General features: G+C 70.0%; 38 protein-coding genes. 25 read left to right on the forward strand and 13 right to left on the reverse strand.

From position 1 onward, the window contains the following. The 4 genes from tig to VJ976_RS07440 all read left to right on the forward strand — a co-directional run. A partial coding sequence (gene tig, locus VJ976_RS07425; protein WP_324099486.1) for a trigger factor occupies positions 1-1,175 on the forward strand: 1,175 nt, incomplete at its 5' end. Positions 1,176-1,347: 172 nt separating this feature from the next. After that, positions 1,348-1,995 carry an ATP-dependent Clp protease proteolytic subunit gene (locus tag VJ976_RS07430; protein ID WP_324099487.1) on the forward strand — a complete coding sequence of 216 codons (648 nt, stop codon included), beginning with the start codon at positions 1,348-1,350 and terminating at the stop codon, positions 1,993-1,995. A 28-nt stretch (positions 1,996-2,023) separates the two neighbouring features. Then, positions 2,024-2,692, forward strand: coding sequence for an ATP-dependent Clp protease proteolytic subunit (locus tag VJ976_RS07435; RefSeq protein ID WP_324099488.1), 669 nt, complete (start codon positions 2,024-2,026; stop codon positions 2,690-2,692). 17 nt (positions 2,693-2,709) lie between these two features. After that, positions 2,710-3,324: an endonuclease gene (locus VJ976_RS07440; protein ID WP_324099489.1), complete on the forward strand. Its 615-nt coding sequence runs from the start codon at positions 2,710-2,712 to the stop codon at positions 3,322-3,324. A gap of 1 nt (position 3,325) precedes the next feature. On the opposite strand, the gene VJ976_RS07445 is transcribed toward VJ976_RS07440, so the two are convergent. Beyond that, positions 3,326-3,859: a DUF421 domain-containing protein gene (locus VJ976_RS07445; RefSeq protein WP_324099490.1), complete on the reverse strand. Its 534-nt coding sequence runs from the start codon at positions 3,857-3,859 to the stop codon at positions 3,326-3,328. A gap of 10 nt (positions 3,860-3,869) precedes the next feature. Next, on the reverse strand, positions 3,870-4,718 hold the full coding sequence (locus VJ976_RS07450) for a helix-turn-helix domain-containing protein (protein WP_324099491.1): 849 nt from the start codon (positions 4,716-4,718) through the stop codon (positions 3,870-3,872). Positions 4,719-4,803: 85 nt separating this feature from the next. Between VJ976_RS07450 and VJ976_RS07455 the strand changes: the two genes are divergently transcribed. Together VJ976_RS07455 and clpX are read left to right on the forward strand one after the other, a co-directional pair. Then, positions 4,804-5,388: a maleylpyruvate isomerase family mycothiol-dependent enzyme gene (locus tag VJ976_RS07455; protein WP_324099492.1), complete on the forward strand. Its 585-nt coding sequence runs from the start codon at positions 4,804-4,806 to the stop codon at positions 5,386-5,388. A 144-nt stretch (positions 5,389-5,532) separates the two neighbouring features. Beyond that, entirely contained in the window at positions 5,533-6,813 is a 1,281-nt protein-coding gene (clpX, locus tag VJ976_RS07460; RefSeq protein ID WP_324099493.1) for an ATP-dependent Clp protease ATP-binding subunit ClpX, read from the forward strand. 64 nt (positions 6,814-6,877) lie between these two features. Here the strand turns inward: clpX and valS are convergent, their stop codons facing one another. Then, positions 6,878-9,607, reverse strand: coding sequence for a valine--tRNA ligase (valS, locus tag VJ976_RS07465; protein WP_324099494.1), 2,730 nt, complete (start codon positions 9,605-9,607; stop codon positions 6,878-6,880). Positions 9,608-9,771: 164 nt separating this feature from the next. Here valS and VJ976_RS07470 point away from each other — a divergent pair, with 164 nt between their 5' ends. The 5 genes from VJ976_RS07470 to VJ976_RS07490 all read left to right on the forward strand — a co-directional run bounded on the left by VJ976_RS07470 (position 9,772) and on the right by VJ976_RS07490 (position 17,816). Further along, a complete protein-coding gene (locus VJ976_RS07470; protein WP_324099495.1) occupies positions 9,772-11,346 on the forward strand; it encodes an alanine/glycine:cation symporter family protein in 1,575 nt (524 codons plus the stop codon). 374 nt (positions 11,347-11,720) lie between these two features. Next, the gene (ileS, locus tag VJ976_RS07475; RefSeq protein ID WP_324099496.1) at positions 11,721-15,158 is read left to right on the forward strand and encodes an isoleucine--tRNA ligase; all 3,438 of its coding nucleotides are present in this window, start codon (positions 11,721-11,723) and stop codon (positions 15,156-15,158) included. After that, a complete protein-coding gene (locus VJ976_RS07480; RefSeq protein WP_414693589.1) occupies positions 15,155-16,513 on the forward strand; it encodes a bifunctional folylpolyglutamate synthase/dihydrofolate synthase in 1,359 nt (452 codons plus the stop codon). The genes ileS and VJ976_RS07480 overlap by 4 nt, the downstream gene beginning before the upstream one ends. A 65-nt stretch (positions 16,514-16,578) precedes the next feature. Continuing rightward, positions 16,579-16,989 (forward strand): DUF4233 domain-containing protein, encoded by a 411-nt coding sequence (locus VJ976_RS07485; RefSeq protein WP_324099497.1) that lies wholly within the window; start codon positions 16,579-16,581, stop codon positions 16,987-16,989. Between the two features lie 2 nt (positions 16,990-16,991). Continuing rightward, positions 16,992-17,816: an undecaprenyl-diphosphate phosphatase gene (locus VJ976_RS07490; protein WP_324099498.1), complete on the forward strand. Its 825-nt coding sequence runs from the start codon at positions 16,992-16,994 to the stop codon at positions 17,814-17,816. Positions 17,817-17,826: 10 nt separating this feature from the next. On the opposite strand, the gene VJ976_RS07495 is transcribed toward VJ976_RS07490, so the two are convergent. Next, the gene (locus VJ976_RS07495; RefSeq protein WP_324099499.1) at positions 17,827-19,455 is read right to left on the reverse strand and encodes an AbgT family transporter; all 1,629 of its coding nucleotides are present in this window, start codon (positions 19,453-19,455) and stop codon (positions 17,827-17,829) included. 89 nt (positions 19,456-19,544) lie between these two features. Between VJ976_RS07495 and ndk the strand changes: the two genes are divergently transcribed. From ndk to VJ976_RS07545, 10 genes are all read left to right on the forward strand, one after another. Then, positions 19,545-19,982 carry a nucleoside-diphosphate kinase gene (ndk, locus tag VJ976_RS07500; RefSeq protein WP_324099500.1) on the forward strand — a complete coding sequence of 146 codons (438 nt, stop codon included), beginning with the start codon at positions 19,545-19,547 and terminating at the stop codon, positions 19,980-19,982. Between the two features lie 113 nt (positions 19,983-20,095). Continuing rightward, complete coding sequence (locus VJ976_RS07505) at positions 20,096-20,413, forward strand: hypothetical protein (RefSeq protein WP_324099501.1); 318 nt, start codon at positions 20,096-20,098, stop codon at positions 20,411-20,413. Then, positions 20,410-21,675, forward strand: a complete 1,266-nt coding sequence (locus VJ976_RS07510; RefSeq protein ID WP_324099502.1) for a cupin domain-containing protein — start codon at positions 20,410-20,412, stop codon at positions 21,673-21,675. Before VJ976_RS07505 ends, VJ976_RS07510 begins: the two co-directional genes overlap by 4 nt. Beyond that, the gene (locus tag VJ976_RS07515) at positions 21,672-22,691 is read left to right on the forward strand and encodes a sucrase ferredoxin (RefSeq protein WP_324099503.1); all 1,020 of its coding nucleotides are present in this window, start codon (positions 21,672-21,674) and stop codon (positions 22,689-22,691) included. Before VJ976_RS07510 ends, VJ976_RS07515 begins: the two co-directional genes overlap by 4 nt. 34 nt (positions 22,692-22,725) lie before the next feature. Then, the gene (locus tag VJ976_RS07520) at positions 22,726-23,760 is read left to right on the forward strand and encodes a rod shape-determining protein (protein WP_324099504.1); all 1,035 of its coding nucleotides are present in this window, start codon (positions 22,726-22,728) and stop codon (positions 23,758-23,760) included. 10 nt (positions 23,761-23,770) lie between these two features. Further along, the gene (mreC, locus tag VJ976_RS07525) at positions 23,771-24,553 is read left to right on the forward strand and encodes a rod shape-determining protein MreC (RefSeq protein ID WP_324099505.1); all 783 of its coding nucleotides are present in this window, start codon (positions 23,771-23,773) and stop codon (positions 24,551-24,553) included. Beyond that, positions 24,550-25,050, forward strand: a complete 501-nt coding sequence (gene mreD / locus VJ976_RS07530; RefSeq protein WP_324099506.1) for a rod shape-determining protein MreD — start codon at positions 24,550-24,552, stop codon at positions 25,048-25,050. Before mreC ends, mreD begins: the two co-directional genes overlap by 4 nt. Continuing rightward, complete coding sequence (locus tag VJ976_RS07535; RefSeq protein ID WP_324099507.1) at positions 25,041-27,074, forward strand: penicillin-binding transpeptidase domain-containing protein; 2,034 nt, start codon at positions 25,041-25,043, stop codon at positions 27,072-27,074. The genes mreD and VJ976_RS07535 overlap by 10 nt, the downstream gene beginning before the upstream one ends. 15 nt (positions 27,075-27,089) lie before the next feature. After that, complete coding sequence (ppc, locus tag VJ976_RS07540; RefSeq protein ID WP_324099508.1) at positions 27,090-29,882, forward strand: phosphoenolpyruvate carboxylase; 2,793 nt, start codon at positions 27,090-27,092, stop codon at positions 29,880-29,882. A gap of 51 nt (positions 29,883-29,933) precedes the next feature. Then, on the forward strand, positions 29,934-30,767 hold the full coding sequence (locus VJ976_RS07545; RefSeq protein WP_324099509.1) for an Fpg/Nei family DNA glycosylase: 834 nt from the start codon (positions 29,934-29,936) through the stop codon (positions 30,765-30,767). A gap of 35 nt (positions 30,768-30,802) precedes the next feature. Here VJ976_RS07545 and VJ976_RS07550 read toward each other — a convergent pair whose 3' ends face one another. Together VJ976_RS07550 and VJ976_RS07555 are read right to left on the reverse strand one after the other, a co-directional pair. Beyond that, positions 30,803-31,183 (reverse strand): DUF732 domain-containing protein, encoded by a 381-nt coding sequence (locus VJ976_RS07550; RefSeq protein WP_324099510.1) that lies wholly within the window; start codon positions 31,181-31,183, stop codon positions 30,803-30,805. Positions 31,184-31,227: 44 nt separating this feature from the next. Next, positions 31,228-31,950 (reverse strand): PIG-L deacetylase family protein, encoded by a 723-nt coding sequence (locus tag VJ976_RS07555; protein ID WP_324099511.1) that lies wholly within the window; start codon positions 31,948-31,950, stop codon positions 31,228-31,230. A gap of 202 nt (positions 31,951-32,152) precedes the next feature. Between VJ976_RS07555 and rpsO the strand changes: the two genes are divergently transcribed. Both rpsO and VJ976_RS07565 read left to right on the forward strand, forming a co-directional pair. Next, entirely contained in the window at positions 32,153-32,422 is a 270-nt protein-coding gene (gene rpsO, locus VJ976_RS07560; protein ID WP_324099512.1) for a 30S ribosomal protein S15, read from the forward strand. A gap of 157 nt (positions 32,423-32,579) precedes the next feature. After that, positions 32,580-35,096 (forward strand): polyribonucleotide nucleotidyltransferase, encoded by a 2,517-nt coding sequence (locus VJ976_RS07565; RefSeq protein ID WP_324099513.1) that lies wholly within the window; start codon positions 32,580-32,582, stop codon positions 35,094-35,096. Between the two features lie 435 nt (positions 35,097-35,531). Here the strand turns inward: VJ976_RS07565 and VJ976_RS07570 are convergent, their stop codons facing one another. From VJ976_RS07570 to VJ976_RS07585, 4 genes are all read right to left on the reverse strand, one after another. Beyond that, a complete protein-coding gene (locus VJ976_RS07570; protein ID WP_324099514.1) occupies positions 35,532-36,152 on the reverse strand; it encodes a hypothetical protein in 621 nt (206 codons plus the stop codon). 173 nt (positions 36,153-36,325) lie between these two features. Continuing rightward, a complete protein-coding gene (locus VJ976_RS07575; protein ID WP_324099515.1) occupies positions 36,326-36,637 on the reverse strand; it encodes an AzlD domain-containing protein in 312 nt (103 codons plus the stop codon). Next, entirely contained in the window at positions 36,634-37,329 is a 696-nt protein-coding gene (locus VJ976_RS07580) for an AzlC family ABC transporter permease (protein WP_324099516.1), read from the reverse strand. Before VJ976_RS07580 ends, VJ976_RS07575 begins: the two co-directional genes overlap by 4 nt. Beyond that, the gene (locus VJ976_RS07585) at positions 37,326-37,850 is read right to left on the reverse strand and encodes a GNAT family N-acetyltransferase (protein WP_324099517.1); all 525 of its coding nucleotides are present in this window, start codon (positions 37,848-37,850) and stop codon (positions 37,326-37,328) included. Before VJ976_RS07585 ends, VJ976_RS07580 begins: the two co-directional genes overlap by 4 nt. A 199-nt stretch (positions 37,851-38,049) precedes the next feature. Here VJ976_RS07585 and VJ976_RS07590 point away from each other — a divergent pair, with 199 nt between their 5' ends. Then, positions 38,050-38,934: an FAD-binding oxidoreductase gene (locus VJ976_RS07590; RefSeq protein WP_324099518.1), complete on the forward strand. Its 885-nt coding sequence runs from the start codon at positions 38,050-38,052 to the stop codon at positions 38,932-38,934. Positions 38,935-38,967: 33 nt separating this feature from the next. Here VJ976_RS07590 and VJ976_RS07595 read toward each other — a convergent pair whose 3' ends face one another. The 3 genes from VJ976_RS07595 to VJ976_RS07605 all read right to left on the reverse strand — a co-directional run bounded on the left by VJ976_RS07595 (position 38,968) and on the right by VJ976_RS07605 (position 41,376). After that, positions 38,968-39,999, reverse strand: coding sequence for a hypothetical protein (locus VJ976_RS07595; protein WP_324099519.1), 1,032 nt, complete (start codon positions 39,997-39,999; stop codon positions 38,968-38,970). 1 nt (position 40,000) lies between these two features. Further along, entirely contained in the window at positions 40,001-40,462 is a 462-nt protein-coding gene (locus VJ976_RS07600; RefSeq protein WP_324099520.1) for a dihydrofolate reductase, read from the reverse strand. A 92-nt stretch (positions 40,463-40,554) separates the two neighbouring features. Next, the gene (locus VJ976_RS07605; RefSeq protein ID WP_324099521.1) at positions 40,555-41,376 is read right to left on the reverse strand and encodes a thymidylate synthase; all 822 of its coding nucleotides are present in this window, start codon (positions 41,374-41,376) and stop codon (positions 40,555-40,557) included. A 38-nt stretch (positions 41,377-41,414) separates the two neighbouring features. On the opposite strand from VJ976_RS07605, the gene VJ976_RS07610 reads away from it, so the two are divergent. Beyond that, positions 41,415-41,770, forward strand: a 356-nt coding sequence (locus VJ976_RS07610; RefSeq protein ID WP_324099522.1) for an MBL fold metallo-hydrolase, incomplete at its 3' end; no start/stop codon positions are given.

The raw sequence follows: 41,770 nt of genomic DNA on the forward strand, positions 1-41,770 counted from the left end.
TCGTGCCCACCTTCGACCTGCCGGACTTCTCCGGCATCGAGGTCGAGGTCGACCCGGTCGAGGTGAGCGAGGGGGACGTGGCCGAGCGGATGGAGAACCTGCGGGCTCGGTTCGGCACGCTGGTGGGGGTGGACCGCCCGGCGCAGGACGGCGACTTCACCTCGGTCGACCTCACCGCCGTCATCGACGGCGAGGAGATCGACTCGGTGACGGGGGTGTCCTACGAGATCGGTTCCAAGACCATGCTCGACGGCCTGGACGAGGCGTTGACCGGAGCCAGCGAGGGCGAGACCGTGACCTTCACCAGCCCCCTGGCCGGGGGCGAGCACGCCGGGCGCGAGGCCGACTGCACGGTGCGGCTGGTCTCGGTGAAGGAGCGCGAGCTGCCCGAGGTCGACGACGAGTTCGCCCAGCTGGCCTCGGAGTTCGACACCGTGGAGGAGCTGCGGGCCGACCTGGTCGGCCAGGCCGAGCAGGGCGTGAAGTTCGAGCAGGGTGTCCAGGCACGCGACCGGGTGCTGGACCGCATGCTGGCGCTCACCGACATCCCGCTTCCAGAGGCGCTGGTCACCCAAGAGGTGGACTCACACCTGGAGAAGGAGAGCCGCAGCGACGACGAGGAGCACCGCGCCGAGGTCGAGGAGTCCACGCGCAAGGCGATGAAGACGCAGTTCCTGCTCGACGCCCTGGTCGAGCGCGGCAACGTCGGAGTGGAGCAGAACGAGCTCATCGAGTACATCATGATGACCGCGCAGCAGTACGGCATGAACCCCAACGAGTTCGCCCAGAAGATCGACCAGGAGAACCAGGTTCCGGCCATGATGACCGAAGTGGCGCGCCGCAAGGCCCTGGCTGAGGTGCTGGAGCAGGCGAACGTCGTCGACACCGAAGGCAACGCGGTGGACCTCAGCGAGCTGGAGGACGCGGACGCCGAGGAGACGGACGAGATGGAAGCCGATGAGGCGGAAGGCGACGAGATGGAGGGCGAGGAGCCCCAGGCGGCCGCGCCGAAGGACCCGGAGGTCGTGGTCCACCCGGAGGAGCCCGACGTCGCCCAGGATCCGGAGGAGACCGAGTCCGACCGTGTCGAAGCCGAGGAAGAGGTCTTGACCGACCTGGAGGCCGGTGACGACACCGGTCGCTCCAGCCGGGACGCCGAACGCCCGGAGGGCTGAGCCCACGCGAGCACCGAGCCCGCTGCCGGCGGTGAGCTCGCGGTGGTTGTGCGCTCACGGCGAACACGGCTCGGCGGCGGGAGTGAGGCCGGGTGCTTCGACGTTAGGGTCCATGACGAGACGGCGAGCCGGGATGGCCCGCCGCCACCGACAAGAGCCCACAGGAGCAAAGATGAGCAACTCCGAGATCGTCGCGGCCGGGGAGCGGCCGGTGGCTGGCCTGGATGACCAGATCTACAACCGGTTGCTGAAGGAACGGATCATCTTCCTCGGCTCGGACGTCCGCGACGACAACGCCAACGCGATCTGCGCGCAGCTCCTTCTCCTCGCAGCCGAGGACCCCGAAGCGGACATCTGGCTCTACATCAACTCCCCGGGTGGCTCGGTCACCGCAGGCATGGCCATCTTCGACACCATGCAGTGGGTGCCGAACGACGTGGCCACGGTGGCCATGGGCCTGGCCGCCTCGATGGGCCAGTTCCTGCTGTCTGCCGGGCAGAAGGGCAAGCGCTACGCCACGCCCCACGCCCGGGTCATGATGCACCAGCCCTCAGGCGGGATCGGCGGCACGGCCAGCGACATCAAGATCCAGGCCGAGCAGATGCTGCACATCAAGAAGCAGATGGCCGACCTCATCGCCGAACACACGGGGCAGACGCCCGACCAGATCGCGCAGGACTCCGACCGCGACCGCTGGTTCACAGCCACGGAGGCGCTGGAGTACGGGTTCGTGGACCACGTGTACGAGCACTCCAGCGCCACCGGCGCTGGGACACCCGGCGAACAGGCCGCCGGCGATGCGTCCAGCAACGACTCCTGACCGCGCCGACGAGACGAGAGAGACCACCATGAACCAGCCCACCTTCCCGTTCGCCGGCGGACCCGCACGCGAGCCCCTCGGCGGGTCGAGCCGCTACATCCTGCCGCAGTACGAGGAGCGCACCTCGTACGGGATGAAGCGCCAGGACCCGTACACCAAGCTGTTCGAGGACCGCATCATCTTCCTGGGGGTGCAGGTCGACGACGCTTCGGCCGACGACATCATCGCCCAGCTCATCGTGCTGGAGAGCCAGGACCCCGACCGGGACATCCTGATGTACATCAACTCTCCCGGTGGCTCGTTCACCGCGCTGACGGCGATCTACGACACGATGATGTACATCCGCCCCGACGTGCAGACCTTCGTGGTCGGCCAGGCCGCCTCGGCGGCCGCGGTCATCCTCGCCGCGGGTGCCCCGGGCAAGCGCTTCGCCCTGCCGAACGCGCGCGTGCTCATCCACCAGCCGGCGTTGGCCGGGGGTGACTACGGGCAGGCTTCCGACATCGAGATCCAGGCCAACGAGGTGCTGCGGATGCGCACCTGGCTCGAGGAGACCTGGGCCAAGCACTCGAACAAGAACGTCGAGGATGTCCGCAACGACATCGAGCGCGACAAGATCCTCATCGCCAGCGAGGCCAAGGAGTACGGTCTCGTGGACGAGGTGCTCGGCACCCGCAAGGCTTCGCTGCAGGAGTAGTGCTCCAGCGCGAAGTCGTGACGCGGCTGCTGGAGCGACACGGCACGACCTTTGCCGAGCAGGCGCGTATCCGGCTGCAGGACAAGCCCTCGCCGTGGTACCGGCTGCTGGTGCTCTCGACCCTGTTGTCCGCGCGGATCAGCGCTGACCTGGCGGTGGCCGCGGCACGCGAACTCTCGAGCGCCGGGTACCGCACCCCGCTGGCCATGGGGAAGGCGAGCTGGCAGAACCGCGTGGACGCGTTGGGCCGCGGTGGGTACCGCAGGTACGACGAGCGCACGGCGACCCAGCTCGGCGACGGCGCGGAGCTGGTTCTCCAGCGGTACGGCGGCGACCTGCGTCGACTGCGCGAGCCTTCCGAGCCGGCGGCCACCTGGAAGCGCCTGCAGGACTTCCCCGGTATCGGGCCCACCGGGGCCAGCATCTTCTGTCGGGAGGCGCAGGGTCTATGGGGTGAGCTGGTCCCGACGCTGGATACCAAGGTGCTGGCTGGGGCCGAACGCCTGGGCCTGCCGGGGACGGTGGAGCAGCTGGCGGCTCTTGTCGAGCCGGAGGACCTACCCCGGCTCGCGGCGGGCTGCCTGCGCGCGCACCGTCGAGGTGTGGTCGACGACGTCCTGGGGGACGGCTGACTCAGCCGGGGCGCTGGCCCTCGACGTAGGGCCAGACCGTCGAGCCGTCCTGGAGGGCCTCCTTGGCGATGACCCCCAGGGAGCCGTCCTGCTGCATGACGACCGCCCGCAGGCCGTCCAGCGACCCGTGCCCCGCCTCGCGCGCCGCGGTGTGCACATCGGTGAGGGTCAGCCGGTGCTTGCGCAGCGTCGACTCGATGAGGTTCCCGTCGTACCAGAGCAGGACCGGAGGCGAGTCGACGGTGCGCCGCACCCACTCCCACCGGGCGCGTCCGGTCGCGATCAGCCACTGCAGCCCGATCAGCAGGGCCAGGGCCGTGACGGACTGCGCCAGGGGCACGTCGACCGCGGTGATCGTGCGTCCGAACGCCGACCCCAGCGTCACCGCGACCACGAAGTCGAGTGGGGTCATGTTGGCCATCGTCCGCGCGCCGGTGACCCGCAGCAGCATCACCAGGACCAGGTATCCGGCGGTACCCAGCACCAGGGTGTGCACGATCGGTGGCCATCCGGTCCACAGCAGCTGCATCTCCATCCCGGCGACGCTACAGGTGCGAAGCCCCGTACGTCGTAGCGAAGGCCCCGGGCGTGTATCCCGTGACCCGGTGGAAGTCCCGGGTGAAGTGGGCCTGGTCGGTGTAGCCCAGCTCGACGGCCAGCTCGGCGAGACCACCGTTCGTCGCGCCCTGCTTGAGCCGGTCCGTCGCCTCGTGCAGGCGCCGCCGCTGGATGAGCCACTTCGGAGTCAGACCGAGGTAACGCCGCAGCACCCGCTGCAGCCGGCGCTCCGAGGTCCCGGTGAGCTCGCAGAGCTCGGTGACCGTGCGGATCTCGGGATCGGACTCCACGACGCTCACCCAGCCGGTCACCTCTCGACCCTCGGCGGAGACGGCAGGCAGGGCGTCCAGCTCGCCCTCCAGCACGGCGATCGCCCGCGCGTGCGAGGCGGGCGAGGCCGGGTCGGGGGTCATCGCCGCACGAACCGATGTGACCACCCGCGCCATCGCGGGCAACGTCTCCACATCGATGTGGGTGCCGAGCAGGTCGCTGAGGTCGGTGCGGCCGCTCATGACCATTCCGGCGCCGGGCTGCAGCGCCACCCCCACGGCCCATCCCTGCCCGCTGAGCTCCACCTGGGACCGGCCCGGGACCACCCCGTAGAAGCGGGAGTAAGTGTCGGAGACCACCACCAGGCACGTGGGGTACTGCAGTACCTGCTCGGTGACACACTGCCCGGGCGGGATGTCCCAGACCGGCACCCAGTAGTGACGCACGAGCGAGGTGTGTCGCTCAGCCGCCGCGTAGCGGTGGACCGGGGGAGCCAGCGGAGCGTGCTGCGTCAGGCGCGCCCGGTCGACCGGGTGCGCCGCGGGCTCTCGGGCCGCAGGCGACATACGTCGGATTATGACAATCACCGGTCCGAGCGGCCCGGCTAGCGTCGCAGTGACCCGAGAAGGACACCTCACCCCAGGAGCCTTGATGACGACCGACCCCGCACACCCCAGCGCGTTCGCCCAGGACTACCGGACCAGGGCCGAGGCCATCGCCCACCTCGTCGCCGGTGCGACCGAGCAAGACTGGTCGGCCCCGTCTCCCTGTGAGAGGTGGAACGCCCTCGACGTGCTGAGCCACATGAGGGACACCCAGCGCGACTTCCTCGCCGGTCACGACCTCGAGCCACCTTCGCCGCCTCTCGAGGCCGTGCCCGAGGTGGCGTGGCGCGTGCACACGGACCACGTCGAGAACCTCCTGCGCGACCCTGAGGTCCGGGACCGGGGATACGACGGCTACTTCGGCCCCACCACGATCGGGGAGACGGTGGCGCAGTTCTACGGGTGGGACATGCTCGTGCACCGCTGGGACATCGGTATGGCGATGCACCGGGACCCGCAGCTGAGCGAGGCCGACCTGGACGCGATCGAGCGCGACCTGGCCATGTTCGGGGAGGCCCTCTACGCGCCCGGGATCTGTGCTCCCCCGGTGGAAGTGGGTCCGGGCGCGTCCCGGACCGAGCAGGTCATGGCACGGCTGGGGCGGCATCCACGCGCTGCCGCAGCCTCCTGAATGGCCGTTGCGCTGACAGCGGATACCAGCCACGAACACGCCGCCATGCTGCCCAAAAGGCTGTTCTCCCCCTGGGTGCCGGGGTAGCGTCTCCCACATGCCCCTGAAGGTCGGGGTCCCTCGGGCGATCGGAGAGGATGCGGCGTGGCACGCATGGGTGAGAGCAGCGAGCTGCTCAAGTGCTCTTTCTGCGGGAAGAGCCAGAAGCAGGTCAAGAAGCTCATCGCCGGCCCCGGGGTCTACATCTGCGACGAGTGCATCGACCTCTGCAACGAGATCATCGAGGAGGAGCTGGCCGAGACCACCGATCTCGGTCTCGGGCAGCTGCCCAAGCCGCGCGAGATCAACACCTTCCTCGAGCAGTACGTGGTCGGCCAGGACGCCGCCAAGAAGGCGCTGGCCGTCGCGGTGTACAACCACTACAAGCGCATCCAGGCCGGCGAGGGTCGCAAGAACGACGACGCGGTCGAGATCGCCAAGTCGAATATCCTGCTCATCGGTCCGACCGGCTGCGGCAAGACCTACCTCGCGCAGACACTCGCCCGCATGCTCAACGTGCCGTTCGCCATCGCCGACGCGACTGCGCTGACCGAAGCCGGCTACGTGGGCGAGGACGTCGAGAACATCCTGCTCAAGCTCATCCAGGCGGCCGACTTCGACGTCAAGCGCGCCGAGAGCGGCATCATCTACATCGACGAGATCGACAAGATCGCCCGCAAGTCGGAGAACCCCTCGATCACCCGTGACGTCTCCGGCGAGGGTGTGCAGCAGGCACTGCTGAAGATCCTGGAGGGCACCACCGCCTCCGTGCCCCCCCAAGGCGGTCGCAAGCATCCGCATCAGGAGTTCATCCAGATCGACACCGGCAACGTGCTCTTCATCCTCGGCGGCGCCTTCGCCGGCCTGGAGAAGATCATCGAGGCCCGCGCCGGCAAGCAGGGCCTCGGCTTCGGCGCGGAGCTCCACACGGCCAAGGACGCGGTGGAGCACTACGAGGACGTGCTGCCCGAGGACCTGATGAAGTTCGGCCTGATCCCCGAGTTCATCGGACGTCTCCCTGTCATCACGACGGTCTCGCCGCTGGACCGAGCGGCCCTGGTCAACATCCTGACCGAGCCGCGGAACGCTCTGGTCAAGCAGTACCAGAAGATGTTCGAGATCGACGGTGTGGAGCTGGAGTTCGCGGATGACGCCGTCGAGGCCATCGCCGACCAGGCACTGCTCCGGGGTACCGGCGCCCGGGGGTTGCGGGCGATCCTGGAGGAGGTGCTCCTCCCGGTCATGTTCGACGTGCCATCTGAGGAGGACGTCGCCCGGGTGGTCGTCACCCGCGAGGTCGTGCTGGACAACGTGAACCCCACCATCGTGCGGCGTGAGGTCGAAGCCCGCCCCCGCAAGCGTCAGCAGCGCAAGGAGTCGGCCTGAGGGTCACGCCCTCGAAGCACCTCGACCCCGGTCCGGTCGCGACGCGGAGTCGGCCCGTGACTCGCTAGACCGTCACCAGGTGGACGTCGTGCACGGCGAGCTCCTCGGCCTGGTCCAGTGAGACGGCCCCGGTGACCTTGCCGGCCGCGGCCAGGTCACCCGCAGCGAGCTCCACCCAGCGCAGGTCCTCGCTCGGCCCGGCCACGGTGGCCGAGGCCACCTCGGTGCGCATCTTCACCTTGGCTTCGGACTTCGCCTTGCGCAGCCCGGCGAGTGCACGCCCCACGACCTGCAGCATCCGGGGGTCGGCTCCCTCGGCGGCCGGGGCCAGCTCGGCGCTCGTCGGCCACGGCTGGGTGTGCACCGAGTCGGAGTGCCACCACGACCAGACCTCCTCGCAGGCGAAGACGAGCACCGGCGCGAGCAGACGCATGTAGACGTCGAGTGCCACCTGGAGCGCGGCCACGGCGGAGGCGCTGGCCGGGTCTCCTCCGCTGTGGCCCTGGTGCGTTCCGTCGCCGTAGGCGCGCTCCTTCACCAGCTCCAGGTAGTTGTCGCAGAAGGTCCAGAACGAGGTCTCGGTCACCTCCAGCGCCCGGGTGTGGTCGAAGTCCTCGTAGGCCGCGGTCGCGGCGTCGACCACCCGAGCCAGTCCGGCGATCATCGCGCGGTCCAACGGCTCGGTGACCCGCTGCACGAGGACCGACAACGGCTCGGGGTCGGGCAGAGACCCGTCGGCGCCGGCACCCATGCTCAAGGCGAATCGGCTGGCGTTGAGCGCCTTGATGGCCAGGCGCCGCCCGACCTTCATCTGCGCCTCGTCGAAGGCCGCATCGGTGCCCAGCCGGCCCGAGGCCGCCCAGTAGCGCACCCCGTCCGAGCCGTGCGACGCGAGCATCCCGTCGGGGGTCTGGGCCTGCCCCTTCGACTTGCTCATCTTCTTGCGGTCCGGGTCCAGGATCCAGCCGCTGATGGCGGCGTGCGCCCAGGGAAGGCCCCCGTGCTCGTGGTGTGAACGCACCACCGAGGAGAACAGCCAGGTGCGGATGATGTCCTGGCCCTGTGGGCGCAGGTCCATCGGGAACACGGCCTCGAACAGGGCCCGGTCGTTGCCGAGATCGCCGTCGGGACGGCCCCCCACCGGCCAGCCGGCCGCGATCTGCGGGGTGAGGGAGGAGGTCGCCCAGGTGTCCATGATGTCGGGGTCGGCCGCGAAACCTCCGGGCACATCGCGCTGCTCGGCCGAGTAGCCGGCGGGCACGTCCGTACTGGGGTCGAGCGGAAGCGACTCCGGCGGCGGGGTCAGCCGGCGGTCGTGGTCGATCTCACCACTGTCGTCGACCGCGTACCACAACGGGATGGGCACCCCGAAGAAGCGCTGGCGGCTGATCAGCCAGTCGCCGTGGAGCCCCCCGACCCAGTTGCGGTACCGGGTGCGCATGAACGAGGGGTGGAAGTCCAGGTCGTCGCCGCGGCCGGTCAACGCCTCGCGCAGCGCAGCGTCGCGGCCGCCGTTGCGGATGTACCACTGCCGGGTGGTCACGATCTCCAGCGGCTTGTCGCCCTTCTCGAAGAAGTTCGCCTTGCGCTGGGTCTTGACCGGCTCACCGTCGAGGTCTCCGGAGTCGCGCAGGGCAGCGACCACCTGCTCACGGGCGCTGAACGTGGTCTTGCCGGCCAGGGACTCGGCATACAGCGGCGCTCCGGGGCCCCCGGCGATCCACGCCGGAGTCTCGGGCTGCATGCGGCCGGTGCGGGTGATGACCGAGCGCATCGGCAGGTCCAGCTCGCGCCACCACTGCACGTCGGTGAGGTCACCGAACGTGCAGCACATCGCGATGCCGGCGCCCTTGTCCTGCTCGGCGGCCGGGTGGGCCAGCACCGGGATCTCCACCCCGAACAGGGGCGAGGTGACCGTGGTGCCGAACAGGGTCCGGTAGCGCTCGTCGTCGGGATGGGCGATGAGCGCCACGACGGCGGGGATGAGCTCGGGACGCGTGGTCTCGATGTAGACCGGATCGACCGGCTGGCTGTCACGACCGCTGCGGTGGAAGGCCACCCGGTGGTAGGCGCCGGGGTAGTCGCGGGCCTCCAGCTCCGCCTGCGCCACCGCCGTCTGGAAGGTGACGTCCCACAGGCCGGGCGCCTGGGCCTGGTAGGCCTCCCCGCGCTCGAGGTTGCGCAGGAACGCCTGCTGGGACACGGCGCGCGAACGGTCGTCGATGGTGCGGTAGGTCAGCGACCAGTCCACGGACAGGCCGAGCGTGCGCCACAGGCTCTCGAACTTCTCCTCGTCGAGCACCGTCAGCTCGTTGCACAGCTCGATGAAGTTGGCCCGCGAGATCGGCTGCTGCTCACTCATCTTGGGCGCCTTGCCGGAGGTGTCGTCGCTACCGTGGCGGGGGGGCTCGAACGCCGGGTCGTAGGGCGCACTGGCGTCGCCGCGGACGCCGTAGTAGTTCTGCACCCGGCGCTCGGTGGGCAGGCCGTTGTCGTCCCACCCCATCGGGTAGAACACGACCGAGCCGCTCATCCGCTTGTACCGCGCCAGGCAGTCGGTGTGGGTGTAGGAGAAGACGTGACCCACGTGTAGCGAGCCGCTGGCGGTCGGCGGGGGAGTGTCGATGACGAAGAGGTCCTCGCGCGGCGCCGCCAGCGCCGCGTCCCGGTCGAACGCGAAGGTGTCCTGCTCGGCCCAGACCGCCGACCACTTGCGCTCCAGGCCGTCGACGGACGGCCGCTCGGGCAGGCTGATGGCCCGCAGGGCCGCCGGGCGCGAGGGCGATGACGTCATGAGGGCAGTCTCCCAGATCGGCTGTCGTGGACGGCGCCACGCCAGCATCACGTGCGCTGGGTCACGGGGAGGCGGTCCGACATGTTCCCGAAACATGGTCACGTTTTGGTAAAGAGTGCGTGTGAGCGCTTGCTCAGTGCCGACACAGAGGGTCCCATTGCCGCATGTTGACTAAACCCCTGATCCTGCCTACGCAGGCGGAGCCCGAAGGCGTCTTCGCCACCATCGACTCGGCCGTGAACAGTGTGTTCGCACCATTCAACACCTGGATCAACGACGTCGTGTTCTGGTCGCCGTCCTTCTTCCCCATGCCGTGGATCGTGATGTGGCTGCTCGCCGCTGGCATCATCATCACGATCTATCTGGGCTTCATCCAGGTCCGTGGGATCAAGACCGCCTCCGAGGTCATCCGAGGCAAGTTCTCCTCGCCGGACGACCCCGGTGAGATCCCCCATTACCAGGCCCTCACCTCGGCCGTGTCCGGCACCGTCGGCCTGGGCAACATCGCTGGTGTGGGTGCCGCCATGGTCATCGGCGGGCCGGGCGCGATGTTCTGGATGGTCCTCGCCGCGCTGCTCGGCATGGCCACCAAGTTCGCCGAGTGCACGCTGGGCGTGAAGTACCGCACCGTCTACGACGACGGCACCGTCTCCGGTGGCCCGTTCAAGTACCTGCCCGTCGCCTTCAACAAGTTCCCCAAGTTCATCGCCGTCTTCCTCACCGGTGTCTACGCCATCTCGATCTTCTTCTTCGGCGTCGGTGGCGGGAACATGACTCAGTCCAACCAGACCTACTCGCAGGCGGTCTCGATCACCGGCGGTGAGGACAGCTTCATGGCCAACCCGGCCGGTGCGATCATCTTCGGCCTGATTCTGGCCGTCATCATCGGCCTGGTCATCCTGGGCGGCATCAAGTCCATCGGCAAGGTCACCTCCACCCTGGTGCCGTTTATGGGCACCGTCTACGTGATCGCCTGCCTCATCGTGATCCTGGGCAACGTCACCGAGGTGCCAGCGGCGATCGGCACGATCGTCACCCAGGCGTTCAACCCCGACGCTGTCACCGGCGGTTTCATCGGTGTGCTGATCACCGGTCTGCAGCGGGCTGCGTTCTCCAACGAGGCCGGCCTCGGCTCGGCCCCGATTGCCCACTCCGCGGTGAAGACGCGTCGGCCGGTCTCCGAAGGCTTCGTGGCTCTGTTCGAGCCCTTCATCGACACCGTCATCATCTGCTCGATGACCGCCTTGACCATCATCATCGCCAACACCACCTTCTTCCAGGAGACCCGTGAGGGCTATCTGGAAGAGGGAGACGCCTACGAGTACGGCGGAGGCGTGGCGGTGACTTCCGACGCCTTCGAAAGCGTCATCCCGTGGTTCCCCTACATCCTCGCCGTGGCGGTGGCCCTGTTCGCCGTCTCCACGCTGATCACCTGGTCGTACTACGGCAACAAGGCGTGGAACTGGGTGTTCGGCGAGGGTAAGACCAAGGACACCGTCTACCGCATCCTCTTCTTGTTCCTCACTGTCGCGGGCTGCGTGCTGACCTTCAAGGATGTGCTTGGTATCGCCGACGCGTTCTTGTTCGTCTGCGGCTTCGTCAACTGCCTGGGCGTGTACTTCCTGCTTCCCAAGATCAAGCAGGAGATGAACGAGTACCTGGCCGACCGCAAGAGCGGCAAGCTCTACCAGCTGGGGAAGGCCGACGACGAGAAGGACACAGCTGCCGACCAGATCTGATCCCTCAGGTCGTCGTCGGTAGGCTCCTCAGGGAGTCAACATCGAAGGGGCTGGGACTGCCACACGGCAGCTCTCGGCCCCTTTGGTGTGGTGCGCGCGGCCCGGGGCGTTTACGATGTACCGCGCAGGCAGGGACCCGGCCATCACCGGTGAGCCTTCCGGAAGAACGGGTAGGGGCAGACCTCGGAGTCGTCCGCACCTCACTAGAACCGGACGTGTGGGCGACGACACCGCCTTCGACCAGAGCGGTCGGCGCCCCAGCCCTGGGGTGCCGGCAAGCGAGGTGGTACCGCGGCGTGCGCGCCGTCCTCGTGGCACGACAGCACCCAGACCTGCCGCCATGAGCCCGTGGCCGTACCGCCAGGAGCATCCGCATGACCTACCCCCGTGTCGCCACGACCGGCGCATCCTCGCTGACCGCCTCGCCGCGCTTCCCCGAGATCGAGCGTGCGGTGCTCGACTACTGGGCCGAGCACCAGACGTTTCAGTCCAGCGTCGAGCAGCGGGAGGCGGGGCAGAGCGGAGACAACGAGTACGTCTTCTACGACGGCCCCCCGTTCGCCAACGGCCTGCCGCACTACGGCCACCTGCTGACCGGATACGTCAAGGATGTGGTGCCGCGCTATCAGAGCATGCGCGGCCGTCGCGTGGAGCGCCGCTTCGGATGGGACACCCACGGCCTGCCGGCGGAGCTGGAGGCGATGAGCCAGCTCGGCATCAAGACCAAGGACGAGATCGTCGAGCTGGGCGTGGAGGCCTTCAACGCCAAGTGCCGGGAGTCGGTGCTGAAGTACACCGACGAATGGCGCGACTACGTCACACGGCAGGCGCGCTGGGTGGACTTCGACCACGACTACAAGACCCTGAACCCCGACTACATGGAGTCGGTCATCTGGGCGTTCAAGGAGCTGCACGACAAGGGCCTGGTCTACGAGGGCTTCCGAGTACTGCCCTACTGCTGGAACGACCAGACCCCGCTGTCGAACCATGAGCTACGGATGGACGAGGACGTCTACCAGGTGCGTCAGGACCCGGCCGTGACGGTGGGGCTGCGGATCGACTCCGAGGACGACCTGGACGGTGCGCTGCTGCTGGTCTGGACCACGACGCCGTGGACGCTACCGGCCAACCTGCTGGTGATGGTCGACCCTGAGATCGACTACGTGCTGGTGCAGCCCGGCGACGGGGAGGCCGGGGACGAGCGCTATCTCATCGCCGAGGCGCGGCTGGGCGCCTACGCCCGCGAGCTCGGTGGCGACCCGGAGGTGCTGCGTCGCCTCACCGGGGCCGACCTGCTCGGCTACTCCTACGTCCCGCCGTTCGACTACTACGCCGGCCACGCGCGCGCTCACCGCGTGGTCGAGGCCGACTTCGTCACCACGACCGACGGCACCGGGCTGGTGCACAGTGCCGGCGCCTTCGGTGAGGAGGACAAGGAGGTCACCGACCGCGAGGAGATCGAGCCGGTGATGCCGGTGGGCCCGGACGGGGCCTTCCACGCTCCGGTCGACGACTACGCCGGCTTGCTGGTCTTCGACGCCAACCCGGGGATCATCGACCACCTCAAGGCCGCCACCCGCGGGTCCGGCGAGACCGGCTCCGTGAGCGCGGGCACGGTGCTGCTGCGACACGAGACCTACGACCACTCCTATCCCCACTGCTGGCGCTGTCGTGAGCCGCTGATCTACAAGGCGGTGTCAAGCTGGTTCGTCGCGGTGACCGAGTTCAAGGACCGGATGGGCGAGCTCAACGAGCAGATCACCTGGGTGCCGGAGCACATCAAGGAGGGTCAGTTCGGCAAGTGGCTGTCGAACGCTCGCGACTGGTCCATCTCCCGCAACCGGTTCTGGGGCAGCCCCATCCCGGTGTGGCGCAGCGACGACCCTGCCTACCCGCGGCTCGACGTCTACGGCTCCTTCGCCGAGCTGGAGCGCGACTTCGGTGAGCTGCCGCGCAACCGCGACGGTGAGCCCGACCTGCACCGCCCGTTCGTGGACCAGCTGACCCGCCCCAACCCCGACGACCCCCGACCCGAGGGCGAGCGCTCGCAGATGCGCCGCGTCGAGGACGTCCTCGACGTCTGGTTCGACTCCGGGTCGATGAGCTTCGCCCAGGTGCACTACCCCTTCGAGAACACGGAGTGGTTCGAGCACCACTTCCCGGCCGACTTCATCGTGGAGTACATCGGGCAGACCCGCGGCTGGTTCTACACCCTGCACATCCTGGCCACGGCGCTGTTCGACCGGCCCGCGTTCTCGACCTGCCTGAGCCACGGCATCGTGCTGGGGCACGACGGGCAGAAGATGAGCAAGTCGCTGGGCAACTACCCGGACGTCCGCGAGGTGTTCGACCGCGACGGCGCCGACGCCATGCGCTGGTTCCTCATGTCCTCGCCCATCCTGCGCGGGGGCAACCTCATCGTGACCGAGCAGGGCATCCGGGACGAGGTGCGCCAGGTTCTGCTGCCGCTGTGGAACGCCTGGTACTTCTTCGCCCTGTACGCCAACGCGGCCGAGCCGGCGGACCCCGGCGCAGGTCGCGACGACGGCTCCTACACCGCCCTCTGGTCGACCGGGTCGACGCACCGGCTGGACCGCTACCTGCTGGCCAAGACCCGCGAGCTGGTCGAGCAGGTGCAGGAACAGATGGACGCCTCGGACATCGCCGGGGCCTGCGCCAGTGTGCGGGCCTACGTGGACGTGCTGACCAACTGGTACATCCGGCGGTCCCGTCCCCGATTCTGGGGCTCGGAAGCACAGGAGACCCAGCCTGCCTTCGACACCCTCTACACGGCGTTGGAGGTGGCCTGCCGGGTGGCCGCTCCGTTGCTGCCGCTGCTGACCGAAGAGGTGTGGCGCGGCCTGACCGGCGGCGAGTCGGTGCACCTGACCGACTGGCCGCATGCGCTGGACCTGCCGGCCGACCCGGACCTGGTGGTCTCGATGGACGTCGCTCGCGAGGTGTGCTCGACGGCCTCCGCTCTGCGCAAGGCCGAGAGGCTGCGGGTGCGCCTGCCGCTGTCGCGACTGACCGTCGTCACGCCGATGTCCGAGGGCCTGCTCGACCTCGCCGACATCGTCCGTGAGGAGGTGAACGTCCACGAGGTGCACGTGCTGCACGTCGACGACCCGGCCGCCGAGGTGTTCGGGGTCCAGCAGCGGCTCACGGTGAACGCCCGCGCGGCCGGGCCCCGGCTCGGTGCCGACGTGCAGCGGGCGATCAAGGCGGCCAAGTCCGGCGACTGGGCCGTCGGGCCCGACGGCACGGTTCACGCCGGTGGCTTCGAGCTGCGTGAGGGGGAGTACGTGCTCGACACCGTGGTCGCCGAGGGTTCGGAGTACGCGCCGTCAGCGGCGTGGCAGCAGTCGGCAGAGGAGGACCTGGAGGTCATCCAGGAGCAGGTGGGCGGCTTCCCGGCGTCGGCGATGTCCGAGCACGAGCCCACCAGCCAGGCCACCGCGACGTTGCCCTCGGGCGGCTTCGTGGTGCTCAACACGACGGTCACTGCCGACCTGGCGCGGGAGGGTCTGGCCCGCGACCTGGTGCGCGCCGTGCAGCAGGCCCGGCGACAGGCCGAGCTCGAGGTCACCGACCGGATCAGCCTGACCGTCGTCGGCGACGACGAGGTCTGGCAGGCGGCCATGGAGCACCAAGGGCTGGTGATGTCCGAGACGCTGGCCGTGCAGTTCGGGGCTGCGGGCCCGGGGACTCCCCTGCCGGAGGCCGGAGCAGCCACCGGTCAGTTCCGTACCGAGGCTCGGCTCGACGGTCGGCGCTCGGTGCAGATGATGATCTCCAAGGTGGCATCGTGAGCACCGAGCCCGACGACCTCGAGCTGCGGATGGCGGTGGTCACCGAGGAGATCCTGCAACGCTCCCCTGAGAACGTCGTCGAGCCCACGCTGAGCCGGGTGGCCCGGGTGATGGACCTCATGGGCAACCCGCAGCACACGTTCGCCGTCGTCCATCTGACCGGCACCAACGGCAAGACCTCGACCACCCGCATGGTGGAGCGGCTGCTGCGGGAGATGGGCCTGAACACGGGCCGGTTCACCAGCCCGCACCTGCACGACATGCGGGAGCGGATAGCGATCGGCGGCGAGCCGATCGGCATCCAGCGCTTCCTGGACGCCTACGACGACGTCCTGCCCTACGTGCAGATGGTGGATGCGGAGTGGGCGGCCCAGGGCGGCCCGCGCATGACCTACTTCGAGGTGCTCGTCGTCGTGGGGTACGCCGCGTTCGCGGACGCTCCGGTGGACGTGGCGGTGGTCGAGGTGGGGCTGGGCGGTGTCTGGGACGCCACCAACGTCGCTGACGGCCAGGTTGCCGTCGTCGCTCCGGTCGCCATCGACCACACCCGACTGCTGGGTGACACCCTGGAGGCGATCGCCACCGAGAAGGCCGGAATCATCAAGCCGGGTGCGCTCGCAGTGATCGCGGAGCAGGAGCCCGAGGTGATGTCCATCCTGCTGGAGCGGTGCGACGAGGTGGGGGCCACGGCCTACACCCAGGGCATCGCTTTCGGCGTGACCGAGCGGGATGTGGCCGTCGGTGGTCAACAGGTCTCGGTGCGGGGGCTCGCCGGGGAGTACCGCGACCTGTTCCTGCCGCTGCACGGCGGGTACCAGAGCCACAACGCGGCGCTGGCCGTCGCCGCCGTGGAGGCGTTCGTCGGCGGCGGTGAGCAACCGGTGAGCGAGGACGTCATCCGGGCAGGGTTCGCCGGCATGACCTCGCCCGGCCGTCTGGAGATCGTGCGCCGCAGCCCGACGGTCATGGTGGACGCCGCGCACAACCCCGCGGGGATGCGCGCGCTGGTTGATGCCGTGCGCGACTCCTTCACGGTGCACCGACTCGTCGGGGTGTTGGCGATCTTGGCCGAGAAAGAGGCCGAGATCATGGTCGAGATGCTGGAGCCCGTGCTGGACCACCTTGTCGTGACCCGGACGACCTCGCCACGGGCGATCGCCCCCGCCCGCCTGGCCGAGATGGCGACGGGCTACTTCGGCGCCGACCGCGTGACGATGGTGCCCGACCTTCCCGATGCCGTCGACGTCGCCGCCGGGCTGGCCGACGAGGGCGGGGTCTCCGGTGCGGTGCTGGCGACCGGGTCGGTCGTGACCGCCGCCGAGGTCCGCATGCTGCTGGGCCGCACCGATACCTGAGCCCACCCGCAGGCGGGACACCGGACCGAATCGGATCAGTGCGGTTGATCGGCAACAATGGCCGCGTGACCGCTCTCTTCACCTCTGACGTGCCGGGGAAGATGACCCGGCGGCTCGGGGCGGTGGCGCTGTTGGGCCAGGCGATGACCGTGTTCTTCGGTGCGCTGGTGGCGCGCCAGTTCGCCGTTGCCGTCGACGAGCCTGACCGGGCCACGACCTACCTGGTGGGGGGTAGCGCGCTGGCCCTGCTGTGCGTGGTGGCCTCGGGCCTGCTGCGCCGACGGGGCGGCGTGCTGCTCGGCTGGCTGGTGCAGCTGCTGACCCTCGCCAGCGCACTGGTGCTGCCCGCGATGGCGATCGTGGCGCTGATCTTCGGCGGTCTGTGGTGGATGTGCCTGACCCAGGGCGGCAGGATCGACGACATCCGAGCACAGTGGGAACGCGAGGACCCGACCGGCCCCGGCGAGGGGGCCTGAACGTGGACTACACCCAAGCCATTCTGCTGGGTCTCGTCCAAGGCCTCACCGAGTTCCTGCCCATCTCCAGCAGTGCTCACCTGTCCATCGTGGGCCAGCTCATCGGTGGACAGGACCCCGGGGCAGCGTTCACCGCGATCAGCCAGCTCGGCACCGAGGCCGCGGTGCTCGTCTTCTTCTGGCGAGACATCACGCGCATCATCAGTCGCTGGAGCCAGGCTCTCCTGGGGCGCGTCCCCCAGAGCGACCCCGATGTGCGTATGGGGTGGTTGGTGATCATCGGCTCCCTGCCCATCGGCGTGCTCGGTTTCACGCTCCAGGACTGGATCGAGACCGACCTGCGCAACCTGTGGCTGACGGCCACGATGCTGTTCCTCTTCGCGCTCGTGCTGTATGCCGCGGACCGGCTCGGACGCACCGAGCGCAGGCTCGACCAGCTCACCTGGAAGCACGGCATCATCTACGGCTTCGCCCAGGCGATGGCGCTGATCCCCGGCGTCTCCCGCAGCGGCGGCACCATCGCCGCGGGCCTGTTCATGGGCTACACCCGGGAGGCGGCGGCGAGGTACTCCTTCCTGCTGGCCATCCCCGCGGTGCTGGGCTCGGGCTTCTACCAGGTGCTGAAGATCTCCGACGACCCGGTGACCCCGGCCTGGGGGCCCATCTGGGTCGCCACCGCGATCGCCTTCGCGGTGGCGCTGGCGGTGATCGCGTGGTTCCTGCGCTTCATCTCGACCCACACGTTCACGCCGTTCGTGATCTACCGCATCGGGCTGGCGTTGGTGTTGTTCGCCCTGCTGGGCACGGGCGTGCTCAACGCGACCTGAGCGTCCTCGGTCAGCGGCTCGGCACACCGGGCCCGAGCGGCAGGCCCACTGCGTACCAGAGCAGGAAGAACGCGGTCCACCCGACCAGGATGGCCACGGACACCGGCAACGTGATCGACAGCAACGTGCCGACTCCGGCGTCCTTCCGGTAGCGCTGGAGGTAGGTGAGCATCAGGGCGAAGTAGACGTTCAGGGGCGTGATGATGTTGGAGGCCGAGTCGCCGATGCGGAACAGCATCTGGGTCACACCAGGCTGGATGTCGAGCAGCATCATGGCCGGCACCAGCACCGGCGCCATGAGTGTCCACTGTGCCGAGCCGCTGGTGATGAACAGGTTCAGCAGGTACACCATCAGGATGATGGCCAGGAACAGGATGACGTTGGGCACACCCAGCGACTCGATCGCGTCGGAGGAGACGACGGCGAGGACGGTGCCCATGTTGGACCAGCTGAACCAGGCGATGAACTGGGCCGCGGCGAAGAACAACACCAGGACCGGGGCCAGGTCCTTCATGCCCGAGGTCATCCAGGCCGGCAGGTCCGACCACGAGGACAGCGTTCCCACCGTCTTGCCGTAGGCCACTCCGACCACGACGAAGAGCAGCGCGATGATGATCGACACGCTGAGCAGAGCCGGGCCGGTGAGGATGGTGCCGTCCGGGGCGCGCAGGGGCGAGCCGGGGATGGCCACGGCGCCGCAGAAGGCGATCACGAACACGGTCGCGGCGATCGCGGCGTTGCGCAGCCCGCGCTTCTCGGAGTCGTCCAGGGCCAGGTCCTCCAGGGACTCGGCGTCCTCGAGGGCGTCCGAGGCAGAGGAGTCCTCGGATGTCGCATCGCGCTCCTCCTGGCCGTGCGTCTGACGGCCGCCCTGCTCCGAGGTGGTGAAGTCCTCCGCCTCGCGCTCCAGCCGCGGTCCCACGTACCGCTCGGCCACCAGGGTGATCAGGGCGGCCAGGAAGATGGAGGAGACCACCGTGAAGTAGATGTTGGCCAGCGGAGAGACGACGTAGTCCTCCTCGACGATCTGCGCCGCGCTGGTGCTGATGCCCGCGAGCAGCGGGTCGGTGGCGTTGATGACCAGGGAGGCGTTGAAGCCCGCCCCGACCGCGGAGAACCCGACCCCGATCCCGAGCAGCGGGCTGCGGCCGACGGCGAGGTAGGCCATGGCCGCCAGGGGCGGCAGGATGACGATGATGGCGTCGGAGGCCAGCGAGCCGGTGACGCCGGTCAGGGCGATGGCGAAGGTGAGCCAGCGTCCGGACACCTTGCTCACCACCAGGCGCACGGCTGCCGTGATCATGCCACTACCCTCGGCGACGGCCACCCCCAGCATCACCGTCAGGACGATCCCGAGCGGGGGAAACCCGGTGAAGTTGGAGATCGACTCGACGACGATCCGGCGCATGTTGTCGACGGTGAGCAGGCTCTCGATGGCCACCGGCTCGTCCTCGCCCGGCGCGTCGACGCTGATGCCCAGCGGCCCGAGGATGGCGCTGAGGATGAGGACGATGAGCGCCAGGATGAGGAACAACCAGAACGGGTGAGGGATCTTGTTCCCCACCCGCTCGATCGCGTCCATGGCGCGGGTCGCCAGACTCGGCTTGTCCGTCTTCGTCTGTGTCGCTTTCGATGTCATCGCATCCCCTTTCCGCGGGGGAAGGCTAGCAGCGGCCGAGGTGACTCTCGCCGCGAGACTCACCGGTGCTTCTGGATAGGCTGGCGTGCGTGACTGAGCACACGCAGCCCGAGCGCTCCCTGGTCCTGGTCAAGCCGGACGGGTATCAACGCGGCCTGACCGGAGAGGTCCTGCGGCGGATCGAGGCGAAGGGCTACACGCTTGTCGCTCTCGCGGTGACTGATGCGCGGCCCGACCAGCTGGCCGACCACTACGCCGAGCACGAGGGCAAGCCGTTCTACGAGCCGCTGGTGGAGTTCATGTCCTCGGGTCGCCTCGCGGCCGCGGTGATCGAGGGACACGGGTGCATCCCCGGATTCCGCGCGCTGGCCGGTGCGACCGACCCGACCGCCGCCCTGCCCGGCACCATCCGCGGCGACCTCGGCCGTGACTGGGGAGGCTCGGTGCAGCAGAACATCGTGCACGGCTCGGACTCGACCGAGTCCGCCGCTCGCGAGATCGACATCTGGTTCCCCGACCTCGGCTGAGCCGGGGCCACCGCGTCGGACCCCCGCGGTTGCGCCCACCGCGGAGGGGAGTAGACATGGGGGCGGAGCCGGAGTGAGAAAGCCGGCCGCAGACGGCAACGACGGAGGAGACCATGAGCACGAACGACTTCCAGGACTCGAACCTCAACAACGACGAGGACGTGGAACAGGCGTTTGCCGAGCACGGCCCGGCCGACGGTGGAGCCGAAGGCGGCGGCGCGGACGGCGGCGCGGATGGTGGTGCCGACGGTGGTGCCGACGGGGAGGCCGAGCACGGTCCCGCTGACGGAGGAGCCGAAGGCGGCGGGGGTGACGGTGGTGCCGACGGTGAGGCCGGGCACGGCCCGGCCGATGGTGGTGCCGAAGGCGGCGGCGCAGATGGTGGTGCCGATGGCGGGGCGGACGGTGGTGCCGACGGGCAGGCCGGGTGAGCAGTCACGATCTCGAGGGGCGGGTGCGGGCCGGTAGCACGGCTCTCACTCGCCTCCTCGCGTGCGACCTCGACACTTTCGCGTCGACCTACTGGGCGCGGGAAGCCCTGCTCAGTAGCCGTGCCGACCGGAACGACGAGGACTTCGGCGACCTGTTCTCCCTCGCTGCGGTGGACGAGCTCCTCTCGCGTCGCGGCCTGCGTACGCCCTTCCTGCGTCTGGCCAAGAACGGGAAGACGCTGCCGGAGTCGGCGTACACGATCGGCGGCGGTGTCGGGGCCGGTGTCCGCGACCAGATCAGTGACGATGCGGTTCTCTCGCTCTTCGCCGACGGGGCCACCGTCGTGCTGCAGGGCCTCCATCGCACGTGGGAGCCGGTCGCCCGGTGGAGCCAGGACCTCGCTGCCGCCCTCGGGCACCCCGTGCAGGTCAACGCCTATGTCACACCCCCCCAGAACCAGGGGTTCGCCGACCACTACGACGTCCACGACGTCTTCGTGCTCCAGGTCCACGGTCAGAAGCGCTGGTCCATCCGCGAGCCGGTGCTGCCCGCGCCCCTGCGCGACCAGCCGTGGGCCGAGCGTCGCCGTGAGGTCGAAGAGGCGGCGGCGGGCCCGGCGGCCATCGAGGCCACCCTGGAGCCCGGGGACTGCCTCTACCTGCCGCGCGGCTACATCCACAGCGCTGCCGCCCTCGGCGGAGTCAGCATCCACCTCACCGTGGGCGTGCACGGGTGGACGCGTCACCACCTTGCCGAGGCCCTGCTGGACGAGGCCCGTTCATGTCTGGGCAGGCGACGCGAGGTGAGGCAGTCGCTCGCGCTCGGGGCCGACGTCGCCCGTCCGGACGCGATCAACGAGGACCTCGAGGTGACCCGCGAGGCGCTGATCCAGGCCCTCCGTGAGGTGCCGGTGGACCGGGTCGGCGCGCGGATGGCCAGCCGGGCCCGGGACTCGCAGCGTCCGGAAGCGCTCAGCCCGGTCTCGACCGGGGCCGCGGTGGCGTCCCTGGACCTCTCGTCCGCGCTACGCCAACGTGCGCACCTGATGCTTCAGACTCACCCTCACGGCGAGCGGGGAGCGATGCAGGTGCGCTCCCGAGCCGGCCGTTTCACCGTTCCCCCGGAACAGGTCGGCGCCCTACACGTGTTTCTGGACGCCGACTGGGTCACGGTCGCCGACCTCGACCCCGACCCAGAGACTGCCCTCGTGGCCGCGCGCTCGCTCGTGCGCCATGGGGTGGCTGTCCCGGTCGACGCGTGAGCGCCGACGCGGGCGACGGGTCGGCAGCGGGGGGCGCTCCCGCCACGTCCGCGGGCGCCCGATCCGAGCCTCGCTGCTCTGACCTGGCGCGTCGGCGGGGCGACCCCCTCGTCGGCACCGCCCCGCCCGCGCGTCGCTGGCTGCTCGTCGAGCTCGAGAGTCGATGGCTGCCGACCGCAGTGGACTCCCTCGGGCTCGACCCGAGCGCGCGAGAGGACCTCACCCGGGCCGCGGCGCGCGCTCGGGCTCGCATCATGCTGATCCGCCGCCCCGGCCGGCCGGCTGCGCACGAGCCCGCCTCGGCCCCGGGGGCCCGTCGCCGCGCTTGGTGCGTCGTGGACGATCCCGTACTCGCCCGTGGCCCGGTGACCACGTGGGGCACCTGGACCACCCCCGGGGATCTGCTGGAGGCCGGCCGGCTGCTGCAGGCTCAGGCCACGAGCGAGTCGGCCCCGGTCGAGCCCGTGCGAGCCGGGCCGGGCACGTCGGCCGGCACCCCCTCCCTGTTGCTCGTCTGCGCACACGGGCGGCATGACGTCTGCTGCGCCACCCGCGGGCGCCCGGTGGCCGCCGAGCTGCGCCGTGCCTGGCCCGAGGCCACCTGGGAGTGCTCGCACACCGGAGGGGACAGGTTCGCGGCCAACCTCATCGTTCTGCCCGACGGGGCGTGCTACGGCGGCCTCGACCCCGACTCGGCCGTCCAGGTCGTGCAACGACACGTCGCGGGCTCCCCGGACACGGCATACCTGCGCGGCCGTACCGGTTGGTCCCGCCCCGCCCAGGCCGCGCTGCTGGCGGCGCATCGCGCGATGCCCGGATCGGCCTGGGGTGCTTTCGCGGTGAAAGACGTGACGTCTTCGGGGCCTCAGCACATGGTGTACCTGTCCGCAGGGCAGGCCACTTTCGCCGTTCCCGTCACCGAGCAGGCCCGCGACGCCGAACGCATCACGTGCGCCGCCACAGCCGACGGCCGGGTGGTCGTGCCGGTGGCCGGCGAGGTGCAGCTGCTCCCATGAGGGGCCAGAGGCCGCTGCTGGCTACCATCGGCGGGTGAGGTTCGGATCCGGGTCGCCGATCTTCGGCCGAGACCTGGCCCTCGACCTCGGTACCGCCTCGACGTTGGTCCACCAGCAGGGTCGTGGAGTCGTGCTCGACGAGCCCACCGTGGTGGCGGTAGAGGCTCAGACGGGCAGCCTGCTGGCCGCCGGCGCCCCCGCGTTCGAGATGGTCGGTCGTACCCCGTCGACCGTACGCACCCTGTATCCGCTCAGCAACGGTGTGATCACTGATGCCGAGGTCGCCGAGGCCATGTTGCGCACCTTCGTGGAGCGAGTCAGCGCTTCGCGCCTGTTGCGGCCACGCATGGTCGTCTGCGTGCCGAGCGCGGTGACGGCGGTGGAGCGGACGACGTTGGAGAACGCGGCGATTCACTGTGGGGCGCGTCAGGTCTTCGTGCTCGAGGAGGCGATGGCCGCGGCGATCGGGGCCGGGCTGCCCGTCCACGACGCGTCCGCCTCGATGATCGTGGACATCGGGGGCGGCACGACCGACATCGCCATCATCAGCCTCGGGGGCGTCGTCAACGCGCGCAGCGTGCGCACCGCGGGTGCGGACGTCGACGCCGCCATCGTGGCCGGGGTGCGGGCTCGGCACGACCTGCTGCTGGGGGAGCGGAGCGCTGCGGGCATCAAGCACGCCGTCGGTGCTGCCGTCCCGCTGGAGATGCCGTTGTCGACCCGGGTGCGTGGCCGCGATCTGAGCACCGGGCTTCCGCGCACCGTGGCGCTGTCGTCCGAGGAGGTCAGCGAGATGATCGAGCCCGTGGTGGGGCAGATCACCAGCGCCGTCCTCGAGGTCCTGGACGTCTGCCCACCCGAGCTGTCGGGTGACCTGCTGCACAGCGGTGCCGTCCTCACCGGTGGCGGTGCCCTCCTCCAGGGTTTGGACCGCCGCCTGCATCGCGACCTCGGCCTGCCGGTTCGTGTGGTGCCGGAGCCCCGCTACGCGGTGATCCGCGGCGCCGGAGCCTGTGTGGACGACTTCTCGGCCCTGCAGCGGGTCCTGGTCACGGCACCCACCTGGTGAGCGGCGTCTCGTGAGGAAGGTCCTGGGGGTGTTGCTGGCGCTGACGTGCGCGGTGCTGGTGCTCGACCTGGCCCGCCCGAGCTGGACCGAGCCGGTCCGGGCCGCCTCGGCGAGCGTCTTCACGCCCGTGCAACAGGCCATCCGGGGGTGGGACCGGGACGAGCTGGACCGGGTTGCGGCCGAACGGGACCGCCTTGCCGTCGAGGTCGAACGCCTCCGGGGCCGGCAGGACGCGGCCCTCGCGGCAGGGGACCTCGACCTTCCCGGGACGGCGGGCCTCAGGCCGGTGGGGGCGAGGGTGGTAGCGGCCACCCCACAGACCTCGCCGGCCGGAGCGCGTGTCGTCACCATCGACGCGGGCTCACGGCAGGGGGTACGCGCCGACCGTACGGTGCTCAACGCCGACGGCCTCGTCGGCCGCGTGCTGCGTGTCGACCCCTCGAGTGCAGAGGTCGTGCTGCTCGGTGACCGCAGCGTCGTGGTCGGCGTCCGGGTCGGGCGTGAGGGCGCCTTGGGCTCGCTCTCAGCGACCGCGCCGTCCGAGGTGCCACGCCGAGGTGCCGATGAGCTGACGTTGACCGCGATCGGGGACTCCCCGATGTCGGTGGGGGATGTGGTCAGGACGCTCGGGAGCCCGGGTGACGTGCCCTACAGCGCCGGCATCGAGGTCGGCACCGTGACCTCGGTGGATCCCGACTCGGGACAGCTGGCCGGGACTGCGGTCGTGCGGCCCGCCGTCGACGCCGACCGGCTCGACACGGTCGTGGTCCTCACCGGCGGGCAGCGGCCGTGACGCGCGCCCTCGGCCTCACGGTGCGGGGTGCGCTCTTGCTGCTGGGGGCGCTCGCCATGTCGGTGGCCCCCCGCTCGCTGCCCGGACCCCCCGACCTCGTGCTCGTGGCGGTGGCTGGCACGGCGCTGCTGCGGGGACCGTGGGCCGGGGCGGGTATGGGACTGGCGGGAGGGTGGTTGCTGGACGTCGTGCCACCGGGGGCGGAGCCGATGGGCGCCAGCGCGCTGACGTACGCCGCGGTGGGCGCCCTGCTGGGTCTGAGCCGCCGGTATGTCGCCGCCTCCCCGGTGGTGCTTCCGCTGGCTCCGCTGGCCGCAGTGGCGCTGGCCAGCCTGGGTGTAGTCATGGTGCGGGGAGTTGCGACGGCCGCGGGCATCACCGAGGCGGGTCTGGTCGACCTGTGGTGGACGTGGGCCGCCACCGTGCTGGTCGCGGTGCTCCTGCTGCCTCCACTCACCGGCCTGGAACGGTGGCTGGCGGTGCGCCGGTGGACCTGAAGCCGACCTTCCACCGGGGCCGGCGCAACCTGAGTATCGGGCCGACGTGGGCCTTGATCGCGGTGACCGTGGCCCTCGTGGGGATCCTCATCGCGCGGCTGGTCCAGTGGCAGGGCCTCGACCAGGCCGACTTGACCCGACAGGCTGCCGAGGCGAACACGCGTGAGGTGCTCGAGCCGGCCCTGCGCGGGCGGATCCTCGACGCGGACGGCGAGACCCTGGCGGGTAACGCGGCCAGCACCGTCGTCACCGTCGACCCTTCGACCTTGGCCGCCTCCGACGACGAAGGCCGCGCCCTACTCGATGGCGTGGCCGGCGAGCTCGGCCTCGACCCGGGCCGACTGTGGGGCCGGACGCGCGTGTGTGGCACCGAGGGCGCGCCGGCCGCGCCGCTGTGCTTCAGTGGCCTGCCGTTCCAGCCCGTCGTCATCGCGCGCGACGTCGACCCGATGGCGGCCCTGGCCCTGGTGGAGCGTCCGGAGGACTTTCCCGGGCTGGCCGTCGAGTCCCGCCCGGTCCGGGACTACCCCTCCGAGGAGGTGAACGCCGCCCACGTGCTGGGCTACCTCGGCCGCCCCAGTGAGGACGAGGTAGCCAGCACGGACCCGCCCTTGGGGCCCGAGGACGTCGTGGGTCGTGCGGGGCTCGAAGCCGTGTACGACCAGGCGTTGCGGGGCGAGCCGGAGCGCAACGTCCTCTCCGTCGACCCGAGCGGGTCGGTGACCGGTGAGGTGAGCCGGGACAAGGCCGTCCGGGGGCTGGACCTGCGCACTCATCTGAACGTGCAGGTCCAGTCTCGCGTCGAGCGAGTGCTCCGCCAGACGGTCGGCCGGGCGCGTGCCGCCGGGCGCCCCGCTCGCGCCGCTGCCGGTCTGGTCATGCGGGTCGACGATGGGGCGGTGGTCGCGGCGGCGAGCTGGCCCACCTACGACCCGGACATCTGGACGTCCGGAATCTCCGCGGCGGACTACGACGCCCTGGTGGACCCGGACGGGGGAGAGCCTCTGGTCAACCGGGTCCTGGCCGAGACCTACCCTCCAGCCTCCACGTTCAAGGCCTTCTCGCTCCCCGCTGCTCTCGCCTCCGGCGTCGACCCCGACCAGGAGTACGCGTGCCCGGGCGCCGTGCGGATCGCCGGTACCCGGTTCACCAACTTCAGATCCCAGGGCTACGGCGAGCTGGACCTGCAGCGCATCCTCGAGGTGTCGTGCGACACGGTGTTCTACCGGTGGGCCTACGACAGCTGGACCGACCTGGGAGGCCTGTCCGCCGAGCGGGACCTGCGTGACCCGTACGTCCTCATCGCCGAGGACGCCGGGTTCGGACGGCGCAGCGGCATCGACCTGCCCGGTGAGGTGGTGGGCACCGTGCCCGGCCGGCAAGCGACACGCGAGGCGTGGGAGGCGGAGAAGGGGCAGATCTGCCGGCGCGCCGAGCGCGGATACCCAGGGGTACAGGACCGGCAGCGTCGCGCCTTCCTCGAGCGGTCGGCCCGCGAGAGCTGTGCCGACGGCTGGCAGTACCGAGCCGGCGACGCGGTGAACTTCGCGATCGGCCAGGGTGACCTCGCCGTCACCCCGCTGCAGCTGGGCACCGCGTACGCCGCGGTGGCGAACGGGGGCATCCTGTGGGCTCCTCAGGTCGCCGCGGGAACCCAGCGGCTCGACGGCACACTCGTCGAAGACTTCCCGGCACAGCGCCGCGGCGAGCTGTTCTGGGACGCCGAGGCCCTCGAAGTCGTGCGATCGGGGCTGCTCGGGGTCAACACCGCCGGGACGGGCGCGTCGGCGTTCGACGGCTTCGACCTGGACAGCTATCCGGTGGCCGGCAAGACGGGATCGGCCGAAGCGCTGGGATCCCGCGCCACCGCGTGGTACGCCTCGTACGGACCTGCTCCGGACCCGGAGTATGTCGTCGTGGTCCTCGTGGAGGAAGGCGGTATCGGAGGCGAGATCGCCGCGCCGGCCGCGAGGAAGATCTGGGAGACGCTGCGCGAGCTTCCGCCGGAGGAGCAATCCCGGTGAAACACCATCCTCGATATGGTCACCTGCGTGAGCCATGACCCGATCAGCCCCGAGCTGCGCGCCGACGTGCGCCGCGTGTCCACTCTGCTCGGCCAGTCCCTGGTCAGACACCACGGCCAGGAGCTGCTGGACCAGGTCGAGCACGTCCGGATGCAGACCAAGGAGAGCAAGTCCGGGGACCCCGACGCAGCCGCGCGCGTGCGCGAGCTGCTCGCCGACCTTCCGTTGTCCACCGCGACGGACCTGGTGCGAGCCTTCGCCGCCTACTTCCACCTCGCGAACGCCGCCGAGCAGGTCCACCGGGTGCGCTCGCTGTCCGAGCGCCAGGAGTCCCACGGCTGGCTGGCCAGCACCGTTGCCGACATCGTCGAGACCAGTGGGACCGAGCGGCTGGCCGAGGTGGTCGCCGAGCTCGACGTGCGCCCCGTGTTCACCGCCCATCCCACCGAGGCCAGCCGCCGTTCGGTGCTGACCAAGATCCGGCACCTCTGCGACGAGCTGGCCCGCTCCACCGAACCCGAGTCGATGGCCCGGCGGCGGCAGGACCGCGCGCTGGCCGAGTACGTGGACCTCATCTGGCAGACCGACGAGCTGCGCGCCACCCGGCCGACGCCGATGGACGAGGCGCGCAACGCCATGTACTACCTCGACGAGGTGCTGACCACCACCATGCCCGAGCTGCTCGGCCAGCTGGCCGACCTGCTGGCTGAGCACGGGGTGCGGATGGACCCGGCGTCGCCTCCGGTGCGCTTCGGCTCCTGGATCGGTGGCGACCGGGACGGCAACCCCAACGTGACGCCCGAGGTGACCGCCGAGGTCCTCCGGCTGCACCAGGAGCACGCCACGCGCGTCGCCCTCTCCATCCTGGACGTGCTGATCTCGCAGGTCTCCAGCTCCACGGTCATCGTCGAGGTCTCGCCCGACCTTCGGGCGTCACTGAAGGAGGACCTGGACCACCTTCCCGGCTTGGACCCGCGAGTCAAGGAGCTGAACGCGGCCGAGCCCTACCGCCTCAAGCTGACCTGTGTGAAGGCCAAGCTGCTCAACACCCGGCGGCGGGTGCGTGCCGGGTCGGCGCACGAGCCGGGTCGCGACTACACCAGCACGCGTGAGCTGGTGGCCGACCTCACGTTGGTCGCCGACTCGCTGCGCGACCACGGGGGCGAGCTCGTGGCCGACGGGCGGCTGGCTCGCGCCACCCAGACCCTGGCCGGCGTGGGTCTGCATCTGGCCACGCTCGACGTGCGCGAGCACGCCGAGAAGCACCACGAGCTGCTGGCCGACGTGCTCGACACCGTCGGCCACCTGCACACGCCGTATGCCGAGCTGGACAAGCCCGCTCGCACGGCGGTCCTGGCCGAGGAGCTGGCCTCGCGCCGCCCCCTGCTGACCCCGGCCGCCGGCCGGCCTCGGACCCTCGCGGTGTTCGACGAGATCCGGCAGGCGCTGGACACCTACGGCCCGGAGGTCATCGAGACCTACATCGTCTCGATGACGCAGGGCCCGGACGACATCCTGGCCGCCGCGGTGCTGGCCCGGGAGGCCGGACTGCTCGCGTTGCATCCCGGTCCCGAGGGCAACGGGGCGTTCGCTCGCATCGGCTTCGCGCCGCTGCTGGAGACGATCGACGAGCTGCGCGGCTCGGCCGACCTGGTCGACGCGCTGCTCAGCAACGCCGCCTACCGTGAGCTGGTCCGTCTGCGCGGCGACGTGCAGGAGGTCATGCTGGGCTACTCCGACTCCAACAAGCAGGCGGGGGTGCTGACCAGCCAGTGGGGCATCCACCAGGCGCAGCGTGCGCTGCGCGACGTCGCGGCTCGCCACGGCGTGCGGCTGCGGCTCTTCCACGGGCGCGGCGGCTCTGTGGGCCGCGGTGGCGGCCCGACGTACGAGGCCATCCTCGCCCAGCCGCCCGGGGTGCTGGAAGGGGAGATCAAGTTCACCGAGCAGGGAGAGGTCATCTCCGACAAGTACTCCCTGCCCGCGCTGGCCAAGGAGAACCTGGAGCTGTCCGTGGCTGCCGTGCTGCGAGGCAGCGCCCTGCACCAGCAGGCCTGGGCCAGTGCCGGGGAGATCGCCCGCTGGGACGAGGTCATGGACCTGGTCAGCGACGCCGCCTACGAGACCTACCGCGCCCTGATCGACAGCGAGGATCTGCCCGCCTACTTCGTGGCCGCTACCCCCGTCGACCAGCTCGGCGCGCTCAACATCGGCTCCCGGCCGAGCAAGCGACCCGACACCGGCCAGGGCCTGGAGGGGCTGCGGGCCATCCCCTGGGTGTTCGGGTGGACCCAGACGCGACAGATCGTCCCCGGATGGTTCGGCGTCGGGTCCGGCCTGCGCGCGGCACGCGAGGCCGGCCACGCCGAGCTGCTGGCGGACATGCTCGAGCACTGGCCGTTCTTCGGCGCCGTCATCTCGAACGTGGAGATGACGGTGGCCAAGACCGACCTGGACATCGCCAAGCACTACGTCGACACACTGGTGCCGGGGGAGCTGCGGTACATCTTCTCCACGATCCGGGCCGAGTTCGACCTCACCGTGGACGAGCTGCAGCGGCTGACCGGACAGGACGGCGTGCTGGCCGACCAGCCGACGCTGGAGCGCTCGTTGGCGGTGCGTGACCAGTACCTCGACCCCATCTCCTACCTGCAGGTCGAGCTGTTGCGCCGGCTGCGGGCCGAGGGAACCTCGGATGAGGACTCCGCGGATGGCGACACCTCGGATGGCGACGAGCACGCCCAGCTGCAGCGAGCGCTGCTGATCACGGTCAACGGCGTCTCGGCCGGCTTGCGCAACACCGGCTAGGCGGTCGGCCCAGGTGCGGCCGGATGCTCATCGACAGGCAGGATGGGCCGCATGCCCGAAGGCCACACGATCCACGCTTTGGCCCGTGACCTCGACGCGGCGTTCGCAGGCACGGCACCGATGGCCAGCAGCCCGCAGCTGCGTTTCGCCGACGGTGCTGCGCAGTTGGACGGCCACGAGGTCGAGGCGGCGGATGCCTGGGGCAAGCACCTGTTCGTCGACTTCGCCGCCGACCTGCGACTTCACGTGCATCTGGGGCTGATCGGCAAGTTCACACTCACCGCTCTCGATCCCGAGGCGCAGGTGCCGCCGGTGCGCGGCCAGGTGCGCCTGCGGCTGGAGACCGCGAGGCACGTGGCCGACCTGCGCGGCCCGATCATCTGCGCGGTGGTGACGCCGGAGGAGGTGGCCGCCGTCATCGCCCGGCAGGGTCCCGACCCGCTGCGGCCCGGCGAGTGCGACCCGGAGCGTGCCTGGGCGAAGATCCACCGCTCGCGACGCAGCATCGCCGAGCTGCTGATGGACCAGCAGGTTCTGGCCGGTGTCGGCAACGTCTATCGCAGCGAGGTGCTGTTCCGGCACCGCGTCGGGCCGATGTTCGAGGGTCATCGGATCAAGCGGCATACCTGGCAGGCCCTGTGGGACGACCTGGTGCTGCTGATGCCACTCGGAGTGGTGACCGGCCGCATCGTGACCGTGGAGCGCCAGGTCACCACGGTGCTCGACCAGATGGCGCGAGGGGTGGCGCCCCGGCCGGGTCGTCGACGTTCGTCGGTGTACAAGAGGCAGGGTGAGCCGTGCCCGCGCTGCGGGTCGGTGGTCCGAAGCGCGGTGGTGGCCGGGCGCAACCTGTTCTGGTGCGCCAACTGTCAACGACGGACCTGACCCGGGGCGCTCGACGTTCCGACCCGGCAGAGCGCCTACGGGGACTGCGGGGCGAGATCGGGGCAGAAGAACTCGACGGCGGGTGGACCGATGATGCCGAGGGCGGCGCCGTGGAACTCGGGCACCCGCTCGCTGGTCGTGTCGATGACCTCCTCCGTGTCGTGGCCCTCGTGCAGTCCCGCACAGATGGACGCCGCGGACGCGACGATCTCGTCGTCGGTCATCCGCCGGGCGACCTCAGCTCCACGCGAGCCCACCGCTTCACCCGTCATGGCGTCGACGCCGCTGAGCAGGGAGTCGACTCGTTCAGCACGTGCGCTGTCGCTGAGTGAGTCGTCCCAGGCGTAGCTGTCCCCGCAGCCGCCGAGAGCGATGGCGCTCAGAACCAATGCCGCTGAGCAGCGTGCACCTTCCATGCGCCTTCCCCCGTCCGGCCGAACCCCCCGACCTCGATGCTAGCTCAGCGCTGGAAAACCTCCAGGCCAAGTGTGTAGTCACCGAGATCCTCGTGGGTGGACGAGCCCAGGATGGCCTGGAGGAGCTCCGTCGGTGTGGGGTAGTCCGGGCCCAGCCCCTCGAGGTACTGCTGGTGCGCCTCCAGAGACGCCACGCCATCTGCGAACGTGTCGGTGACGTCGACCGTGTGTGTGGGTGCGGGCGACCCGGCGAAGCAGACCTGCCTGACCCCTGACCAGGGCTGCAGGCCCTGTTCCTCGAGCTCGGGGTAGATCCAGCGGTTGCCCGCATCCGCCGCCGCGTCCAACGCGGCCAGGCCGAGGTGGCGATGGTCGGCCTGGTTGGTGCCACCGCCGGCGAACCGCTCCCGGTGGGTCAGGGAGAAGACCACGTCGGGTTGTCGCAGGCGGATCTGCGAGGCGATGGCCCTGCGCAGCTCTCGGCCGTACTCCAGGCCGCCGTCCGGCATACCCAGGAAGTCGACCACGTCGACCCCCACGCGCGCGGCCCCGTCTCGCTCCTCCTGCTCGCGGAGGGGGCCGACCTCCACCGGGGGGATGCCGTCGATGCCGGCCTCGCCGCTGGTGGCGAGCAGGTAGGTCACCGTCTTCCCTTGCCCGGTCCAGCGCGCTACCCCGGCCGCGAGGCCGTACTCGAGGTCGTCGGGGTGGGCGGCCACGCACAGGCCGGTGGTCCAGTCTTCACCGAAGGTCTCCATGGATGCCATGATCCTGCACCCCCAGCCCCGAACGCGACCTCGGGCCTCGAGTTGGCGGCCGGAGGTCGCCACATGTGGCTGGGGGTGGGGGAATTGGGGGTGAGAGCCGCGCGCTGCTAGATTGACAGTTGCCGTTCAACGGCCGCGGATTCAGAGAGCCCTGGTGGAACTGCCCAGGAGCGCCGCGCAACGAGTATCAAGGGAGTCGCCCGTGGGGCTGGATGTTGCTGTCAAGAGGCAGATCATGGATGAGTACGGCACGACCGAGGGCGACACCGGCTCTCCTGAGGTGCAGGTGGCGCTGTTGACCCAGCGCATCCGCGACCTCACCGAGCACTCCCGGCAGCACAAGCACGACCACCACAGTCGTCGTGGTCTGTTGCTGCTGGTCGGCAAGCGCAAGCGTCTGCTGCGTTACCTGGCCGACACCGACATCGAGCGTTACCGGTCGCTGATCAAGCGGCTCGGCCTACGCCGCTGAGCACCACCCGCAGAAGCGACTCCCGAGGATGACCACCATCACGGGGGTCGCTTCGGCGTACCCGTCGACGGCCGCCGCGAGCGCCCGTACCGACACGTGAGAACAGCCGGGCACAACGACGATGCCCCGCGCTGAGCGCAACAGATAGGAGGACCCGATGGAGGGTCCAGAGATCACGTCCGCCGAAGCCGTCATCGACAACGGCGCCTTCGGCACCCGCACCGTCCGCTTCGAGACCGGGCGACTGGCGGCGCAGGCCGCCGGGTCGGTCACGGCCTACCTCGACGACGACACGATGCTGCTGTCGACCACGACCGCGGGCAAGCACCCGAAGGACCACTTCGACTTCTTCCCCCTGACGGTGGACGTCGAAGAGCGCATGTACGCCGTGGGCAAGATTCCCGGCAGCTTCTTCCGTCGCGAGGGGCGACCCTCGACCGAGGCCATCCTCACCTGCCGTCTGATCGACCGCCCGTTGCGGCCCAGCTTCGTCTCGGGCCTGCGCAACGAGGTGCAGGTGGTCATCTCGGTGCTGTCCTTGGACCCCGACCACCAGTACGACGTGGTGGCCATCAACGCGGCCTCCGCCTCCACCCAGATCTCCGGGCTGCCGTTCAGCGGCCCGATCGGTGCTACGCGAGTCTCGCTGATCGACGGTCAGTGGGTGGCCTTCCCCAACTTCAGCGACGCCGAGCGCTCCACCTTCGACATGGTCGTGGCCGGCCGCGTCGTGGGTGAGACCACGGCCGAGGACGGCTCCACGATCCCGGACGTGGCGATCATGATGGTCGAGGCCGAGTCCACCGAGGCCACCTGGGACCTGGTCAACGGGCAGGGCAAGCAGGCGCCGACCGAGGAGGTCGTGGCCGAGGGTCTCGAGGCCTCGAAGACGTTCATCGCCGCCCTGTGCCAGGCGCAGTCCGAGCTGGCGGCCGAGGCCGCCAAGGAGGTGCGGGAGTTCCCGCGCTTCCTGGACTACCAGGACGACGCCCTCGAGGCCGTCGACTCCGAGGTCAGCGACTCGCTGGCGTCCGCCCTCCAGATCGCGGGCAAGGCCGAGCGCGAGGAGCGGATCGACGAGATCAAGGAGTCGATGAAGTCGGCTCTGGCCGGCGAGGACGGTGACGGCGCGTTCGGTGGGCGCGAGAAGGAGCTGTCCGCGGCATACCGTGCGGTGCAGAAGAAGCTCATCCGCCAGCGGATCCTGCGCGAGAAGGTGCGCATCGACGGCCGCGGCCCTTCGGACATCCGGGCGTTGTCGGCTGAGGTCGAGGTGATCCCGCGGGCACACGGCTCGGCCATCTTCGAGCGCGGAGAGACCCAGATCATGGGGGTCACCACGCTGAACATGCTGCGGATGGAGCAGATGCTCGACACTCTTTCCCCGGTGTCCCGCAAGCGCTACATGCACAACTACAACTTCCCGCCCTTCAGCACGGGGGAGACGGGCCGGGTCGGCTCGCCCAAGCGTCGGGAGATCGGCCACGGTGCGCTCGCCGAGCGTGCGCTGCTGCCGGTGCTGCCGACGCGAGAGGAGTTCCCCTACGCGATCCGGCAGGTCTCCGAGGCGTTGAGCTCGAACGGCTCGACCTCGATGGGGTCGGTCTGTGCGTCCACCATGTCCTTGCTGAACGCCGGCGTGCCCCTGCGGGCCCCGGTGGCCGGCATCGCCATGGGACTGGTGTCGGCGGAGGTCGAGAACGACTCCGGTGAGACCGAGACCGCCTACGCGGCCTTGACCGACATCCTCGGGGCCGAGGACGCGTTCGGCGACATGGACTTCAAGGTCGCAGGGACCTCCGAGTTCGTCACGGCGATCCAGCTCGACACCAAGCTCGACGGCATCCCCGCCTCGGTGCTGGGTGGAGCGCTCACCCAGGCCCGCGAGGCACGGCTGCACATCCTCGACGTCATGACCGAGGCCATCGACGCCCCGGACGAGATGAGCCCGTTCGCTCCGCGTGTCATCAGTGTCAAGGTTCCGGTGGACAAGATCGGCGAGGTGATCGGCCCGAAGGGGAAGATGATCAAGCAGATCCAGGAGGACACCGGAGCCGACATCGCCATCGAGGACGACGGCACGGTGTACATCGGTGCCGTGGACGGTCCCTCGGCCGAGGCGGCGCGCAACGCCATCAACGCCATCGCCAACCCGACGATGCCCGAGGTCGGGGAGCGATTCCTGGGCACCGTGGTCAAGACCACGACGTTCGGTGCGTTCGTGTCGCTGTCGCCGGGCAAGGATGGCCTGCTGCACATCTCCGAGATCCGCAAGCTCGTCGGTGGCAAGCGCATCGACGCCGTCGAGGACGTGCTCTCGGTGGGTCAGAAGGTCCAGGTCGAGCTCAAGGAGGTCGACCCGCGCGGCAAGCTGTCGCTGGGCGCCGTCGTGGCCGACGAGCCCGCAGCCGAGACGGTGGCGACCCCGCCGTCGGCCAGTGCCCCCGTTGCGCCTGCGCCGGACGTGGTCGAGCCGGCCGAGGAGCCGGCCTCGGTGATCGTGCCCGGTGACGCCGCCGACGCCGCCGAGGCGATGAGCGGCGCCGAAAGCGACGACGAGGAGACCTCGCAGGCTCGCCCTCGTCGTAACCGGCGCCGTCGTGGCGGTCGCAACCGTGGGGGCTCGAGTGAGCCCGCACAGTCCGAGGCCGCAGCCGGAAGCAGCTCAGACTGAAGCTGACGCCCGCGCCTCAGTAGCGCGGGCGTGCACCGCCGACGGGGCGGGCCGGTCTCGTACCGGCCCGCCCCGTGCGCGTGTATGGCGGCAGTGGTGCCGCTACGCGGCAACCCGGCGGTGCTGCCGCGTCACGCGTGCGTCGAGGCGGTCGGCGCCTACCAGCCACCGCATCTCCATCCGAACACGCCCCGAGGCGTCGGTCACCGGCACCCAGGACACGACCGGCCCCCGCGCCGACTGACGTCTGACCCGCATCTGATCCACGTTGTCCACCTCCCGTTAACCGCGTGTTCACCTAAGATACCCTCAAAAGTCGCTTGGCGCGCAGCATCAGGTCGGAAATGGCGTGTCGAGGCAGTGGGGTCGGCCCGATGCGTCAGCCCCGAGGGCAGGCAGCGGGTCAGCCGGCGGCGGTGGCGTCTGGCTCGGCGGTCAGCGCCGGATTTCGGTCAGGCTGAAGTTGACGAAGTCGACCGGGTTCGTGGTGGGCGCGCCGTTCTCGAGCAGGACGTCGACCGAAGCACGGACCTTGTACTCGGTGCCGTCACCGGCCGTCAGGAAGCCGTTGACGGAGTTGAAGATGTCCACGGTGGACTCGGATAACACCGTGTTGCGCACCTTGAGGTTGGCTGTTCCGCTGGCCACCGGGTCGGGAACGCTGGTGGTGGGGTCATCGTCGAAGTAGATGTCGCAGAACTCCGTGATGAAGCTTGGCCCGTCGAGTGGCGTCACGTAGAGGTAGAGGGGTTGGTCGCGAGAGTTGACCTTGGTCACGACCGTTCCGTTGTTCCGGGTGAAAACGCGAGCCGTCGCGGATCCGGGCTCGGCGGTGCCGAACGGGTCGTCCGGGCCGTCCTCGCAGAACTCCTCGGCGCTCCCCCCGACCAGGAGAGCGTAGCCCGGGTCCGCGTCGAAGGTGCCGTAGAAGTAGCCCACACCGAACTCCTCCTCGGTGAAGCCCTGCGGTGTGGCCTGCGCTGGGCCAGCGAGCACGGCTCCGGCGACGACCGCGGCGGCGAAGCCGGCTCCTACCGTGGCGGCTGGTGCTTTCATGGGTGCTCCTCATGGGTCGGTGGCTTTCAGGGCAACCTAGCGGCGTGGCCAGCGCTCATGGCCGGTGACGCACGACATGAGTAGCCGGGGCGGGCCGGTTGAGTAACGGCTCCGTCGCTCGTCTGTTCGAACCACACCGATGATGCGCTGACTCGAGGGCGCGGGCAGGAGCGTCAGCCGGCGACCATCCGGACCAGCCCTGCGGTGAGGGCGGCGAGAGCCAGCACCAGCAGGAACGGTGCCCGGGCCATCAACGCCACGACTGCGACGGCCAAGCCGGCGGCACGGGCGTCCAGCGTGAGGCGGCCGGCCTCGTCCAGCAGCGACTGGGTCAGGATCAGGGCGCTGAGCAGAGCGACCGGCAGCAGCGGGGTGACGCGCCGCACGCGTTCGTCATCGAGCGCCTGCGGGGGCACCAGGTAGCCGGACAGCTTCATCGCGTACGAGAGTCCGCACGCCACGAGCACGGCCAGCCACAGACTCATGGCCGTGGCACCCGGGACGGGCGAGGCGACAGGCCGACCACCAGCGCAGCGAGGACAGCCACCAGCACCGGGACCCCAGCGGGGGTGAAAGGCGCGACCGCCACCGACAACACCACGGCTACGACAGCGGTTGCCAACGGGTCGAGACCACGAAGTCGGGGCCACAGCAGGGCGAGGAAGGCCGCTGCGGCGGCGGCGTCGAGACCGTACGTGCGGGGGTCGCCCAGCGCGTCCCCGATGAGCGCACCGGTCAGCGTCATGAGGTTCCACAGGACGAAGACCGCCAGCCCGGTCACCCAGAAGCCGCGACGCCGTTCGGACGGCGTGGCCTGACCGATGCTGACCGCCGTCGACTCGTCGATGGTCAGATGGGCGGCGAGCAGGCGGCGCCAGCCGGAGAGCCGGAGCACCTGCGCCATCTGGACGCTGTAGAAGGCGTTGCGCAGTCCCAGCAAGGTCGAGGCGGCCACCGCGGTGCCGGCCGAGCCGCCGGCGCCCACGACCCCGAAGAACGCGAACTGTGAGCCCCCGCTGAACAGCAGCAGCGAGGTCAGCATCGTCTGGGGGACCGACAGCCCGGCGGCCACCCCGAGGGCACCGCACCCGATGCCGTAGGCCCCGGTGGCCACCCCGACCGCGATTCCCTGCCGGGTGGCCGGGCTGAGCCGGTTCGCTCGACCCCAGCTCCTCACTCGCCGAGATGAGCCAGCAGCCGAACCTCGCGGGCGACTCGCCCTTCGGCGTCGACGACGCGGTCGCGCCATGCGCCGTCCGGCTCCAGACCTCCCGTGGCGCAGAAGTCGCGGGTGCCCGCGTCATCCGCGAGGGTCCAGGCGACCAGGGCGTGATGGTTCCCGGCGCGGAGCGTGTCTGCGCTGGCGTTGAGCAGGCGCGAGCCGTGTCCGCTGCGACGGGCATCGGGGTGGATGCCCATCACGTAGATCTCTCCCGTGTGCTCGGGCAGCGTGGGGTCGGTGTCGGAGGTCGGCCCCAGGGCGGCGAACCCGACGACCTGCTCACCCGCGCACGCGACCAGTACACGGTGCAGCGGGCTGGGAGGGCCCGCAAGCGCGTCTCGCCATGCCGCCGCGAAGGCCCCGGGGGCGAACTGTGCGATCGCCTCGTCGGGCAGCACCTCGGCGTACGTCGCGCGGAACACGGCGTTCTGGACCAGACCGACCGCCGGGGCGTCGGTGTGACGGGCGGTGCGCACGCTGGCATCGGCAGACGGGGGAGAGTCCGCCGGCCCGGGAGATGCGTGATGGTGGTGCCCATGGCTCACTCGCCCAGTCTGACACTGTGACGGCGGGCCGCTGGCCTCGGGACAGATCTACGGCTGCGCCGAGTGCGTCGAGGAGGTGCACGCTGGAGCGGGGCGGCATGACGGGCGCTCCGGCGTTGTTGACCTTCGCGTGAGCCTGATCGTCAGCCGTCCTCCGCGCCGTCGCGCCCGCTTTCACGAGCTGAGGGTCACCGACGTCGAGCGCCTGACCGACCGGTCGGTGGCACTGACTTTCGACGTCCCCGAGGCGCTGCGCAGCGAGTTCGAGTTCGCCCCCGGTCAGTACCTCACGTTGCGCGCCGTGATCGACGGCGCGGAGGTACGCCGCTCGTACTCGATCTGCTCCTCCCGAGGTGCCTACGCCCGCACCGGCCGGCTGCGCGTGGCCAGCGCGCGGGTGCGCGGGGGAGCGATGTCGAACTGGTTGAACGATCAGGTGCGCGTCGGGCAGGCCGTTCAGGTGATGACGCCGATGGGCGGGTTCACGGTGCCGACCGAGCCGGAGCGGGCACGGCACCATGTGGCGGTGGCGGCCGGCTCGGGCATCACCCCGGTGCTGTCGCTGGTCACGACCGCCCTGGAAGAGGAGCCGCAGTCCCAGGTCACCGTGATTTTCGGGAACAAGCGCGCCGATTCGACCATGTTCGCCGAGGAGCTGCGGGGCCTGGAGAACCTTTACCCGGCGCGGCTCACGCTGGCGATGATCCTGTCTCAGGACAAGCCCGAGATCGCGCTGTTCGCCGGCCGGATCGACCGCCCACGGATGACTGCGCTGCTCGAGCACCTGGTCCCGGTGCGCAGCGTCGATGAGTGGTATCTCTGCGGCCCCCATCCCATGGTCCATCAGGTGCAGCAGACCCTCGCCGAGCACGGCGCCGATCCCGCCCATGTGCACCACGAGATCTTCCACGTCGAGGACGTCACCACCGCGGCGACGCCCGTCCTCGAGCCCGCCGCCGAGGCCGAGGGTAGGGGCGGGAACGGCCAGGCGGTCAGTGTGGACGACGAGGCGTGAGTGTTCACCCGTGCTCGTCTCGAAGCATGTCCGCTAGTCGAACTGGGCCCGGTCCATCGTGAAGACGAAGCGCCGCGAGGGGTACTCGGACAGTGACCACAGCTGGTCGGTCGAGGGCCAGTAGGTGATGTCCTCCGGTCCAGCGGGCATCGCGTCGTCGTGCCGCACCAGCTCCCCCGGCTGACCGGCGTAGATGCGTCCCTGCGCACGACGGCCGCGGCTCGCGCTGATGTAGTAGCGCCCGTCGACCACGACCGCCCCCTGCATGTGACCGACACCGTCGGTGTCCACCACACTAGGGCGGCAGTGTCCGTCCCGGTTCCTGGTCGGGAGCAGGGACTGGGGGTCGAGCGGGAACCGGGCCAGCCGCGTGCTCATCTCGCCCCGGCCGTACTCGCCGCTCACCAGCGCAGGTGGGTCGGCACTGCGGTCCAGGGAAAGGAAGGAGTAGCGCATCTGCTCCTCCCCGCGAGCGGTCTCGGGCCGGTATCGCGTGCGCACTGGTAGGACGTAGTGGTAGCCGAAGGTCTGCTCGGAGCGCTTCAGCCGCACGATGTCGTCGAGTCGGCACGTGAACAGGCCTCGTCGGGTGCCGGCGACGTGTAGATGACGGGCTGCCCAGACCAGACCGCCGGCATGGACGTGCAGAGGCCGCGTCGCCGGCTGGACCCAGAGGGTCCGCCACGGACGGACGAGCAGGACGTGCCGGTAACGCAACGTCTCCAGGTCGACCAGCGTGATCCGGCTGCCCTGACCCCCACCCGGGATGTTCTTGCAGTACCAGGTGGTCATCAGCATCCTGCGGCCGTGGACGTCCTCGGTGCCACTGGCGTCCGCGCTCGTGCTGATCCCCTGGGGCCACCACAGCGGGCTCTCGTTGTCCTGCTCGTTCCAGGTCAGACCCCACCGCACCGCATCGCCGGGGACGTGCGCCGCCGTTGCCTGCCGGTTCAGGTCCTCCATGACGCCGGCCAGACCGACGCGCTCCCCGAGATGCTCGCTCAGCGCCGCGATGTGCTCGCTGTTGCCCGGCGCGTGGCGCAGCTGGATGCCGGTGTGGGCCACGTCAGACCGCCTCCGGCGAACGGCGGGCCCAGGTGGTGATGTCAAACCCGTCGTGTGGCTCACGCTCGACGATCGCCCACACGTGGGGGTCGATGGTCGGGAACTTCACCGAACCGTCGGGGCGCTGGTGCACCTCGGTGACCACGAGCCGATGGGCGTCGCTGATGCACTGCCGGTAGATCTCGCCTCCGCCGACCACGAAGACCTCGCCCCCGCCGGCGATGAGCAGGGCCTCGGGCAGTGACTGGGCCACCTGGACGCCCTCCGCCCGCCACGAGGCGTTGCGGGTGATGACCACGGTGCGCCGGCCGGGGAGGGCGGAGCCGATGGAGTCGAAGGTCCGCCGGCCCATCAACAGGACGCCACCCATCGTGAGGCGTTTGAAGTGGCGAAGGTCCTCGGGAAGATGCCATGGCATCCCGGAACCGTCGCCGATGACACCGTTGGCACCGACGGCGGCCACCAGAGTCAACCTCTGATCGATTCCGTGGGTCAAGACCGTGCCCTCTCGCGTGTCGCGGATCGAGCGTTTCGTCGGTGCGCGTCGGGACTCGGTCATACGGCGATCGGTGCCTTGATGCTGGGGGCGGCCTCGTAGTTGCGCACCTCGATGTCGTCGAGGTCGAATCCGTCGATGGTGCTGACTGCGGGGTTGAGCCAGAGGGTAGGCAGCGTCGTAGGGGTGCGCGTCACCTGCTCGGCGGCTTGGTCGAGGTGGTTGAGGTAGAGGTGGGCGTCGCCCAGGGTGTGCACGAAGTCGCCGACCCGCAGCCCGGTGACCTGGGCGACCATGTGGGTGAGGAGGGCGTAGGAGGCGATGTTGAACGGCACGCCGAGGAAGATGTCGGCGCTGCGCTGGTAGAGCTGGCACGACAGGGTCCCACGACGGTCGGTCTCACCCTCGAGCGCGGGAGCGACGTAGAACTGGAACATGGTGTGGCACGGGGGAAGGGCCATCTGGTCGACCTCGGCCACGTTCCACGCCGAGACGATATGGCGGCGGGAGTCGGGGTTGCTGCGAATCCCGTCGATGACGCGAGCGAGCTGGTCGATGGTCTGCCCGTCGGGCGAGGGCCAGGAGCGCCACTGGTGGCCGTAGATCGGGCCGAGGTCGCCGCGGGGGTCGGCCCACTCGTCCCAGATGGTGATGCCGCGCTCGTGCAGCCAGGCGACGTTGGTGTCGCCGCGTAGGAACCACAGCAGCTCACCGATGATGGAGCGCAGGTGCAGCCGCTTCGTGGTCAGGGCGGGGAAGCCCGCGGTGAGGTCGAAGCGCATCTGGTGACCGAAGACCGACAGGGTGCCGGTGCCGGTGCGGTCGTCCTTGCGCACGCCCTCGCCCCGGACGCGCTCCAGCAGGTCCAGATAGGCGCGCATGGCCTTCATCGTACGCACGCTCGCCTAGGGTGGGGCGCATGAGCCACCCGCATCCTGAGCTGTCCTCCCCGCCCCGGTTAGCCAAGGGGGGCGTCCGTGTCGTGGCGCTCGGCGGGCTCGGTGAGATCGGGCGCAACATGACCGTGATCGAGCACAAGGGCAAGCTGCTGGTCGTGGACTGCGGGGTGCTGTTCCCCGAGGACGAGCACCCCGGGGTCGACCTCATCCTGCCGGACTTCTCCTTCATCGAGGACCGGATGGACGACATCGTGGCGATCGTGCTCACGCACGGCCACGAGGACCACATCGGCGCGGTGCCCTACCTGCTGCGAGCCAAGCCGGACATCCCGCTCGTCGGCTCGACGCTGACGCTGGCGTTGGTGGAGGCCAAGCT

The organism is Ornithinimicrobium sp. (genome assembly GCF_035267225.1).
In the GTDB taxonomy this organism is placed as follows: domain Bacteria; phylum Actinomycetota; class Actinomycetes; order Actinomycetales; family Dermatophilaceae; genus Ornithinicoccus.

Excerpts from the sequence above, each read along its gene's own strand:
- VJ976_RS07445 (WP_324099490.1), bottom strand. The coding sequence starts at position 3,859 with ATGGAGATGCAGCTGCTGTGGACCGGATGGCCACCGATCGTGCACACC.
- VJ976_RS07455 (WP_324099492.1), top strand. The coding sequence starts at position 4,804 with ATGACGACCGACCCCGCACACCCCAGCGCGTTCGCCCAGGACTACCGG.
- VJ976_RS07505 (WP_324099501.1), top strand. The coding sequence starts at position 20,096 with ATGAGCACGAACGACTTCCAGGACTCGAACCTCAACAACGACGAGGAC.
- VJ976_RS07605 (WP_324099521.1), bottom strand. The coding sequence starts at position 41,376 with ATGCGCGCCTATCTGGACCTGCTGGAGCGCGTCCGGGGCGAGGGCGTG.
- VJ976_RS07555 (WP_324099511.1), bottom strand. The coding sequence starts at position 31,950 with ATGGCATCCATGGAGACCTTCGGTGAAGACTGGACCACCGGCCTGTGC.
- VJ976_RS07565 (WP_324099513.1), top strand. The coding sequence starts at position 32,580 with ATGGAGGGTCCAGAGATCACGTCCGCCGAAGCCGTCATCGACAACGGC.
- VJ976_RS07575 (WP_324099515.1), bottom strand. The coding sequence starts at position 36,637 with ATGAGTCTGTGGCTGGCCGTGCTCGTGGCGTGCGGACTCTCGTACGCG.
- VJ976_RS07545 (WP_324099509.1), top strand. The coding sequence starts at position 29,934 with ATGCCCGAAGGCCACACGATCCACGCTTTGGCCCGTGACCTCGACGCG.
- VJ976_RS07550 (WP_324099510.1), bottom strand. The coding sequence starts at position 31,183 with ATGGAAGGTGCACGCTGCTCAGCGGCATTGGTTCTGAGCGCCATCGCT.
- VJ976_RS07570 (WP_324099514.1), bottom strand. The coding sequence starts at position 36,152 with ATGAAAGCACCAGCCGCCACGGTAGGAGCCGGCTTCGCCGCCGCGGTC.
- VJ976_RS07430 (WP_324099487.1), top strand. The coding sequence starts at position 1,348 with ATGAGCAACTCCGAGATCGTCGCGGCCGGGGAGCGGCCGGTGGCTGGC.
- VJ976_RS07435 (WP_324099488.1), top strand. The coding sequence starts at position 2,024 with ATGAACCAGCCCACCTTCCCGTTCGCCGGCGGACCCGCACGCGAGCCC.
- ileS (WP_324099496.1), top strand. The coding sequence starts at position 11,721 with ATGACCTACCCCCGTGTCGCCACGACCGGCGCATCCTCGCTGACCGCC.
- ppc (WP_324099508.1), top strand. The coding sequence starts at position 27,090 with ATGGTCACCTGCGTGAGCCATGACCCGATCAGCCCCGAGCTGCGCGCC.
- VJ976_RS07495 (WP_324099499.1), bottom strand. The coding sequence starts at position 19,455 with ATGACATCGAAAGCGACACAGACGAAGACGGACAAGCCGAGTCTGGCG.
- VJ976_RS07470 (WP_324099495.1), top strand. The coding sequence starts at position 9,772 with ATGTTGACTAAACCCCTGATCCTGCCTACGCAGGCGGAGCCCGAAGGC.
- VJ976_RS07450 (WP_324099491.1), bottom strand. The coding sequence starts at position 4,718 with ATGTCGCCTGCGGCCCGAGAGCCCGCGGCGCACCCGGTCGACCGGGCG.
- valS (WP_324099494.1), bottom strand. The coding sequence starts at position 9,607 with ATGACGTCATCGCCCTCGCGCCCGGCGGCCCTGCGGGCCATCAGCCTG.